Origin of the sequence: Syntrophomonas sp. DTU019, from assembly GCA_913757435.1 — a bacterium.
GTDB lineage: Bacteria > Bacillota > Syntrophomonadia > Syntrophomonadales > Syntrophomonadaceae > DTU019.
On the sequence record CAJYDM010000001.1, the window covers coordinates 920,594 to 978,264 of the forward strand.

Annotated in this window: 47 protein-coding genes and 1 tRNA gene (2 of these 48 running past the window's edge); 28 read left to right on the plus strand and 20 right to left on the minus strand. The window is 48.8% G+C overall.

Annotated elements, in window-relative coordinates; translation table 11 throughout:
- From AC15IQ_RS04740 to AC15IQ_RS04780, 9 genes are all read left to right on the plus strand, one after another.
- A protein-coding gene (locus AC15IQ_RS04740; RefSeq protein ID WP_483177525.1) for an acetylornithine transaminase crosses the window boundary here: on the plus strand, window positions 1–254 show its final stretch. The gene continues 940 nt to the left of window position 1, outside the view; the window shows 254 of its 1,194 coding nt (coding positions 941–1,194); its start codon lies beyond the left edge, outside the window; it ends in the stop codon at window positions 252–254.
- A 38-nt stretch (window positions 255–292) separates the two neighbouring features.
- Window positions 293–1,234, plus strand: a complete 942-nt coding sequence (argF, locus tag AC15IQ_RS04745; protein WP_483177526.1) for an ornithine carbamoyltransferase — start codon at window positions 293–295, stop codon at window positions 1,232–1,234.
- Between the two features lie 26 nt (window positions 1,235–1,260).
- Window positions 1,261–1,698, plus strand: a complete 438-nt coding sequence (locus AC15IQ_RS04750) for a GNAT family N-acetyltransferase (protein WP_483177527.1) — start codon at window positions 1,261–1,263, stop codon at window positions 1,696–1,698.
- Window positions 1,699–1,871: 173 nt separating this feature from the next.
- A complete protein-coding gene (locus AC15IQ_RS04755) occupies window positions 1,872–3,182 on the plus strand; it encodes a cyclic 2,3-diphosphoglycerate synthase (RefSeq protein ID WP_483177528.1) in 1,311 nt (436 codons plus the stop codon).
- Between the two features lie 263 nt (window positions 3,183–3,445).
- Window positions 3,446–5,140: an IS1634 family transposase gene (locus AC15IQ_RS04760; RefSeq protein ID WP_483176844.1), complete on the plus strand. Its 1,695-nt coding sequence runs from the start codon at window positions 3,446–3,448 to the stop codon at window positions 5,138–5,140.
- A 293-nt stretch (window positions 5,141–5,433) separates the two neighbouring features.
- Window positions 5,434–6,429: an SPL family radical SAM protein gene (locus tag AC15IQ_RS04765; RefSeq protein ID WP_483177529.1), complete on the plus strand. Its 996-nt coding sequence runs from the start codon at window positions 5,434–5,436 to the stop codon at window positions 6,427–6,429.
- A 138-nt stretch (window positions 6,430–6,567) separates the two neighbouring features.
- Window positions 6,568–7,302: a type II toxin-antitoxin system prevent-host-death family antitoxin gene (locus AC15IQ_RS04770; protein ID WP_483177530.1), complete on the plus strand. Its 735-nt coding sequence runs from the start codon at window positions 6,568–6,570 to the stop codon at window positions 7,300–7,302.
- Between the two features lie 406 nt (window positions 7,303–7,708).
- Window positions 7,709–9,826 carry a ribonucleoside triphosphate reductase gene (locus AC15IQ_RS04775; RefSeq protein ID WP_483177531.1) on the plus strand — a complete coding sequence of 706 codons (2,118 nt, stop codon included), beginning with the start codon at window positions 7,709–7,711 and terminating at the stop codon, window positions 9,824–9,826.
- An 89-nt stretch (window positions 9,827–9,915) separates the two neighbouring features.
- A complete protein-coding gene (locus AC15IQ_RS04780) occupies window positions 9,916–10,629 on the plus strand; it encodes an anaerobic ribonucleoside-triphosphate reductase activating protein (protein ID WP_483177532.1) in 714 nt (237 codons plus the stop codon).
- A 275-nt stretch (window positions 10,630–10,904) separates the two neighbouring features.
- Here the strand turns inward: AC15IQ_RS04780 and AC15IQ_RS04785 are convergent, their stop codons facing one another.
- The 5 genes from AC15IQ_RS04785 to gcvT form a co-directional block, all read right to left on the minus strand.
- Window positions 10,905–11,816, minus strand: a complete 912-nt coding sequence (locus AC15IQ_RS04785) for an MBL fold metallo-hydrolase (protein WP_483177533.1) — start codon at window positions 11,814–11,816, stop codon at window positions 10,905–10,907.
- A gap of 301 nt (window positions 11,817–12,117) precedes the next feature.
- Entirely contained in the window at window positions 12,118–13,566 is a 1,449-nt protein-coding gene (gene gcvPB / locus AC15IQ_RS04790) for an aminomethyl-transferring glycine dehydrogenase subunit GcvPB (RefSeq protein ID WP_483177534.1), read from the minus strand.
- Window positions 13,567–13,568: 2 nt separating this feature from the next.
- A complete protein-coding gene (gene gcvPA, locus AC15IQ_RS04795) occupies window positions 13,569–14,882 on the minus strand; it encodes an aminomethyl-transferring glycine dehydrogenase subunit GcvPA (protein ID WP_483177535.1) in 1,314 nt (437 codons plus the stop codon).
- Window positions 14,883–14,893: 11 nt separating this feature from the next.
- A complete protein-coding gene (gcvH, locus tag AC15IQ_RS04800) occupies window positions 14,894–15,280 on the minus strand; it encodes a glycine cleavage system protein GcvH (protein WP_483177536.1) in 387 nt (128 codons plus the stop codon).
- 46 nt (window positions 15,281–15,326) lie between these two features.
- Window positions 15,327–16,433 (minus strand): glycine cleavage system aminomethyltransferase GcvT, encoded by a 1,107-nt coding sequence (gcvT, locus tag AC15IQ_RS04805; RefSeq protein ID WP_483177537.1) that lies wholly within the window; start codon window positions 16,431–16,433, stop codon window positions 15,327–15,329.
- A 355-nt stretch (window positions 16,434–16,788) separates the two neighbouring features.
- Between gcvT and AC15IQ_RS04810 the strand changes: the two genes are divergently transcribed.
- Window positions 16,789–17,067, plus strand: coding sequence for a hypothetical protein (locus AC15IQ_RS04810; RefSeq protein ID WP_483177538.1), 279 nt, complete (start codon window positions 16,789–16,791; stop codon window positions 17,065–17,067).
- Between the two features lie 14 nt (window positions 17,068–17,081).
- Here the strand turns inward: AC15IQ_RS04810 and AC15IQ_RS04815 are convergent, their stop codons facing one another.
- Complete coding sequence (locus AC15IQ_RS04815; protein WP_483177539.1) at window positions 17,082–19,205, minus strand: heterodisulfide reductase-related iron-sulfur binding cluster; 2,124 nt, start codon at window positions 19,203–19,205, stop codon at window positions 17,082–17,084.
- Between the two features lie 187 nt (window positions 19,206–19,392).
- Here AC15IQ_RS04815 and AC15IQ_RS04820 point away from each other — a divergent pair, with 187 nt between their 5' ends.
- Window positions 19,393–20,334, plus strand: coding sequence for a hypothetical protein (locus AC15IQ_RS04820; RefSeq protein ID WP_483177540.1), 942 nt, complete (start codon window positions 19,393–19,395; stop codon window positions 20,332–20,334).
- Window positions 20,335–20,471: 137 nt separating this feature from the next.
- Window positions 20,472–20,546: transfer RNA gene (locus AC15IQ_RS04825), tRNA-Thr, on the plus strand.
- Between the two features lie 175 nt (window positions 20,547–20,721).
- Here AC15IQ_RS04825 and AC15IQ_RS04830 read toward each other — a convergent pair.
- Window positions 20,722–20,910, minus strand: coding sequence for a hypothetical protein (locus tag AC15IQ_RS04830; protein WP_483177541.1), 189 nt, complete (start codon window positions 20,908–20,910; stop codon window positions 20,722–20,724).
- 593 nt (window positions 20,911–21,503) lie between these two features.
- On the opposite strand from AC15IQ_RS04830, the gene AC15IQ_RS04835 reads away from it, so the two are divergent.
- The 5 genes from AC15IQ_RS04835 to AC15IQ_RS04855 all read left to right on the plus strand — a co-directional run bounded on the left by AC15IQ_RS04835 (window position 21,504) and on the right by AC15IQ_RS04855 (window position 29,691).
- Window positions 21,504–23,123, plus strand: coding sequence for a site-specific DNA-methyltransferase (locus AC15IQ_RS04835; protein ID WP_483177542.1), 1,620 nt, complete (start codon window positions 21,504–21,506; stop codon window positions 23,121–23,123).
- A gap of 1 nt (window position 23,124) precedes the next feature.
- Window positions 23,125–25,773, plus strand: a complete 2,649-nt coding sequence (locus tag AC15IQ_RS04840) for a DEAD/DEAH box helicase (RefSeq protein WP_483177543.1) — start codon at window positions 23,125–23,127, stop codon at window positions 25,771–25,773.
- Window positions 25,774–25,896: 123 nt separating this feature from the next.
- Window positions 25,897–26,346 carry an AlbA family DNA-binding domain-containing protein gene (locus tag AC15IQ_RS04845; protein ID WP_483177544.1) on the plus strand — a complete coding sequence of 150 codons (450 nt, stop codon included), beginning with the start codon at window positions 25,897–25,899 and terminating at the stop codon, window positions 26,344–26,346.
- Entirely contained in the window at window positions 26,334–27,587 is a 1,254-nt protein-coding gene (locus AC15IQ_RS04850; protein ID WP_483177545.1) for an ATP-binding protein, read from the plus strand. Before AC15IQ_RS04845 ends, AC15IQ_RS04850 begins: the two co-directional genes overlap by 13 nt.
- 706 nt (window positions 27,588–28,293) lie before the next feature.
- Window positions 28,294–29,691: an MFS transporter gene (locus AC15IQ_RS04855; protein ID WP_483177546.1), complete on the plus strand. Its 1,398-nt coding sequence runs from the start codon at window positions 28,294–28,296 to the stop codon at window positions 29,689–29,691.
- A gap of 133 nt (window positions 29,692–29,824) precedes the next feature.
- On the opposite strand, the gene AC15IQ_RS04860 is transcribed toward AC15IQ_RS04855, so the two are convergent.
- Window positions 29,825–30,040: an acyl-CoA carboxylase biotin carboxyl carrier protein subunit gene (locus tag AC15IQ_RS04860; RefSeq protein ID WP_483177547.1), complete on the minus strand. Its 216-nt coding sequence runs from the start codon at window positions 30,038–30,040 to the stop codon at window positions 29,825–29,827.
- Window positions 30,041–30,813: 773 nt separating this feature from the next.
- Here AC15IQ_RS04860 and AC15IQ_RS04865 point away from each other — a divergent pair.
- Together AC15IQ_RS04865 and AC15IQ_RS04870 are read left to right on the plus strand one after the other, a co-directional pair.
- Window positions 30,814–30,957, plus strand: coding sequence for a hypothetical protein (locus AC15IQ_RS04865; protein ID WP_483177548.1), 144 nt, complete (start codon window positions 30,814–30,816; stop codon window positions 30,955–30,957).
- Window positions 30,958–30,974: 17 nt separating this feature from the next.
- A complete protein-coding gene (locus AC15IQ_RS04870; protein ID WP_483177549.1) occupies window positions 30,975–32,186 on the plus strand; it encodes a sodium ion-translocating decarboxylase subunit beta in 1,212 nt (403 codons plus the stop codon).
- A gap of 1,422 nt (window positions 32,187–33,608) precedes the next feature.
- Here the strand turns inward: AC15IQ_RS04870 and AC15IQ_RS04875 are convergent.
- The 6 genes from AC15IQ_RS04875 to AC15IQ_RS04900 all read right to left on the minus strand — a co-directional run bounded on the left by AC15IQ_RS04875 (window position 33,609) and on the right by AC15IQ_RS04900 (window position 37,945).
- Window positions 33,609–34,391, minus strand: coding sequence for an energy-coupling factor transporter transmembrane component T family protein (locus AC15IQ_RS04875; protein WP_483177550.1), 783 nt, complete (start codon window positions 34,389–34,391; stop codon window positions 33,609–33,611).
- Entirely contained in the window at window positions 34,384–35,259 is an 876-nt protein-coding gene (locus AC15IQ_RS04880; RefSeq protein ID WP_483177551.1) for an ATP-binding cassette domain-containing protein, read from the minus strand. Before AC15IQ_RS04880 ends, AC15IQ_RS04875 begins: the two co-directional genes overlap by 8 nt.
- Before the next feature lie 9 nt (window positions 35,260–35,268).
- Window positions 35,269–35,811 (minus strand): biotin transporter BioY, encoded by a 543-nt coding sequence (locus AC15IQ_RS04885; protein ID WP_483177552.1) that lies wholly within the window; start codon window positions 35,809–35,811, stop codon window positions 35,269–35,271.
- An 89-nt stretch (window positions 35,812–35,900) separates the two neighbouring features.
- Complete coding sequence (locus AC15IQ_RS04890) at window positions 35,901–36,521, minus strand: biotin--[acetyl-CoA-carboxylase] ligase (RefSeq protein ID WP_483177553.1); 621 nt, start codon at window positions 36,519–36,521, stop codon at window positions 35,901–35,903.
- Window positions 36,455–36,895 carry a biotin operon repressor gene (locus AC15IQ_RS04895; protein ID WP_483177554.1) on the minus strand — a complete coding sequence of 147 codons (441 nt, stop codon included), beginning with the start codon at window positions 36,893–36,895 and terminating at the stop codon, window positions 36,455–36,457. Before AC15IQ_RS04895 ends, AC15IQ_RS04890 begins: the two co-directional genes overlap by 67 nt.
- Before the next feature lie 372 nt (window positions 36,896–37,267).
- Window positions 37,268–37,945 (minus strand): LysE family transporter, encoded by a 678-nt coding sequence (locus tag AC15IQ_RS04900; protein ID WP_483177555.1) that lies wholly within the window; start codon window positions 37,943–37,945, stop codon window positions 37,268–37,270.
- A gap of 331 nt (window positions 37,946–38,276) precedes the next feature.
- Between AC15IQ_RS04900 and AC15IQ_RS04905 the strand changes: the two genes are divergently transcribed.
- Window positions 38,277–38,783 carry a DUF6512 family protein gene (locus AC15IQ_RS04905; RefSeq protein WP_483177556.1) on the plus strand — a complete coding sequence of 169 codons (507 nt, stop codon included), beginning with the start codon at window positions 38,277–38,279 and terminating at the stop codon, window positions 38,781–38,783.
- Between the two features lie 308 nt (window positions 38,784–39,091).
- The gene (locus AC15IQ_RS04910; protein ID WP_483177557.1) at window positions 39,092–41,788 is read left to right on the plus strand and encodes a sigma 54-interacting transcriptional regulator; all 2,697 of its coding nucleotides are present in this window, start codon (window positions 39,092–39,094) and stop codon (window positions 41,786–41,788) included.
- Between the two features lie 492 nt (window positions 41,789–42,280).
- On the opposite strand, the gene AC15IQ_RS04915 is transcribed toward AC15IQ_RS04910, so the two are convergent.
- On the minus strand, window positions 42,281–43,993 hold the full coding sequence (locus tag AC15IQ_RS04915) for an IS1634 family transposase (protein WP_483177447.1): 1,713 nt from the start codon (window positions 43,991–43,993) through the stop codon (window positions 42,281–42,283).
- Between the two features lie 278 nt (window positions 43,994–44,271).
- On the opposite strand from AC15IQ_RS04915, the gene AC15IQ_RS04920 reads away from it, so the two are divergent.
- The 4 genes from AC15IQ_RS04920 to AC15IQ_RS04935 all read left to right on the plus strand — a co-directional run bounded on the left by AC15IQ_RS04920 (window position 44,272) and on the right by AC15IQ_RS04935 (window position 47,659).
- On the plus strand, window positions 44,272–44,733 hold the full coding sequence (locus tag AC15IQ_RS04920) for a GreA/GreB family elongation factor (RefSeq protein WP_483177558.1): 462 nt from the start codon (window positions 44,272–44,274) through the stop codon (window positions 44,731–44,733).
- A gap of 136 nt (window positions 44,734–44,869) precedes the next feature.
- Window positions 44,870–46,156, plus strand: coding sequence for a Glu/Leu/Phe/Val family dehydrogenase (locus AC15IQ_RS04925; RefSeq protein ID WP_483177559.1), 1,287 nt, complete (start codon window positions 44,870–44,872; stop codon window positions 46,154–46,156).
- Window positions 46,157–46,330: 174 nt separating this feature from the next.
- A complete protein-coding gene (yedE, locus tag AC15IQ_RS04930; protein ID WP_483177560.1) occupies window positions 46,331–47,437 on the plus strand; it encodes a YedE family putative selenium transporter in 1,107 nt (368 codons plus the stop codon).
- A 12-nt stretch (window positions 47,438–47,449) separates the two neighbouring features.
- Window positions 47,450–47,659 (plus strand): sulfurtransferase TusA family protein, encoded by a 210-nt coding sequence (locus tag AC15IQ_RS04935; RefSeq protein ID WP_483177561.1) that lies wholly within the window; start codon window positions 47,450–47,452, stop codon window positions 47,657–47,659.
- Window positions 47,660–47,798: 139 nt separating this feature from the next.
- On the opposite strand, the gene AC15IQ_RS04940 is transcribed toward AC15IQ_RS04935, so the two are convergent.
- From AC15IQ_RS04940 to AC15IQ_RS04955, 4 genes are all read right to left on the minus strand, one after another.
- Window positions 47,799–48,722, minus strand: coding sequence for a formate/nitrite transporter family protein (locus AC15IQ_RS04940; protein ID WP_483177562.1), 924 nt, complete (start codon window positions 48,720–48,722; stop codon window positions 47,799–47,801).
- Window positions 48,723–48,824: 102 nt separating this feature from the next.
- Window positions 48,825–51,527: a formate dehydrogenase subunit alpha gene (gene fdhF, locus AC15IQ_RS04945; RefSeq protein ID WP_483177563.1), complete on the minus strand. Its 2,703-nt coding sequence runs from the start codon at window positions 51,525–51,527 to the stop codon at window positions 48,825–48,827.
- Between the two features lie 18 nt (window positions 51,528–51,545).
- Window positions 51,546–52,766 (minus strand): NADH-quinone oxidoreductase subunit NuoF, encoded by a 1,221-nt coding sequence (gene nuoF, locus AC15IQ_RS04950; RefSeq protein WP_483177564.1) that lies wholly within the window; start codon window positions 52,764–52,766, stop codon window positions 51,546–51,548.
- Between the two features lie 26 nt (window positions 52,767–52,792).
- Window positions 52,793–53,239: an NADH-quinone oxidoreductase subunit NuoE family protein gene (locus AC15IQ_RS04955; RefSeq protein ID WP_483177565.1), complete on the minus strand. Its 447-nt coding sequence runs from the start codon at window positions 53,237–53,239 to the stop codon at window positions 52,793–52,795.
- Window positions 53,240–53,747: 508 nt separating this feature from the next.
- Here AC15IQ_RS04955 and AC15IQ_RS04960 point away from each other — a divergent pair.
- Window positions 53,748–54,314: a hypothetical protein gene (locus AC15IQ_RS04960; RefSeq protein WP_483177566.1), complete on the plus strand. Its 567-nt coding sequence runs from the start codon at window positions 53,748–53,750 to the stop codon at window positions 54,312–54,314.
- Between the two features lie 180 nt (window positions 54,315–54,494).
- On the opposite strand, the gene AC15IQ_RS04965 is transcribed toward AC15IQ_RS04960, so the two are convergent.
- On the minus strand, window positions 54,495–54,695 hold the full coding sequence (locus AC15IQ_RS04965) for a cold-shock protein (RefSeq protein WP_483177567.1): 201 nt from the start codon (window positions 54,693–54,695) through the stop codon (window positions 54,495–54,497).
- A 277-nt stretch (window positions 54,696–54,972) separates the two neighbouring features.
- Here AC15IQ_RS04965 and AC15IQ_RS04970 point away from each other — a divergent pair, with 277 nt between their 5' ends.
- Together AC15IQ_RS04970 and AC15IQ_RS04975 are read left to right on the plus strand one after the other, a co-directional pair.
- The gene (locus tag AC15IQ_RS04970) at window positions 54,973–56,076 is read left to right on the plus strand and encodes an efflux RND transporter periplasmic adaptor subunit (RefSeq protein WP_483177568.1); all 1,104 of its coding nucleotides are present in this window, start codon (window positions 54,973–54,975) and stop codon (window positions 56,074–56,076) included.
- A gap of 3 nt (window positions 56,077–56,079) precedes the next feature.
- A protein-coding gene (locus AC15IQ_RS04975) for an efflux RND transporter permease subunit (RefSeq protein ID WP_483177569.1) crosses the window boundary here: on the plus strand, window positions 56,080–57,671 show its 5' portion. Its footprint extends 1,492 nt past the window's final position; 1,592 of the gene's 3,084 nt are visible here — the first part of the coding sequence; its start codon is at window positions 56,080–56,082; the stop codon falls past the right edge of the window.

A 57,671-nucleotide genomic window follows, 5' to 3' on the forward strand; every position in this document is an offset into this window, starting at 1 on the left:
GCCTGATGGGGAAGCTCAAGGCACTCAAAGACGGGCGAATCGTGGAGGTGCGTGGCCAGGGGCTGATGGTGGGCATTGAACTGTCAATCGAGGTAGCCGACCTCATCAAGAGTTGTATCGGCAAAGGATTATTGCTGGTCGGAGCCGGCTCTCATGTGGTCCGCATGGTGCCGCCCCTGACAGTGAGTGACGAAGAAATCGAACAGGCCGTGGCCATATTCGCACAGGCTCTGCAGGAGTCTGCCACAGCCTAGAGTATTATTAACATATTACAGACGGAGGAGTGAACAGGATGTATCAACTCAATGACAGTTTGAGGGGCCGGGATTTTATAAGCATACACGATTTTACCCCCCGGGAAGTGGCCTACATACTGGAAGCCGCTATGGAAATTAAGAAACTGCAGAAAGCAGGCATACCTCATCCGTATCTGGCCGGCAAAACCCTGGGCATGATTTTTCAAAAGGCTTCCACCCGCACCCGGGTGGCTTTTGAAGTGGGCATGTATCAACTGGGGGGGCATGCCCTGTTTTTGAGTCCCCGGGATATACAACTGGGGCGCGGGGAGACCATCAAAGACACCGCTCTGGTATTGTCACGCATGTTGGACGGGATCATGATTCGCACCTTCGACCATGACGAGGTTGTGGAGTTGGCCCGCTGGTCTGCGGTGCCGGTCATCAACGGCCTGACCGACCTCCTGCATCCCACCCAGGTGATAGGCGATATGCAGACCATCCTGGAACACAAAGGCAGACTGAAAGGCCTGAAACTGGCCTTTATCGGCGACGGCAACAATGTATCCCATGAACTTCTCTATGGTGGTGCCAAAGTGGGTATGGACGTGGTTATTGCCTCTCCCAGCGGCTATGAACCGGATGCGCTGGTATTTAAGCAAGCACTGGAAGACGCACAGGAAAGCGGAGCCAAACTATGGGTAGTAAGCGATCCCGCCGAAGCGGTCCGGGACGCGGATGTCATCTACACTGACGTTTGGGCCAGCATGGGACAAGAAGACGAGGCTGATGAGAAGGAACAGGCCTTTTTAAGCTATCAGGTCAACAACAGGCTGATGAGCCTGGCCCGGCCCGATGCCATCGTCTTGCACTGTCTGCCCGCCAAACGCGGCAAAGAAATCACCGATGAGGTTATGGACGGGCCGCAGTCGGCTATTTTTGATGAATCCGAAAACCGCCTGCATGCTCATAAAGCCATCATGGCCCTGACCATGTAGGAGTGGTTGGTTACAAGGGGGAGGGGATGAAGTCGGACTGGGTGATAAGAGAGGCTCAGGTTGAGCACATTGAGCCAATGATACAATTCTGGAAGGGGATTGAAGGTGTCGGCCTGGGGCGCAGCGATGAACCGGCCAGCCTGGAGATAATGCTCAAAAACAATTCGAGCTCGTGCCTGATCGCCTGGCACGGGGATAACATTGTAGGCACCATTCTGGGTGGATTCGACGGGCGCCGGGGGATGATATACCACCTGGCCGTTCTGCCCCAGTGGCGGCGGCGCAAACTGGGCCAATCGCTGCTGGAACGCTGCCTTGGGATACTAAAAGAGCGCGGTGCGGTCAAGGTCAACCTGTTTGTCTACCCGCATAACAGTCAGGCCATAGCTTTTTATGAAAGCCTGGGCTGGATACCCAGAAGTGATATTCAAGCCTACTCCTGGGATTATGCGGCTGAGTTATAAGCTGGGTGTGAGATCTAAATCCAGTAAAAATACCATTAATACTACTCTGGAATACCAACCTAAGACCAAAATCGTTCTGGTATATTGGGGAGACAGGTCATTACCACAATTCCTAGTTGCGTGAGTATTTTTTGCTTAATGTAAAAAAATAAAAAGAAAAGGAAGTATGTAGATTGAAAAAAGAGCGTGTAATTATCATGGGAGCAGCTGGTAGGGATTTTCACAATTTTAACACCTACTTCCGTAACAATGATGATTTTGAGGTAGTAGCCTTTACAGCAACCCAAATACCCGACATTGAGGGAAGAGTATATCCGGCCAGTATTGCCGGGGACCTTTATCCCGAGGGAATTCCCATTTATCCCGAAGAAGAGCTGGAACAATTAATAAAGAAATTTGATGTTGACCAGGTGGTTTTTGCCTATAGTGATATTTCCCATGAATATGTGATGCACAAAGCCTCACAGGTCTTGGCTTGTGGTGCGGATTTTCGCCTTATGGGACCTAAAAACACCATGGTAAAGTCCCAAGCCAAGGTGGTTGCGGTCACAGCCGTTAGAACCGGCAGCGGCAAGAGTCAAACCACTCGTTATGTGGCTAAATTGCTCACTCAAATGGGGAAAAAGGTTGCCATAATCCGGCACCCCATGCCTTACGGCAATTTGGAACAGCAGTTGGCTATGCGCTTTGCCAGCTATGAAGACCTGGAAAAGTTTAATTGCACCATTGAAGAAAGAGAAGAATTTGAGCCTCATATTGATAATGGTATGGTGGTATTTGCTGGAGTCGATTATCAAGCAATTATTGAAATGGCCGAAAAAGAAGCTGATGTAATTTTGTGGGATGGTGGCAATAATGACCTGCCATTTTATAATACAGATCTGCACATTGTGGTGGTGGATCCTCACCGGGTTGGTCACGAAACCAGCTTTCATCCCGGAGAAACCAATTTGCGTATGGCTGACATAGCAATAATCAATAAAATCGATTCCGCTGATCCTGCAGCAGTTGAGAACGTTATAAACACTGTCAAAGAAATCAACCCGGAAGTGAAAATAATAAAGGCCAACTCACCCATAAAAGTCGACGATCCGGAAGCAATAGCCGGAAAAAGGGTTTTGGTAATAGAAGATGGGCCTACTCTTACCCATGGACATATGGCATATGGAGCAGGCGTGATCATTGCAGAGAAACTCGGAGCTGTTGAACTGATCGATCCTCGTCCGTTTGCAGTGGGGAGTATAAAGGATACCTTTGCCAAATGGGGTCATTTGTCCAAGCTTCTGCCTGCGATGGGTTATGGGAAAAGTCAGATCGAGGAATTGGAAAAAACCATCAATAATTCCCCGGCTGAGCTGGTAATAATAGGGACGCCCATTGATTTAAGCAGAATAATGCGCATAAATAAACCATCTATCAGGGTGAGATATGATCTCGAAGAGATCGGCAATAAACAACTAGGCGAAATATTAGCAAAGATTTAAGCCCGTCTGAGGGCGGAAAGCTACATTCGCGACCATAAAACCTGATTTTGATAGTATAGCAGGATGCCCGGCATCCTGCTGACTTTTTTAAATGGATGAAACCCCTTCTTCCTGACTTTTGCAGATAAGCTGAAAAGAATACCCGTGTAAATGCTGTAATATTAGTATTTATCGGGTATTTTTTATATCCCTCTACTGTATATCTAACGTATGTATGTTATAATATGGTTATACTATACTTGGTTCATACGAGGGGTGCAGGCATGAGCAGTCTACAGGTATATAACAGCCGAGGGATCAAATATGTGAGAATCGTGGAGTCTTATCGGGATCCAGTTAATAAGAAGCCCAAGACCAGGGTACTTAAGGTATTAGGGCGTGCAGACGAATTGGAAGCGCAGGAGCCTGGAATTCTGAATCGTTTGCGCAGAGAATGCCGGGAGTCCAGGGCTTTCAACGAGAGTCTTAAACAAGAAGCAATATTTAAAGATATCCAGCATTACCTGGAAGGATCTGATAACGACGCTGCTAAAGGCTTTCCTATTCGTAATTACGGCGTTAAGGTATACGAGAGTATCTGGGATGAATTGAAACTTGATTACTTCTTCGATTATCGCCAGAAGCGTGATTCCAACCTTAAGTTCAAAGTCAAAGATACGACATCTATGCTCGTTTACTTCCGGCTGCTAAAACCGGCATCAAAGAAAAAGAGCTTTGAACAAAAGGAGTTCTTTATCAACTCCAAGGAAATGAATTTAGAACAAATATACCGGAGTCTTTCTTTTCTTGCCAATGAAAAGAAATCTCTGGAAAGGCACTTGAACAAGCAGCTATCACTTAAAATGACACGCAACCTTGGAGTTGCTTTCTACGATGTTACCACTTATTACTTTGAGTCAGTCAGAGCCGATGAACTTAAGAAGTTCGGTTATTCTAAAGACAACAAAGTAAATCAGGTCCAAGTCGTAATGGGGCTCTTAATTGACGATGAGGGCATCCCAATTAGCTATGAACTGTTCCCCGGAAATACCAATGATTTTAAGACGCTGGTGCCAGTTATGGAATACTTACGGGAAACCTATGGCATAAAGAAGATTATAATAACCGCTGATCGTGGGCTAAATTCTAAACAGAACCTGGCCTACCTCAGGTCAAAAGGTTTTGATTATGTCATGGCATACAAAATCCGATCTGCAAGTAAAGCAATTAAGAACCTAGTTCTTGGGGACGAGGGCTACACTGTGGAGAGCCCGCAATTTAAATGGAAGGTCTGCAATTTTCAGAACAGTGTTAAGATTAATGGCGAAAAAGTCTTGCTCGATGACAATATGGTGATAACTTGGTCAGCTAAACGTGCTGAGAAAGACCGTAGAGACCGCGAACGATTGATAGAGAAGTCCCGGCGCCTTGTGGACTCCAAATCCAGTCTCAAAGCAGAAATGAAAAAGGGTGGCAAAAAGTATGTGCAACTGGCCATTTTTGATGACGATCACGTTTCATTCAACGAAAATCAGGTTGAAATGGATGCACAATTCGATGGATATTATGGAATTCAAAGCTCGGACAAAAGCCTGTCAGCGGCGCAGGTGATAGGGATCTATCAAGGCCTTTGGAAGATTGAGGAGAGCTTCAGGGTTATGAAAAGCAATTTAGAGGCCAGACCCATCTTTGTTTGGACAGAATCGAGTATTCGCGGCCATTTCGTAATGTGCTACCTGGCTTTGGTAATCCAGCGGTATCTAGAATACAAACTCAGAAAAGAAAAACTTGAGTTGTCTACCGAAAAGATCCAAGATGCTCTTCGAAGTGCTAATCTTACTGTTATTGATGATGCAAAAAGCAACAGCTCATATTATCTAAAGAACCAATCAAATGAAGACTTTTCGGCAATCCTAAGTACTTTACAACTTCCTGAAATCTTACCGTATGGTAAACTGAAAGACATCCGCAAAGCTTAGATATACAATCCTACAATTAAAAGAAAAGCTCTCAATTGCCTATCATCTAGGGGCGCGGAGAGCTTTCTTCTTCCTCTATTTTGCAAAAGTCAGGAAATGGATGAAACCCCTTCTTCAGGCACTTTGTCCGTCATACTCAATAATGATCCTGTCATTATAATACTGAATCTGCTTCAACCCTAAATTTAAACAGAACTAGTAATAACCGAAACGCCGGAAGCTAGACTCCCCGTTCATCGCCAGGCGAATATGAAACAACCTCCTTTGAGATACTAGCTCCAGGAGGTGGGCCTTTGTTCCCGGAAAAGATCTATTATGAGCCGCAGGTTTTGAACTATGAACTGGGCAGACAACTGCGGGACAAGTTTGCAGGTGTGCCCTGGACACCTGTTGAAAGCCATAATAATATCGAAGAATTACGCAAGAATCCCAACCGGGAGTTCGTGCGCATGAAACGCTACCTGATCCTGGGGGTGCGAAAGAGTTTAAAATATACCCCCAATGAAAAAGTCTCGGATTTTCTAGTGCCTTACACCTCATCCGGCTGCAGGGCCATGTGCCTCTATTGCTATTTGGTGTGCAATTTCAATAAATGCTCTTATTTACGGCTTTTTGTCAACCGAGAACAAATGCTGGAGCGACTAATGAAGACCGCCTACCGTTCACCTCGGGATTTGACCTTTGAGATCGGCAGCAACAGCGACCTGGTTTTGGAAAATACCATAACCGGCAACCTGGAATGGACCATAGAAAACTTCTCCACCAGTCCAAAAGGCTACATCACTTTCCCCACCAAATTCGACATGGTGGAGAACCTGCTCCACTTGAATCATGGTAATAGAACCATCATGCGCATGAGCGTCAATCCTCAGCCTATCATTCAAAGGCTGGAGTTGGGCACATCTTCCCTGCAAGGTAGAATCAAAGCCCTGCAACAAATGCATCTGGCAGGCTACAGAGTAGGGATTTTAATAGCGCCGGTGGTCTTGCTGGACAACTGGAAAGAACTATATTCACAGCTCATTGAGCAGCTGGCCGACGAACTCAGCGATGAAATCAAGCGGGATCTGTTTATTGAAGTAATCTTTATGACTTATAGCTATATTCACCGGGCTATAAATTCCGAAGCGTTTCCCAAGGCGGTTCAATTATACGATAAATCTCTAATGACTGGGAGAGGGCGGGGAAAATACTGCTATAATGCCGATGTCCGGCAGCAGGCTGAAGCATATCTGAAAGAAATCCTGGCTCAAAAGCTAGGCGGCATACCAATAATATACATATCGTAAAACGGTCTTGCAGTAGTTCCGCTGTCAACCAAAGATTACCGCTACCGATAGCATTCCTCTACGCATAGGTAAATTGTTATTGAAAATATAGCTAAAATATATTATTATTTTAGCTAATAACATGGTGGAGGTGCCGCTATGCGTGTAAATACTACCGACTTGCAGAACGCTTTTGGGAAATATCTGGCCCTGGTGGAGAAGGAAGATATTATAGTTACCAAAAACGGAAAAAGCGTGGCCAAACTGAGCCGCTATCAGCAACCGGATTATTTTTTGGTTCACGAAGAGGCCAAAGGCTACAAAAGTACCAGAAAAGTCAGCTACGAGGAATATATGGAACTGGTCGATTCGTCAGACCAGAGGTACGAACTCATTGACGGCGAGATTTACCTCCTGGCTTCGCCGAGCTTTACACATCAAATGGTAGTCAATGAAATATCCTGGCATTTGCACAACTACTTTAAAGGCAAGGCCTGCCGCTCATTAACATCGCCATTCGATGTAAGGCTTTTTGGCTTTGCGACCAAGTTCGAAGAAGATCCCAATGTCGTTCAGCCTGATGTGGTGGTTATCTGTGATCTGGATAAGGTGAACCAATCCGATAAATATGAAGGCGTGCCCGCCCTGGTGGTTGAGGTATTGTCTCCCTCCACCAAAGGCAAGGATATGGTCACGAAACTGAATCTCTACATGAAAAGCGGGGTTTCGGAATATTGGGTGGTAAATCTGCAAAACCGGACTATTTTACAGTACTCCTTTTCTCCGGAAAGGGACATAGAAAACTTCAAAACCTGTACTGAGGAGGAAACCATAGAATCGACCGCTTTTCCAGAGCTTATGATATCTCTAAGGGATATTTTTGCCGAAGTCTAGTGCGTCAATGGCACCCGGTACGGTATCCAGATAGAAATTAGGCTTATGTAGAATAAGCTCTATGCTCCGGATAATCTGTTCAGGCCCCCTTGAAGGTGCAGGCCTTACTTGGGCGCAGATCATAACTGGAAAATAATCCCGCCAGGTGACAGGACTTAGGCGCCGTAGCGGCGGGAAACAATAGGACTAAAGGCTCAGGGTGGGGGTCAAACTCCATCCTGTTAACTTTTTCAAAAGGGCTGAAAAAGGACAGAAGAGCCCGTATTAATAATGGTGGCATATAATTTCTGCGATATGCCAGAACAGTCCTCGTTGTGTACAGAGATACGCTGTTATATACTGTATATAGTATGGTGATTGATTATGACACCATATATATTGTGGTTTGTAACGAGGAGGAAAGAGTTTGAGCATTACTAGTATACGCAAACGTGATGGCCGGGTGGTGCCATTCGAAAAGCAGAAAATTGTCAACGCCATATTCCAGGCCGCCAAGGCGGTAGGGGGTCGTGATATCGAAATCGCCCAAGCCCTGGCTGACAAAGTGGTGGAACTGGCCGAATACCAGAGCCTGGATAATTACGAGATCCTCTCCGTAGAAGAGATACAAGACCTGGTGGAAAAGGTGCTGGTCAAGAAGGGCCACTATAAGACTGCCAAGGCCTACATATTATACCGCAAACAGCACGAGATGCTGCGCGACACCAAACAGCTTTTGGAAAGCAATGAGATCGTCAACAAATATCTGGACCGCAGCGATTGGCGCGTCAAAGAGAACTCCAATATGAACTTCAGTCTGCAGGGCATGAATTTTCATATATCATCTATTGTCACCAGCCAGTACTGGCTAAACCAGATCTATACCCCGCAGATGAAAGCGGCCCAGGAAAGCGGTGATTTCCACATGCACGACCTGGGCATTCTGGCGGTGTACTGCGTGGGTTGGGACCTGCAGGATCTTATTCGCGAGGGTTTCAAAGGCACCCGCGGCAAGGTGGCCAGCAAGCCTGCCAAGCACTTTCGCACCATCCTGGGGCAGATCGTCAACTTCTTCTACACTCTGCAGGGGGAGGCAGCCGGGGCGCAGGCTTTCTCCAACTTCGATACCCTGTTAGCACCGTTCATCTATTATGACAAGTTGAACTATGAGCAGGTCAAACAAAGCCTGCAGGAATTCATCTTCAACGTCAACGTGCCTACCAGGGTCGGTTTTCAAACACCATTTACTAACCTCACCATGGATCTCGAGGTGCCCAATTCCTTCAAGGACCAGGCCGTTATCATCGGCGGGCAGCTGATGGATAAGAACTATGGCGAATTCCAGAAGGAGATGGATATGCTCAACCAGGCTTTTGCCGAGGTGATGATGGAAGGCGATGCGGAAGAGCGGGTGTTCACCTTCCCCATTCCTACCTACAACATCACCAGGGACTTCGACTGGAAGAATCCGGCTTATGACCGCATCTGGGAGATGACTGCCAAATACGGTATCCCCGGTTTCGCCAATTATGTCAATTCCGATATGGACCCTGAGGATGCCCGCAGCATGTGCTGCCGCCTGCGCCTGGACAACCGCGAACTGCGCCGCCGCGGTGGAGGGCTGTTCGGCTCCAACCCCTTGACCGGCTCGATTGGGGTGGTGACTATCAATATGCCCCGTATCGGTTATCTGGCCAAAAATGAGGCTGATTATTTTGAACGGCTGGCCCAAATCATGGACCTGGCCAAAGGCAGCCTGGAGATCAAGCGCAAGGTGTTGGAGAACCTGACTGATTCCGGACTATATCCCTATTCTCACTTCTACCTGCGCAATGTCAAAGAAGCCGCAGGCAAATATTGGGTGAACCATTTCTCCACCATTGGTCTGGTTGGGATGAATGAATCCTGCCTGAACTTCCTGGGCCAGGATATCGCCAGCCCTTCAGGTCATGCATTCGCCTTGAAGGTCTTGCAATTTATGAATGACCGCATATACAGCTATCAGGAAGAGACCGGCAACTTGTTCAACCTGGAAGCCACCCCCGCGGAAGGGGTCAGCTACAGCCTGCCCCAGAAGGACCGCAGACTATTCCCGGAGATCATCGTGGCTAATAATGAAGCTGTGAAAAAGGGAGCGGAGCCATTCTACACCAATTCCACCTTCCTGCCGGTAGGTTACACCGATGATCTGTGGGAGGCCATGAAGCTGGAGGACCCGCTGCAGAGCTTGTACACCGGCGGCACTACTTTCCACATTTTCCTGGGCGAGGCCTTGCCGGATGTGGAAGCAGTCAAGAATCTGATTAAAAAGGCCTGTGAACAGTTCCATATGCCTTATTACTATATCTCCCCGACCTTTAGCATCTGCCCTGAGCATGGCTATATCCGGGGTGAGCATTTTCAATGCCCCTATTGCCAGGAGAGCGGTAAGGAGACCTCCTGTGAAGTGTATTCCCGGGTGGTTGGCTATCTGCGCCCGGTAGATCAGTGGAATGAAGGCAAACAGCAGGAATTCAAGAACCGGCAGACTTACAAGGTCGGTTAGGAATAAATGACACGGAGCGCGATGGTACAGAGCGTAAGGTTGTTTTCTGTGGTGAATATTAGCATGATATGTATGACACGGAGTCTGGCATGAAATTTGCCGGTTTGTTAAAGCAGAGTCTGGTCGACTACCCCGGGAAAATAGCAGCGGTGCTATTTACCCGGGGCTGTAATTTGCGTTGCCCTTATTGCCACAATGGGCATCTACTGGTAAAGCCGGGGCGCACTGATAACAAAGACTTGGAGTTGACCAGCCTGTTGGATTTCTTACAGGAACGGGCCGGGTTTTTGGACGGGGTGGTCATCACCGGGGGTGAGCCCAGCTTAAACCCCGGCCTCAGCGACGCCTGCCAGGCCGTAAAGGAGCTGGGCCTCCTGGTCAAACTGGACACCAACGGCACCCGCTATGAAGTACTGAAAGGCTTAATAGTTCATAACCTGCTGGATTATGTGGCTATGGATTTGAAAGCCCCGCTGGAATACAAGGATTACCTTGAGGTGTGCGGGCGTCTCAGCCGAGAAGATTTCCTCAATATCCGCAACAGCGTGCAGCTGCTTCGAACAGCACCGATAGAGGTGGAATTTAGGACCACGGTGGTGCCTCGTTATCATAAGGTTGCTGACCTTATCAAAATGGCTAGAGCGGTGCAGGGAGCCAGGCTGTTTACCCTGCAGCAGTTCAACCCCCGGAATGCTCTGGAAGCTGAACTGCGCGATACCAGGCCTTATACCGCCCGCGAGCTGCAGGACATGATGGAAGCCATCAGGCCTTACGTAGAACGGGTGCGCATAATCAATGTGTGAAATCCTCTGCCAAAGGCTAGGTATCGAGATCATCCCGCGGGAGATCCAGGATAGAGCTGTCGCGCTCTGCCGTTGAACTCAGCCCCTGATTCAGTGAAAACCTTCCTGTGCGCATATCAGGTGAAATAATATCTGCACCGATGACAACATCTAAACAAAAGCAGATCCCATTGGGACCATATGTAAAGACTTACGATTGATGGAAACCGATTTGTCTAAACTTTTGTCAGAACTGAGTGATGGTGGGTATTGTTTTTTGGCCAGCATTTTGATTGCTAAGAGCAGGAGCCTTTTTTACCCGAAACGCAATAATGGGGAATGTTGTTTTCCATTGTTATAGACACCTGGCCTTGGTTGACCATATAGGCCAGAATAGCGGAGATGGCGTTGCTGAGGCGAAAATAGTGATTGCGGTTGAGGACAGATCCCAGCCGGGAAGTGAACCGGCTTATCACCCCTTCCAGACTGTGGGGTCGTCTGATAATGTCCTCGATCTGCGCCAGGGTATCGGTCAAGGTATTATAATTGGCCTTAATGATGGGTGCAGCATCTTGTGAGAGACCGCCGTGGGACAGGTATATATGCTTGTAGCTGCTGTCTTTAAGCCGCTGCAGGGTGATGATCTGCCGGGCTACATCGGCCAGGAACACGAAGGGGAGAGCCTCTAAAATCTGCTCTGATACCAGACTGTCGCCAGCGAACAGTACCCCGTCGGGTGTGATCAGCCCCATTTGCCCCAGGCTGTGCCCCGTCAGCGGCAAAGCTTCGAAACTGGTATTATTAATCAGCAGCGGTCCGGGTTCAACTATACGGGTTACCCGTGAAGGCTGGGGCATGAAGAATTTGCCCATGAGCAGTTTAGGAGGATAGGCCGAATAGGTGCTGTAAGGCAGTAAGAGGGGGTTCTCAATAAAAGCCGCTTCGATTCGGGAGGCGTATATGTCGCAGCCGGTTTTCTCCTGCAGCCAGTGGTTGCCTCCGCAATGGTCGGCATGGCCATGGGTATTAAAAATGGCGCCAACTGCCCAGCCCTGCTCCTCCAGGATGCGCAGGGTCTCCCGGGCATGGGCCGCACTGTGTCCGCTGTCGATGAGCAAGCAGTTTTGTTGGTCTAAACGGTATATTCCCAGTGAGGCGAAATCGCTCTCAATGGCATAGGTCCGTCCTGCCAGTTGTCGAAGTTTCACTGCTGCTATCTCCCTCCACGAATTCTGAAGCCGGGCGGAGCAGAGCCCCGCCCCTACGCTGATTAAACTCGGGATACCGATACCCGGGCGGAGCAGAGCCCCGCCCCTACCGCTGATTAAACTCGGGATACCGATACCCGGGCGGAGCAGAGCCCCGCCCCTACCGCTGATTAAACTCGGGACACTGATACCCGGGCGGAGCAGAGCCCCGCCCCTACCGCTGATTAAACTCGGGACACCGATACCCGGGCGGAGCAGAGCCCCGCCCCTACGCTAGGACTCTCCAAGGGAAGGCCCCTTATCAGGGGGCCTCCCACTTTACTATGGGCTTCCGGGCTGCGGTTACTTCGTCGACCCGCTTGATCACCGCATTATGAGGGGCATTTTTGACTATTTCGGGATCATCTTGTGCCTCCCTGGCGATGGTCTTCATGACATCCACAAACACATCCAGGCGCTGCTGGGATTCAGTCTCGGTAGGCTCGATCATCATAGCCTCGGGGACTATCAAGGGGAAATACACTGTAGGGGGATGATATCCATAATCTATTAGACGCTTGGCTATATCCATAGTGGAAACCCCATACTGGCTCTGTTTTTTTGAATTCAGCACGAATTCATGTTTACACAGGCGGTCTATTGGAATATTGTATGTTTCCCGCAGCTGGTGGCGGAGGTAGTTGGCATTCAACACCGCATGCTGGCAGGCTTCCTTAAGGCCTTCGGCACCCAGGGCTTTGATGTAGGCATAAGCCTTGACGATTACCCCAAAATTACCGTAGAAACTCTTGACCTTGCCGATGGAAAGTGGACGGTCATAATCAAAACCATAACCCTGTTCCCTCTGCACCGCCACTGGCACAGGCAGAAAATCCATTAAGGGGGCTTTAACGCCCACCGGTCCGGAACCTGGCCCGCCCCCTCCGTGTGGGGTAGCAAAGGTTTTGTGAAGATTGACATGAATGACGTCGAAGCCCATATCGCCGGGACGGGCTACTCCCATGATGCCATTCAGATTGGCCCCGTCATAGTATAGCAGGCCCCCTCCGTCGTGCACGATCTGGGCTATGGATTGGATCTCTTCTTCAAACAACCCCAGGGTGTTGGGGTTGGTCAACATCAGGCCGGCCACTTCAGGGCTCATCTTGGAGCGCAAATCATCCAGGTCTACCAGTCCTTCAGCAGTGGATTTGATCTCAATGACCTCATAGCCCACCACGTTGGCGGTGGCCGGGTTGGTGCCATGGGCAGAATCGGGCACCATCATTTTGGTGCGCGCATAATCCTGGCGATTATTATGATAGGCCTTTATGATCATCACTCCGGCCATCTCCCCGTGTGCGCCGGCTGCAGGCTGCAGTGAGAAACCATCCATACCGGTGATCTCGGCTAGCATCTGCTGCATTTCGCAGTAGAGCTGCAAGGCCCCCTGTACAGTGTCTTCCGGCTGGAAGGGATGGATGCTGGCAAAACCGGGCAGGCGCGAGGCCCATTCATTTATCTTGGGATTGTATTTCATGGTGCAAGAACCCAGAGGATAGAAACCGTTGTCCACCCCATAGGCCCGCTGTGACAATTCGGTATAGTGCCTGACCGCCTCAACTTCGCTCACCTCAGGGATGCCAGGCTGATTCTGGCGCCGGAATTGATCGGGCAGGCTGGCTGCCAGGTCCACTGCGGGTATATCTATCTCCGGCAGGCTGAAGGCATTGCTTCCCGGGATGTTCTTCTCAAATAAAAGTTGGCTCATAATTATCTCCCTCCCAGAATGGCGGCCAGCCGGTCGATGTCACCAGGGGTGTGCTTTTCGGTAAAGGCTAACAACAAGGCCCCTTCCAGTTCATATCCCCCGATGATGCCATTTTCCAACAGCCGCTGGTTGGCTGCTGCGGGATTATCAACTGCAATGGCGAACTCATTGAAATAAGGCCCGGGGTATTTCAGTTTGAAGCCAGCCGCTTCCAAGCGTTCCTGGGCGTAATGGGCTAGTTGATAGCAGCGCCTGGCGATATCAGCCAGGCCTGATTCGCCCACCAGGGCCAGGTACATGCCGGCTGCCAGGGCGCATAAGGCTTCATTAGAACAGATGTTGCATAGGGCCAGTTCGCGGCGGATGTGCTGCTCACGAGCTTGTAGGGTGAGGACGAAAGCCCGCTGGCCGTCTTTATCAGTAGTCTGACCCACGATGCGTCCTGGAATCTTGCGCATCAGGGCTTTGCTGGCAGCCATGTAGCCCAGATACGGTCCTCCGAAACTTAGACTGTTGCCCAGCGGCTGACCTTCGCCTACCGCGATGTCAGCCCCCCATTCCGCGGGAGATTTCAATAAGGCCAGAGAAATCGGTTCAGCTGCCACTATGAATAAGGCTTTATTGGCATGGACCGCTTTCACCAGATCGGTACAGTCTTCCAATATGCCGTAGAAGTTGGGCTGCTGTATCACCGCGCAAGCGGTTTCGGCATCGACGGCCTGAATCATGGCCGCTATGTCTGCGGCACCATCCTGGCCTGGCACTATAACTAGCTCCATTCGCCCTGAAAGGGTGTAAGTCTTGAGTATTTGCAGGTAATGGGGGTGAACCGTGTCAGCGATGACCACCTTGCGGCGGTTCTTAGCGTTTTGGCAGGCTAAACTGCAGGCTTCAGCCAGGGCGCTGCCGCCATCATACATTGAAGCATTGGACACTTCCAGCCCGGTCAATTTAGTTATCATGGTCTGGTACTCGAAGATGGACTGCAGAATACCCTGGCTTATCTCTGGCTGATAAGGAGTGTAAGCAGTGTAAAACTCGGAGCGCAACAATAGCTGTTCCAGGGCCGCGGGTATGTAGTGGTCGTAAGCTCCTGCCCCCAGGAAGCACGGATAATCCTCGGTATTAATATTCTTGGCGGCCAGGCTTTGCATATGGCGGCGCAGTTCCATTTCCCCCATACCCGTAGGCAGATTGAGCCCACCTTTGATCTTCAGGTCTGTCTTGATATCGCGGAAACACTCGTCCAGGCTGGAGATGCCCATGATCTTGAGCATCTCCTCCACTACCGGGGCGGGATTGGGAGTGTATTTCATTTTTATCCTCCCTAATCTTCCAGGCCTGAGCAGAATTCAGCATAGGCTGCGGGTGACATCAGCTCCTGCAATTGTCCAGGGTCGCTGATTTCAATAGAGGCGATCCAGTTCTCATAGGGATCCTGGTTTATTAGCTCGGGTGAATCCTCTAATTCCTCATTGATGCTTATTATGGTACCGTCAACGGGGCTATACATATTAGCCACGGCTTTGACCGATTCAATGACCCCGACAGGATCGCCTTTAGACACAGTTGCATCCGTCTCAGGAAGTTCCACGAATACGATATCACCCAGGTGATGTTGGGCATAATCGGTAATGCCCATATAGCCGGTGTTTCCTTCCAACCTGATCCACTCGTGTTCGTCGGTATAGAGCAGTCCTTCAGGTATGTTCATTTCCAAATCCTCCATTCTATTAGAAACCTTAGTTTAAAACCACCTACTATTTAGACTTGGTTCTTTTACGGTAGAATATGCCCTGACCGACCACCGCTTTCACTGCTTTGCCGCGTATAATGATGTCGATCTCGGTGCCGGGACTGCTGTACTTGCTGTCAACCAGCGCCAAACCGATAGGCTTTTTAAAAGTAGGGGCATGTAATCCGCTGGTAACGTGGCCGATGACCACCCCATCCTTCTGTACCTCAAAATGCGAGCGGGGAATGCCTTTGCCCACCATCTCGAATTCTACCAGCTTGCGCTTCAGACCAGCCTGCTTTTGCTTCAACAGGGCTTCCCGGCCTATAAAGTCACCGTTGTCAAACTTTACAAAGTATCCCAAACCCGCTTCCAGGGGGCTTATGTCCTGATCTATTTCCTGCCCGTACAAGGGCAGTTTGGCCTCGAATCTGAGACTGTCGCGGGCTCCCAGGCCGATGGGACTGACCCGCTCCCCGCCGGCCTCAAGGATCGCCTCCCAGACAGTCTCGGCCTGATCGGGCTCAACATAGATTTCAAAGCCGTCCTCGCCGGTGTAACCGGTGCGGGAGACTATGCATTCTACCCCCGCTAATTTTACTGCCGGATTAAATTGAAAGAATTTGATCTGACTGAGCTCGGTATCGGTGAGGTTTTGCAGGATTTCTTCGGCGAGAGGGCCTTGCAAGGCCAGCTGTGCGTATTGAGAGGAGACATTTTCGGCTTCTACTCCGGGGAGCAGGTTTTCCCGCATCCAGGCAAAGTCCTTGTCCACGTTGGCGGCATTTACCACCAGAAGGTATTTGGTGGGACTGTAGCGGTAAATCAGGAGGTCGTCGACCACACCGCCGTGTGGGTAGCACATCGGGCTGTAAAGCACCTGATAATCCTTCATACCATGTACGTCATTGCACACCAGTTTTTGCACAAAATCTTCAGCCCGTTCCCCAGTAATGATGACCTCGCCCATATGGGACACGTCAAAAAGTCCGGCGTTTTCACGCACCATGTGGTGCTCCTTGATTATCCCCATGCCTTCATACTGCACCGGCAGTTCCCAGCCTCCGAAGTCGATGATTTTGCCTTTGTACTTCAGGTGCATTGGATACAGGGGGGTGGATTGTAACGGCATCATATTCCTCCTTCACCGGGGATCGACCCCGGGTTGCTGTGCGCCTCTTAAGCCAGGCAGTGGGATTTCATCCGTCAAGTCCCAGCCTGATCCGAAAGCTAAAACAAGGTTGTGATCTCTTCTTTCATACAAATGATATGGTGAGAAGATAAAATTCGACTTACAGCAAAATTTTATCAAAAAATGGTGCAAATTGCGAAAGACTTATTTTAATTCTGCTGCCTTTTGAAGGGTTACTGCTAAGAGCTTTGAGTCCAGGCCAAATTAGCTTATAATATTATTTGAACTTATAAGCCGGTTGTATGCGGACCACGCGCCGGCTGCGGATAGTTGGAGAGGTTTGAGGAGGATTGCCATGAGCCGTTTTAATGACGACGACGGTCTGCCCAGCGAAGAATTGGTGGAACAGTGGGCCGAGGAATTCCACGGCCAGCTGATGAACATTTTCAATGGGTTTTTTACTCAGGTAGACTTAAAAGAGACCCTGGCTCGCATCAAAGACATCCCTTTCGAATCCATAGTCTTGGAGCAGCTCATAGGGGAAAGCGATGAGGTCAAATTGACTGCCCTGCGTCGTATCAGGGAACTGGTTGATGCCGACATCGAGTACCTGCGGGGCTACCTGGAGCAGTAGATAGCGGGGAAGCTTTACTCCAGGCTTTGCCAAAGAATCTCGCAGATATCCATGACCTTTACCTGCTCCTCTCTAGCGGCTTCTTTAACCCCGTCGGTGAGCATCGTCATACAGAAGGGGCAGTTGCTGGCAATCACCTCCGCATTGGTCTGCAGAAGCTGCTCGGTGCGTGCATCATTGATCCTTTTAAACCCGCCTACGGCTTCCTCTTCCAAAAACATCCTGCCACCCCCCGCGCCGCAGCAGAAACCGAAGCGGCGCGACTTGTCGATATCGATTACCGCCGCCCCGGTCGATCTGACCACTTCACGCGGCGGCTCATAGATCCCGTTGTGCCGACCCAGGAAACAGGAATCATGATAGCTCATCCTGATGGCTTCTGACTTGCCCGGCTTAAGCTTCCCTTCAGCGATCAATTTGGCCAGAAATTCGGTTGAATGCCACACCTCGAACTCACCCTCTAGCTGAGGATACTCGTTTTTGATGGTATTGTAGCCATGCGGACAGATGCAGATAATCTTATCTGCGCCGTACTTCTTAAAAACCTCGATATTATGGACCGCCAGGGTTTGATAGAGATACTCATTGCCAAGGCGGCGGGCAGGATCCCCGCAGCACCATTCTTCGGTTCCCAAGTACCCGAAATTCACTTCAGCTCGGGAAAGGAGCCGCACCAAGGCTTCGCCGGCCCGCTTGTAGCGGTCATCAAAGGCTACCGCGCAGCCCCCGTAGAGGAGATACTCGAACTCTTTGTGATCTTCAGGAACGATATTGACCAGATTTCTGATGCCCCGCTCCTCCAGCCATTTGGCCCGAGAAGCCCAACCTACTCCCCAGGGGTTGTAATTGCGCTCCAGGTTGGTGAAGGCATTCTGTGCTTCAGATGGCATATCTCCCTGCCACATCACCAGGTTGCGGCGCATATTTATAATTTTATTGAGATGCTCAATGAACATGGGGCAGTGTTCCTGGCATGCCCGGCAGTTGGTGCAAGCCCATAACACCTCAGGGGTCACTACATCATAGAGCAGGCTGGCCTCCAGGGGGCTGACGGCATTAGCCTCGGCATCAGAGGTCATGGCCAGCTCGGGATGTGCCGATTCCCCGCCTAACAGATACGGGGCCTTTTCGTCCAGATGTTTCTTCATGGCCTGGATTACAGTTATCTTGGGGTTGAGCTTCTTGCCGGTATAATAGGCCGGGCAGTTCTCCTGGCAGCGCCCGCAGCGGATGCAGGCATCCAGATCCAGAAGATCCTTCCAGCTGTTCTCCTCAATACGTTCAACTCCAAAACGCTCCGCCTCTTCGATATTCTCGATCAAGGGTACGGCTTTCGGATCCAGATCACGGCTGTAATAACCGATCATACCGGTGAAGATGTGCCACAGTTTGGTGAAGGGCACCACGGCGATGAATAGAAAAGCCAGGAACATATGTGACCACCAGCCCAGGCGGTGCCACAGCACCAATCCCTCCAGGCTCATGTCCTGAAAAAGCGCGGCAAACATCCAGCCTACCGGTGAGGCTTTTTGCTCATAGGCGATCTGTTGCATGGTAGTCGACAACTGGGTTTGTGCGGCGATGCGCAGCCCTTCCACTAAAAAGCCCCCCAAAAGGATAATGAAAATCAAGGCCAAAATCCACCCATCCAGAGGTTTGTTGTCATTAAGACGGTCAGGTCGGCGTACATAGCGGATGTAGGCTAGAACCAGTACTCCCAGCATGGCAAAAAAGCCCCCCACGTCAGCCAGCCAGGACACTAAGTAATACAAAGTCCCGGTCATATTAGGAAAACCGATCTGTTCCCAGGCGGCAAAAGCGGCGGTGGCTATAAGCAAGAATATAAAGCCCCAGAAAAGGGCGAAGTGCATCACCCCGGCTACCGGCTTGCGCAAGACCTGGGATTGTGCAAAGGTATTGAAAAGCCAGGAAAACACCCGGCGGCCGGCCTGATCGTTGCGATGCAATTCACTCTGGGCCAGGCGCCACACCCGGTAGTGGTGATAGGCTCCGTAAAGCAAGAATCCTACGGGGATGATCATGAAGACATAAACCAGCCATTCATAAGGGATATTGGCACCCACCACCCGCATGGGAATGTCATGCCCGCCGGTGAATGGTTTATAAGCAAAAATCATTATGTAGACCTCCTTGTTTATGCCTATATTATTGCTGTTCTATCACTTAGGCTGACTCAGCGGATATGAAATTATTCCAAGGGAACTGCTTATAAGCCATTGCATGGGGAGGGACACAGAGAATGATATATGGTAAAGAAATACTTGAGACCGGTATTACCCAGGAAGGCAAAGCAGGGAAACTGCTGTGGAAAACGAAATGGTGTATAAACCGTCAATAATGAAGCTGCGCGGATATACCAGGGAAAGGAACGATACGATGGTAATAAAGAAAGCGCTATTATGGTTGGGAAGACGACTGGCGCTGGCTATCCTGTTCTTATTATTATTCTTCCTTGTTCAAGCCGTATGGCCGTTGAATTTGGCAGCAGCACCGGTTTCCCCAGAGGAGACTATCCTCATGCTATTTGTGACCTGTGCCGTGAACGCTCTGGTTATAGCCGAACTAGCCCATCGCGGCATTGGACCAAGGTATATTAGAATACTGGGATTGGCGGCATTCATTTTCGGGGTTGTGACCCTGCAAGCTATCGACGAGAGTCTGTTCTTCAAAAGTTTTGTGGGTATACCGGTTCCCCAGCAGTGGCAGCTGATAGGACATGGTCTGATCCGCGCCATTTTAATGGCTTTGGCGGCAATATGGCTGATCCCAGCGCGTCAAGCCCACTCCAGGTACAAACTAAACTGGCGGCATCGCAGCACTGCCAACTGGGTGATGAGGATAATCGTTCTGGCCTTACTTTTTCCCTTCATATATAAGTTCTTCGGCTACTTTATAGCCTGGCAAAGCCCCGCTGTGCTGGAATATTATCAGTTCGGAGCCCAGATAGACCAGACCCGGCTGATGCTATTTCAGGTTTTCCGCGGCTTAATATGGTGCGGTATGGCCTGGTTAGGACTCTATCTGACCAGGGGAGGAAAACTGGAACAAATCCTGCTGATCGGTCTAGCGATGGGCATACTGCATTCTATTCAGATTATCGTTCCCAGTTCCTTCATGCCTGAGGCAGTAAGATATGTCCATTTCGTTGAACTCCTGGCATCCATATCTTTGTTCGGCATTATCGCCGCCTGGGGGCTGAGGGGAGAATCGAGGCGGGGTCTTTACATTCGCAGAAACCGGTACTAGAATGCCGTAGGCCTCTGTCCAGGCAATATCCGATACCGCACCTGCGGACAGCGATTTCTTGAAATAGGGCAGTATCTTTAATATAATAATATCTGCAGCGGTTAGAGGGCGGGCCCTTAATCTGCACATATAAAAATGCCGATGTGGCTCAGTGGCAGAGCAGCTGATTCGTAATCAGCAGGTCGCCGGTTCAAATCCGGCCATCGGCTCCACTTAAAACTAAGTAACCGCGCAGGATTGCGCGGTTTGTTGTTTTTCTGGGAAATGCATTTTTCGCCTTCTCGTCGCCATAAATTTTGAAATACGGTAGATTAGTTATTGATCAGATAACTAATTTGTAAACAGTAAACCTTCAAACACTAACACATTACAATTCTGTTATAATACCTAATTGCGGGCCAGGGCTTTAAGGTCCACCGCATATTCCCGGGCTAAAGCCAAACGAACTGAGTCCACCGAACGGTTGTCATAAACGGGCGGAGAATCAGCAAACAGCATCTCTGTAGAGCTGCCCGTATTCGTATAGACCGGACGAAAGAGGATAGGAACCGCCGAAGCGGACCAGACAGAGGGCATGAGGCATAAACCTCCTTGCGGAACATTTGTTCCAATTATAACATGGGGGGATCCTAGATTCACAGCCACTGCCGACCACCTGGAACGGGTGACGCGCAAGCGGCACCGGTTCCCGTTCAGACTGCCAACGGAGAATATTCTCCCAGGTCGCTTTCTCCAACCAGGAACTAAAGGTGAATGCGACTGCCCCACCCAGTTATCGCCGCGGTCTGCTGTTGTCCGAAGAGATATCATCGGGGAGCCGGTCAGGAGTGCGGAGCGGATGCGCAGCCCGGACGGGCGGGCGACCACTGAACGGAAGGCGATGGCCGGAGGACTGCGAGCGATCTGCACCATGATGCGCAGCCAGGCAGAGCGAGCACCGAGAGGGAAGTTATCCGGGCATGGCCTGGAGCGGGATAGCCACCTTCGGATAATACGAGATTATGTAAGCGTCAGCGAACCCGAAGGGCTATATAATCCTCTATTATCGGATGGTGGCGGTGGGGGAGACCTGAGACATTCACCTATCCTGCTAGTAAAGCGAAGGATGTTGAAGGCAATTGTCGAAGTAGTTTATGTCACAGTAAATTTAGCTGAAACGGAGTGTAATTATGCCGTTCCTGGATTGGTATGGCCGCAGAGCGGTAGAAAACTATCATCACAAAGTTCCTTATCATCTTCTGAAACGTAATGAAGATTATTCCGTTGGAGAGTCGGGTAGCGGTAACCTGTTAGTACAAGGGGATAATCTCATTGCCCTCAAAGCCTTATTACCCTATTATGCAGGACAGGTAAAATGTATATATATTGATCCACCTTATAATACCGGAACTGAAAACTGGGTTTATAGTGATAATGTTAACAGCCCGGAAATTAAGCAGTGGCTGGGTGAAGTAGTGGGTAAAGAAGCCGAGGATTTATCTAGACATGATAAATGGCTTTGTATGATGTACCCGCGCCTACAGCTACTTAAGCAGTTTTTGAGAGAAGATGGAGCTATTTTTATAAGCATCGACGATAATGAAGTAGCTTCGCTTCGTTTGATTATGAATGAAATCTTTGGCCAGAATAATTTTATAACAACAATTGTTTGGGAAAAGAACTATGCCCCTAAGGCTTCTTCTAAGCATATATCAGAAAACCATGAGTTTATTCTTATCTACGCGAAATCTAAGTCTCGGTGGAAACGAAATCTTTTACCAAGATCAGAAAAGCAGGATAAGGTTTACAAAAACCCTGACAATGACCCTAGAGGGCCATGGAGACCTAATAATCTTGCTGCACGCAATCCGTATAGTTTAGGTATTTATAGTATTACTTGTCCTTCTGGTAGGGTTATTCCCGGTCCACCTACAGGTTCCTATTGGAGAGTTTCTAAGGAAAAGTTCGAACAATTAGATCGGGAAGGCAGAATCTGGTGGGGAAAAGATGGAAACAATGTCCCTGCTCCTAAAATATACCTGAATGAGGTAACTCAAGGAGTAGTTCCAATGAGTATTTGGCCTTATTCAGAGGTGGGACATACCCAGGAAGCTAAACAAGAATTAGTAGGCATGGTAGAGTTTGAGGACTCGGCTTCGGTTTTTATTACACCTAAGCCTACTCGCCTGATCAAACGCATTCTGGAAATAGCTACCGATAAAGATTCTCTAATTCTCGATTCTTTTGCCGGTAGCGGAACTACAGGACATGCCGTATTAAGCCAGAATGTAGAAGATGGTGGAAACCGCAAATTTATCCTGATAGAGATGGAAGAGAATATCTGCCGAACCGTGACCACCCAGCGATTGACTAAGGCTATCAATGGTTATGTTCCTACAAAAGCAGGAAAAGAACGGGTGCCTGGCTTGGGTGGCGGTTTCGATTTTTGTGAATTGGGAGAACCCTTATTTACGGCTGAGGGCTTTATTAACGAATCGGTAACATATAGTGATCTGGCTCAACATTTATTCTTTATTGAGACCGGAACCCCTCGAAAATCTACAAAGCATTTTGAGTCACCATTAATCGGCATTCATAATGATACCGCTATTTATCTGCTATACAACGGCATCCTTAAAGACAAGTCGGTGCAGGGCGGCAATGTCTTAACCGCCCGTGTATTGGATGAATTACCTTCCCATAATGGACCGAAGGTCATCTATGGAACCAGTTGCCGCATAGGCCCCGACCGTTTAAAAAGGTTAGGCATTGTGTTTAAGCAAATTCCATACGAAGTGAGGGGGAGCTGATATGGAGCTGAAGAATTACCAGATAAATACCTTAAATGCCTTAAAACTTTACCTGGAGGAATGTTCAGTAACCCAGGACGCCGATTTGGCTTTTTATAAAGTGACCAGAGACTTGTATGAAACGGGATTACGTTACAATCCAATTCGAGAATTACCCGGATTGCCGTATGTTTGCGTGCGCATACCTACAGGGGGCGGAAAAACTTTGGTGGCCAGTCATGCGGTAGGTATTGCTGCGCATAATCTTTTACATACTGAGACCGCTATGGTGCTTTGGCTGGTGCCCTCAACCACCATTCTGGAGCAAACCTTGATGGCTTTAAGAAATCCTGGCCACCCATACAATAGGGCGCTCCGATCTTCGCTTGGAAATGTGGCAGTATACAGTATCAGCGAAGCCTTTTATTTATCCCCGGCTGTGGTTCAGGCTGAAACCGTCATCATAGTATCGACCATACAAGCCTTTCGGGTGGAGGATACCGAAGGGAGAAAGGTTTACGAGACTGCTGGCCAATTAAAGCCCTTGTTTGCCAACCTTCCTCCCGAAGCACTGAAAGATGTAGAGCGGGATGATAACGGTGGGGTTATACCCTCCCTGGCGAATGTGCTTCGCATGCATAAGCCTATTGTAATTGTGGATGAAGCGCATAATGCCCGTACCCTATTATCTTTTGAAACTCTGGCTCGCTTTAGTCCTTCCTGCATTATTGAGTTTACTGCTACCCCCGACACCAACACTCATCCCAGTAATGTTCTTTATTCGGTATCTGCTGCTGAACTAAAAGCAGAAAATATGATTAAACTTCCTATACTGCTTGAGACCAAAACCGATTGGAAGGCCGTAGTGTATGATGCCATCAGTACCCGGGATAACCTTGAGAAAATAGCCCTAAAGGAGCGCCTGGAAACAGGTGAATACATACGTCCTATATTACTCTTACAAGCTGAAGCCAATCGAGCCGGTCAAAAACGTATAACCTGGGAGGTATTAGAGAAGCATCTTATAGAAGACTACGGTTTCCCTAAGGAACAGGTTGCAGTTGAAACCGGTAACCGTCGGGATTTAGAAGGGGTAAACATTCTTTCCGAAGATTGCCCCATTCGCTATATAATCACGGTTCAGGCCTTAAAAGAGGGTTGGGATTGTCCCTTCGCCTATGCTTTGTGCTCAGTTGCAGAATTACGATCTTCAACAGCAGTAGAACAAATACTGGGGCGAATTCTGCGCTTGCCAAAGACTAAGCCTAAGGTTAATAAAGAACTAAATATGGCCTATGCTTTTTCCTGTTCCAACAGTTTTGGGGATGTGGCCAACGCTTTGGCCGATGCCATGGTACAAAACGGTTTTGAGCGCCAGGAAGCCAAAGATTTTATTAAGGAACGGCGTAGATACCAGCAATATGAACCGGACCATGAACCAACCTTGTTCCCATCGGAATCAATAGAGGTTATGATAACCGAAGTGCCCGACTTAACGCAGTTGACAGCTGAAACATTAAGCAAACTTGAATACAATTATGACAGCGGCAGTTTAATTCTCAAACAGGGGCTAAGTGCAGAAGAACAGGATAGACTAAAAGATATTGTAAGGAGGCCCGAGAATCGCGATGCTATATTTAATGGCTTGAAAGTTCTGGATGCCCAAAAAACCTATAACATAGTTACCTCAGACAGCAATAAATCACCGGCGGAAAAAGGAGATGTGTTATCTATCCCGGTTTTGGCGATTCAACAAGATGGGTTGTTTGAGCCATTTGAAGAGACTCACTTTTTGGAGATACCATGGCTGTTGTCGAAATGTGACCCAGCTCTAGATGCTGACCAATATTCAATCAAAGAAGAGTCTGGACAGTTGGGGGAAATAACCGTAACTGATCAGGGGCAGGTACGGGCAAGTTTTATCGGCTCTATACAGGAACAGATGTCTTTGTTTGTCTCTGACCATGGCTGGGACGCAAGAGAATTAGTATTATGGCTGGACCAAAGGATTCCTCATCCGGATATAAGCGGAGAGGATGCCCAGATATTCTTGACCAAGGTGGTTTTATACCTAACTGAAATAAGAGGCATCTCCGTAGAAAGGCTTATTAAAGACCGTTATCGTTTGCAGGCTGCTGTTGCTCGCAAGATCGACCAAATAAGAAAAGAACAACGCTTGCAGGGATGGCAGCAAATATTGTTTTCTGATACATCTTCCACTATTACCGTTTCACCTAAAGCGGTATTTGCCTACAACCCCGACCCTTTTGCTTATCCATGTAGATTTCGCTATCAGGGGCGCTACCAATTTCAAAAACACTACTATCCTATGATCGGAGAACTCAAGGACGAAGGAGAAGAGTTCGAATGCGCTCGTTATATAGATCTTTTACCGGAGGTAAATTATTGGGTTCGCAACCTGGAACGGCAGCCGGAGTTTTCCTTCTGGCTGCAGACCTCTACTGACAAGTTTTATCCAGACTTTGTTGGCCTGTTGAAGGACGGGCGTTACCTGGTAGTAGAGTACAAAGGAGCTCAGTTTTATAGCAGTGATGATTCCAAAGAAAAACGGCTTCTGGGCGAGCTATGGGAAGCCAAAAGCAGCGGGCAATGTTTGTTTGTGATGCCAACCGCGGGACGCTTTGAGGAGATAAGAGCGAAGATTAATTAGATTTGGCGAATAGGGCGGTTATTTCACTCTTTTTAACGCAAGGGAATTTCTACTTATTCTTCGAATTACTAGATGGAGTTTTTCCCATTTACAGTAATTCTAAGTAAAGTATGGTGAAGTGTATTGATTGATCTTAAAACCTTAACCGACCTCATTAAAGCGGGCGAATCATTAGAGCGCGAGTTTAAAGCAGACCGTGGGAAGTATAATGATTCCGTTTTATTTGAAGAAGTTGTTGCTATGGCAAATACTAATGGCGGGGTAATTCTTGTAGGTGTAGAAGATAACGGTGAAGTTACCGGTGCGAAGCAACGCCAAGGTAGCCCCATCGATCCCTTAAAGGTTCAAACAGCAATTTTTAATAATACTATTCCCCATGTTAATACACGGGTTTCAGTAATAGATCATTCTGATGGCGTTGTACTCGCAGTAGAGGTTGATCCCTATCCGGAAAACTGCGCTACCACTTCAGGCAAGTGCTTGCGCAGGGTGATTGGCGGAGATGGGAAGCCGGCTTCAGTTCCATTTTATCCGCCAGAGCAACTCTCACGTAAATCAGATTGGGTTTATTAGATATTTCAAATCGCTTGTTTGAGGATTTACGCATCGATGCACTTGATCCACTGGAATTCGAGCGCCTTAGACAAACGATTGTGCGTTTGCGCGGAGATCAGGCTTTAATAACATTAAGCAATGAAGATTTGGCTAAAGCCCTCAAACTAGTAGAAAGCAAGGGGCGTAGGCTAGTGCCCAATATGGCGGGCATACTTATTCTAGGTAAACAGTCAGTCTTGGAATCGATACTTCCCAACCATGTTGTTTTCTTTCAGGTATTAGATGAACAAGGGAATGTGAAGGTTAATGATCGATTTACTTACCCGTTATTGCGCACTATTGAGGAAATTCAGATAAGGTTTGCAGCCCGCAACAATGAACAGGAAACTATGGTGGGAATGTTTCGATTACCAATTCCTGATTACTCCCCAATGGGTTTCCGGGAAGCTGTGACTAATGCGCTTATTCACAGGGACTACTCTCGCTTAGGGTCGGTGTACATACAATGGCAACCGGATCATCTTTTAATTACTAACCCGGGCGGTTTTCCAGCAGGGGTTAATCCTGAAAATATTCTGGTTCATGAACCACGGCCCCGAAATCCACGTTTGGCGGAAGTAATGTTACGTATTGGTATAATAGAGCAAACCGGGCGAGGGGTAGACCGTATATATGATGGGCAGATAAGGTTTGGCCGACCATTACCAGATTATTCTCGCAGTGATGCAGATACTGTTCGCTTAGTGTTATATGGTGGAAAAGGATCTCTTGAGTTTGCCGCCTTTGTTTTTGAACAAAATAAATCCGGGCAGGCACTTTTATTGGATGAATTGCTAATTCTAAACCACCTGATGATTGAGCGGCGTATCGATTCAGAAGTTGCTGGCCAGCTAATACAAAAGGGAACCCGGCAGGGGCATGTAGTATTAGAACAATTGAACGAAAAAGGTTTGATTGAAGCCAAAGGTGAAAAACGCGGTAGAGTATATCATTTATCAGCAAATCTGTATGCGCGGCTAGGAAACCCCTATGGTTATGTACATACACGCGGTTTTGATCCGATTCAACAAGAGCAGATGATTCTAAAATTTATTGATAAGCACGGAAAAATAACCAGATCTCAGGCCTCTGAGCTGTGTAAGATAAGTAAAGACCAAGCCTACCGTTTGCTGCGCAAACTCTGCAATCAAGATATTTTGGTGATGAGAGGTGAATCCCGGAATTTAAGTTACTATGAACGAAAAAGGAAAAGTCTATAATCTGTTATCACGCGCTGTCACGCGCGCGTGACGAACGTCACGTGGAGCGTGATATTATAACGTAATTTAAGTTACGCTGTTCAAATCAAAGAACCTCGTTAGTGAAATTGAATGGCTTAATGCACTCAATACGAATTATTCGCATTAAAGTTCGGGTTGGATAGAGCAAAAATAGGTTAAATGCGAATTTAATGCGAACTTTCATATTGGATTCTTATTTATTTGATAGAAAACCTGTCGCCAAATCGTCGCCATAAATCATAAAAAAGCAGTATTTTTGCTGAACAAACCACTGAATGCATATGATATAAAATCCCGTAAAATCGGGATTTATTGGTATGGTACATTACCCTAAAAACACCCCAAGCTAAAATTCGTAATCAGCAGGTCGGCGGTTCGAATCCGCCCATCGGCTCCAGGTGAGATAAGAACCCCTTCGCATTCTCTGAGGGGGTTTGCATATTTATGACCACCGCTAATGATGCAAATTATTAAGAAAGGATTTCACCCCTATTCTTGCCGAAATTAATAATAGCTGAAAAACTGGGAGAGCAATAAGAGAGAGTCCACCGATATTAGGCAATGATGGTGTTATAGTCATCAAAACCTTGCCAACCGCCCTATGGTGATCCTTATAAAATTGTAATTGTGCGGGTATGATGCCTGGCAATATTTAGCTGCCTAAAGCTGAAAAGAGGTCGATGCTTTGAAGGATAGCGTACCTTCAAAATGGCAGATTCTAATAGCAGTACTGATACCGGTATTAATGGGACCGATTGATGCCAGTGTAGTATATGTGGCCTTTCCTAGTATGTCGGAAGTATTTAATGTTAGCGCCGACACGGTGGGTTGGGTAAGCATATCTTACCTGCTAGTCTTGAGCAGCTTCCAGCTTAGCTTTGGCAGGCTGGGTGATATGTTTGGTTTCAGGCGCATATTTCTGACGGGTATTGTTGCATTCACTATTGCTTCCGTTCTATGCGGCATGGCCTGGAGCATCGGGGCGCTTATTGCCTTCCGGGCAGTTCAGGCTATTGGCGCTGGAATGACTTCGGCCCTTGCCCCAGCCATTATTACGGCCATATTCCCACCGCAGGAAAGAGGCAAAGCTTTGGGGATGATAGGTATGGTAGTTGCCCTGGGATTGGCTACTGGACCAAGCCTGGGCGGTCTGCTTTTAGATCTTTGGGGATGGCAAACCATATTTTTTATAAACATACCCATTGGGATTATAGCCTTCTTGGCATGTTATAAGGTGATCCCCGAAAAAGAAGAACTAATTGAACAAAGATTTGACTGGATCGGAGCCTGGCTAGCCTTTATCAGCCTGGCTGCCTTGCTGTTTTTTATCAGTCGCGGGCAAAATTACCAATGGTCGGGAGCAATAATACTAATGGGGGCTCTGGCCTTCATTTCGGGTGTGTTGTTCATCATGCAGGAGCAAAAAACGCCAGAGCCAATGTTGGAACTGTCTCTGTTTCGCAGTCATGCCTTTACGGCCGGAAACATTGCCGCTCTATTTCATTTTATGACCCAGTACATCCTTATTTTTATTACACCCTTCTATCTGCAACAGCAGCTTGATCTGGCACCTTCAAAGTTAGGAATTACTATGACCGCCTTTCCTCTCACCGTACTGCTGGCCGCACCTTTGAGCGGGATACTTTCGGATAAAATTGGCAACCGTCTGCTCTCCTCAGCTGGAGCTGTCTTATGTGCTGTGGGGGCATTAAGTCTTTCTTTTTTAGGTCCGGATGTGCTCCCTTCCGATGTATCCTGGCGGCTCAGCCTGTTCGGCCTGGGAACCGGCATGTTTCAAGCTCCCAACAATAGTGCCATAATGGGCGCTGTTCCCAAAAATCGCCTCGGTATTGCTGGTGGGGTGCTGGCTACCACACGCAATGTGGGTATGGTTCTGGGTATAGCTATTGGCAGCGCCGTACTTGTTGCCAGGCAGGCTTTTTATCTTTTGACTGACACCCCTCTTTCGGCCTGGTTGGCTATGCAGGAAGCTTATATTACCGCCGCCTTTCTATCTGTGCTCTGCTTCGTAGGCTGCCTTTTTGCCAAGACTGAGAAAGAAAGCCCGGCTCGGAATATCTAAGACTTCAGATAGTGACAGCAGGTAATCCTTAGTGGTCATAAAATAAGGCCCCTCCGTGAGCGGAGAAGCCTTGTGTGAGTAATATGTTCTGACCTGAAAGGAAAGATAACTTAAGTGTAAGCAGCATTTCAGGCTATTCGAGAACCACCAGAACAGCCCCTTCTTCAACCCGGTCGCCGACTTTAACTTTTATTTCTTTTACTACTCCATCGAATTCACTAAACACCGGATTTTCCATTTTCATTGCTTCTACAATTATTACTTCATCGTCTTCAGCAATTTGATCACCAACATTGATGTTTATTGCCAGTATTTTCCCTGCGATCGGACATTCTATATTATTTGCCATAATTTTAACCTCCTAATTAATGATATTTAATGTTCTTGTAGCCCTATTATAAAGCGCACCCAGCCGACGATCCTTCTACCCACACCTCCTTGGAGAGAAACTAAGGAACTGATACCAACCTTTACTGCAATTATTATGCCAATTAATATGGTTTTTATCTTGCGCCCGGAAGGCTTTGAGTTACTAGATTAACTAAAGCATGTAGAATATGGAGGCATAAAGCAAGTAGAATATAGAGGCTGTATCAGACTGTGAATAATTCCCCCTTGAGAGCCAACCGGAAATACCATTCGTCTCACCCACGCCAATAAAGGTCACTGTTCATTATGTTGCCTATCTGTTTTGCTATCCATACAAGTGTAGGGTAATTCGGACACTTTGTAACATACAGTGATATCTGATCATTATCTGTGGCTGCAATGTTAGACACGGAGTCAGCTATAAAACCAATTAAGGTCAGTCCCTGAACTTGGCATGCGAATTGCATTTTATTAGTCCAGACTCTTACCTGTAGCTGGAGGAGGCTGTCTGTGCATTGGCCATAAGAGAGAATGTCTATCCCAGGGCAGCTTCCAGTTAACAGCGCTACTTATACTCTGAATATCAGGGAGAATCGACAATATTGATAGAGTGAAAGGGGATGACAGGAAACATGTTTACAGCATCACAGACACTGGTTGGTGCGGGTTTGGTCCTACTGGTTCTTATCGCCTTTGCGATACTTATCAGAAAGGAATTGCAGTAGACGTTCAAAGGCTTGAAGGAGGGATAAAATGGATTCTGTTATGTTAGCAATGCAAATTTATGGTCTGGGCATTATTATCGCATTTTTGCTTGCGGTTGTGATAAAACTCATGCTGTTCACTATCCGGGTTTTCTCCCGCAATAATTCCAAAGATCCACAGCATGCTGAGTAGAAAGTGAGGATAGTTTGATGGATTTACTGTATATGTTTCAGGGTATCGGCACTCTATTCGCCCAGGAACCCAATATTGTCATAGGAAGAATTGTGTTGATGTTCTTTGGCATGGCACTGGTTTTTCTAGGGTCCAAACATATTCTGGAACCCCTGGTTATGATACCAATGGGATTCGGCATGGCTGCTATTAATGCCGGTATGCTCTTTATAGATGCGAACACAGTAGGAAATATCATAATTAATCCCCTGGTAACTGAAACCAACAGTCTAATTAGTATTTTACAGATAAACGTCTTTCAGCCCATATATACTTTTGCCTTCAGCAATAACCTGATCGCCTGTATTGTGTTTATGGGCGTCGGAGTGCTCTGCGACGTCGGGTATGTAATGAAATATCCTTTTACCTGTATGCTGATTGCTTTGTTTGCAGAGTTGGGTACTATCGCTACTTATCCGGTTGCCATAGCTATGGGACTGCCCCCTGCACATGCTGCCGCAGCGTCTATAGTCGGTGGTGCGGATGGTCCGCTGGTTCTATTTTCGTCACTGATGCTTGCGCCGGAACTGTTTGTTCCCATAGCGGTTATCGCCTATCTTTACCTAAGCCTGTGCTATGGAGGCTATCCCTATATTATTAGGCTTCTAATTCCCAAGCAATATCGGGGCATAAAGATTAAGGTCACTGCTAAATCAACTGATGTCACTTCACAGGAAAAATTGATTTTCTCCGTAATTGCCTGCACGATTCTATGCCTGCTCCTGCCGGCAGCTGCCCCGTTGATGCTCAGTTTCTTCCTCGGAGTGGCTATCAGAGAATCTGGAGTAACCGCCTACATGAATATGATCGAGTCTACTTTCCTCTACGCCGCCACCTTCTTCTTGGGCTTGATGTTGGGTGTGTTGTGCGATGCCAACACCATTTTGAATCCGGTCATCCTGCCGCTCCTTATCCTGGGTGTTGTGGCCCTGGGGCTTTCCGCCATAGGCGGCATTATTGGCGGTTATTTCATCTACATTATCAACAACAAGAACTTTAATCCGACCATAGGAGTTGCCGGGGTCTCCTGTGTGCCCAGCACAGCTAAGATAGCCCAGCATGAAGTGACTGCGGTGAAAAGGGCAACCATTATTCTGCAGTACGCCATGGGTGCAAACATTTGTGGTGTTATGACCAGCGCCATACTGACCGGGATATATATTACAGTCATACCTATGATTGGCAAATAGCATAGCCTAGCTTAGGGCTCTCTTCATCCTGTCTTAAAAGAGCACTGGCTGCAAAATGAATAGCCCCTTCCATTAGGTGTACCATTTACCAGACATGGGTTCACAGCTGCTATATACAACACTGACTTGGCAGGCAGCTGAACCCATGTTTCTCCTTTTTATCGAGGTACAATGTTGCTTTTTACCGTCACTGAATACCTCGCCAAGTTACAGTCTCTCTATAAGTCTTAATAAGTCTTAGCGATAAAAAGAGAAGTGACTGGGCATCCATTCGCAAAGCGGAGGTTGTTTTGATTATCAGGGCGTACAGGCCTGGAAGGTCAGTATTTTACCTGCCGTTTTGGTACGAATATTGCATTATTTAATAACAAGTCAAAGGTTTACACCCTACGCAACAAATGCCGCACTAAATTTGAAAGGATGATGTATGTAAGCCTAAGATGAAACTGGGGCAATTGTAGCCCTAGCCCTTCTAACTCCTCTTCTACAATTTTATTATTTGTGCGTTTCCCGCCATAAGTTATACTTGGCGGGAATTTTTTATCTGTGTTTGAAGGGGAATATCTTGGCTGTTTGGTGACAAGCAGGCGCGAACTGTTGATATAGATCGTGCTGATGAGGGGTGAGTGGAAGGGAACCTTGTCAGGCTATAGTATTTATTTGCTTGTCGGGTAGCAGGCGGGTATGATGCTGACATCCGATTTTAAAGAGGGTGATAACGGCTAAAAGTGGTGTGAGGTAATACATACAAGTGTGTCATCCACTATACACCTACCTGCACAGCCAGCAGGCTTGCCCGGAACTTCATATCCTTGGTACAGCAATCAACTCGGGCTATAGGCCGGGGTGGATATCATGGCCCCTGGAGCAGAGCTCCAACAATGGCTACCTTACAACTCTCTTAACAAATTGCAGCGGAATGTTGACATCTGTCTGCAGGAACCGTGGCAGGGTAAAACCATGTTAACAGAATAGCATCGCAATCAAGGGTTAGTCATTAATTATATAACAATGCCATATGTCAACCGGGCAGATATCCCCAAACTGTTTGAGGTATACTGATAAACCCTGCTGGCCATATGGCTGAATTGTACACTAATTCATACAGGTGTATGCATAAAGGGACAAATTGATCGAATAATGTTTGCCGGACTATGCTGGTCTTTCTCGCGTGCCTTGAAGAGAAATCCCTTTCCGCCCAGCCCAGCGTTGTGGAATGGGCCAGAAAGGTTACAAAAAATTTATAGAAGGAGGAGAATTGTATAATACTTTATTAATGCAAAAATGATGCCATTACAATTACCAGAGATATCAGCGCGGGGGTTCGGTATAATTGTACTTCAAGTGTTAAATTGAGTGATCCGGTGGCTGGTTAGGTATGGAGGGTTAATTCCAATAGCTTCTGTTGAAACGGCCATTTGTTTAGGCCAGGAACAACAAGAGCAAAATGAGCAGCAAGACTAATCCTGAGGAATAAAAGTCGCTTTTGTTTAAGACGAGTTCATTCAGGTAAGTCCGGGGACCGGGCTGGTAACCCCTTGCTTCCATGGCCTGCACCAGTTCATCGGAGCGGCGTATAATGTTCATGACCAAAGGGGTAGACAGGTATACCAGCAGGCGGATTTTTTCCTGTACCCCAACGTATTTCATAGCGACTCCTCGCGCCGCAGCAGCTTGGTGTATCTGCAGCATCTCCCGCTGCAACAGGGGGATAAAGCGCAGGGCCATACTGACCATCAAGGCAGCATTGTGGGAGGATATTCTGACTATCTTCAAGGGTCTCAAAAGGTGCTCCAGAGCCATAGTGATTTCAATGTGAGAGGTGGTCATGGTCAAGAGTGATGCTGCCAGAAGCAGAAGGAAAAACCTGCTTAGCTGAAAAGTCCCCAGGTACAGCCCTTCGCGGCTGATCGCAATAGGAATTGGGGGTATGGCTGCTAGTTGAGTTCCGGGAGTAGTGAATATATAGACCAGGAACAGAATGGCAAAGAAAGGCCATACCGGCCGGGTGGATAGAAAAAGCTCTAACGGTCTGATCTTACTGCAAAGAGTGATAGTCAGCAAGAATAGCGCTGTGACCAACAAACCCCCAGGGCCGGTTTTAAGTATCACCACACTCAGGGCCAGGACTGAAATCAGCTTTACGCGAGGATCAGTACTGTGCAGAGGCGAGTCGCGATCGATATACTGTCCGATCTCATGCATAACCGCTCGCTCCCCTGACTTCATATTCGTCCTTAGCAAGGTGACTGGTGCTTAGCCAGGCTTTGATCTCCTCAACCGCCTCATCTATAGTGACAACTGGTTTCCGCGCTTTATAACCGGCTTCCTGCAGCCTCAAGGTCAGTTCCACCAGCAGCGGGGGAGCAAGCCCCTTCGATTTTAGCAGATCACTATTCCCTAATACCTGGTGAGACGGCCCGTCGGAGATTACCCTCCCATCACACATTAATAAAACCCGCTTGGCCTGCAGAGCCTCATCCATATTGTGGGTGACATGCACCACCGCTATGTTTTCAGCAATAAGCCGGGTCAATATTGATAGGACTTTATCCCTGCCGTAGGGATCCAGAGAGGAGGTAGCCTCGTCCAATACTATATAAGATGGGTTCATGGCCAAAAGACCGGCTAGGGCCAGGAGCTGTTTCTCTCCGCCAGACAATGTATGGGGAAGACGTTTCTCGTATCCGTCCAAGCCGACCAACTCCAAAGCCATACCTACCCGGCGGCGGATTTCAGCGCTGGGCAGGCGCAGATTCCCCGGCCCAAAAGCCACATCTTCTTCCACGCTCATGCCCACTATCTGATTTTCAGGGTTTTGGAAAACCATGCCCACTTTGCGCCTGATCTCAGCGTGATGGCGCACTTCCCGGCTGTTCAGGCCGTCAATTATAACCTCGCCGCGGCTGGGCAGGAGCAGTGCATTGAAATGCCTGGTGAGAGTGGTTTTCCCACAGCCATTGGCGCCGACCAGGGCTATGTATTCACCTTCCCTGATGTGCAGATCTATATCCTTCAGGTAGGCCTCTTCACCTGGCTTATAGGAGTAGCTCAGATTTTCTATAGATATCATGTGATCCTCCTATTTAGTCATTATTCTGCCCCTCAGCCTGACAGTTAACATGGCTGCGGCACTCAGTTTGATCGCCTCCGGAATAATAAAGGGCAGCACTCCTACCAATATAGCCTTTACCGGCGCCAGCTGGGCGATGAAGGCTAACTGCAAAGTACCCAGGGTGTAGATAACCACATTTCCCGCCAGTATGGCCATGGCGGTGTACATCAATCCGGCCTGTTTACGAGCTTCCATTATTCTTCCGATCACATAAGCCCCAACGATAAATCCGATCAGATAGCCCCCGGTAGGTCCAAACAATACCCCTAAGCCAGCCTTGCCGCCTGCAAATACCGGCAGGCCGATACAGCCCAGGAGGACATACACTACCTGGCTCATGGCCCCGGCATAACCTCCCAGGAGGGTGCCGGCTATTGCCGTAAAGAAAGTCTGTAAAGTGAAGGGGATAGGCTGCAGAGGGATGACGATAAAGGCACCGATTGCGGTCAGGGCTCCGAACATGGAGGAATACACCATTGAGCGCAAGGGGCTTGATTTTGACGAATACATGGCCGGGCCTCCTACATTGGACGATTTAAGACCATAATATCCCGGCTAGCTTATATTGTCAACCTAAATCACAATTATGCAGTTAACAATTACTGAGATTCATCGGCCGGGTGGTGCAAAAAAACCTCTCCGGACATAATCTGGTGTATATTGCCCATAGCATCCCGGACCATTAAGAAACCGTTGTTGTCGATGTCTATAGCTCTGGCGTAGGAAACCCCTTTGATGCCGTCCAGCTTAATATCTTTGCCGATAACTGTGGAAAGTTCCCGGACTTTTTCCAGAATATCCGCAAAGCCACCGCGCAGTAATTGCTGATAGCGTTTTTCCAATTGCAGCAGCAATTCTTGCAGCAGCGGGATGCGGGGAACATGATGCCCGACCTCTTCCAAGACCGAAGTGGCCGTTTGGCGAAACTCCTCGGGAAAGTCTTCTCTGAGCTGATTAACATTTAGGCCGATGCCGGTGACGATATATTCTATGCCGTCCATGTCGGTGACCGCTTCAGTCAATATCCCAGATATTTTACGTTCTTTTATCAAAATATCGTTAGGCCATTTGATGCCCGGCTCTAAACCTAAATGACTCTGCAGGGTATCGGCAATGGCCACAGCGATGAACAGGGTTACGCGAGAAAGCTCGTTTAAAGGCAAGGGGGGGCGCAGAATAAGAGACACATAGATGCCCTGCGCGGGCTTTGAATCCCACACCCGCCCCTTCGGCCCCGCCCTGCAGTCTGCTGTTCGGCTATAATGACTGTTCCCTCAGGATAGTCCTGGGCAGCCAGCTTGCGGGCGTAAATGTTAGTCGAGTCTATCTCCGTAAAATAATAGTAATGGTCCTGCCCGAACGCCTGTGTGCGCAGGCCAGGCTGAACTTCCGCAGCTGAAAGTATATCAGGTGGAGCAGCCAGGCGGTATCCTTTCTTGGGGGAGGTCTCAATTTCATATCCCGCTGCCTGCAAGGCCTTGACCTGCTTCCATATGGAAGTACGGCTCACTCCCATATCCTTGCTCAAGGCCTCTCCTGACACCCATTGGCCCTGCTTTTCTCGCATAGCCTTGAGGATAGTGTCGCGCCGCATGTTAACGCCTCCTATGTTAACCTGTTGCTATTATTATAGCTGACAATTATGTTGAAGCCTACGTAAACGAAAATTTCATATCCTTGCAACCATAGACCAAGTTGTAAATCAAAGCAGTCAGTAAATATGCCAGTCATACCAAACGATATCAGTGAGCTACTCTTTCCGTGGTTGTCAGTTTGGATCGGATCGATCAATGCACCCTCACCGAATTAAGAGCCGAAGCCAGGGGGGCCATCCCGGCCAAACCCTGGCGTTAATGGCAAGCGAATTTTACAACCATAAAGGGGGATTGCCATCCAGAACCTGAAGACCTTTTCCGGGACACCAAAACGCCGCGGGTTGAAGTGAATAGACAGGATCGGGCAGGTATTAAACAATCAACGCCGAGTATAGAAAAAAACCCCCCATGCCTATCAGGAACAGGCCGCACATGAATATGATCGTATTGTAGTAACTCTCTTTGATGAACTTTTGTCCCCCCGCGATTGATGCTGAAATAAGAGTATACCATAACAGATCCGATAAGATGTGACCGCTGTAGAATGATGCTACTCCAATGGTTCCGGCCGGAAAGGCCAGGACCAGGTAGCCCAGGCCTACGGTAGCCCACCAGATGGACCAGAACGGATTGGAAATACTCAACAGTACACCTACCAGCGCGGGATGCATATCAGTAGACAATCTGCCAGAAGGCCTGGAGCTTTCTAGCTGTACCCTCCCGGCCTGAGCGTCACGGCTCATGTTATAACCAAGATATATCAAGAATAAACCCCCTACCAATGCAATCACCAGGGTGACTTCACTTCTGGTCAGAAAAGCTGATAGGCCGGCCATCAAAGCCAGGATTAGCAGCAATTCCAGCATAGCATGGCCAAATACTATCATCGGGCCGGCCAGCCATCCCCGGCGCGCGCTGGAAGCTATGGTGGCTGATAACAGCGGGCCGGGCATCATGGCTCCGGAAAGCCCCACCAGAAATGCGGTTATAAATAAGGCAGAGAGGGTCATATGTTTATAAACACTCCGTTTCTGTAGTTTAAGCAGCATCGAAGGGCTGATAACGAAAACCGCGTATCCCTTTGGCTTGGAAGTAAAGAAGGGAAAAAAGCGGCCATGTCTAATATTATAAATGGACAGGGTCGCCTGGAGTCAATAGATGTTCCGCTTATGCAACTAAGCGTTGTTATACCAAACTGTCGAAGATGCAGCTTGTGGCTGCACTTTGAAATGTCAGTATTCTGCGGCAGCTGATTCCGAGCGGGTCACACCACTAGCCCGGCCTTGAAATTGATGGTAATGGCATTCTGTAGGCGATCTGGACCGTCACAAATTACTACCGGAACGGCTTATACATACTGGCAGGGAATGGGAGGGTGCGGTGAGGTATTCGCAAAAACTGCTAAGATGGGAAAGGCGCGGGTTCTGGTTTATATTCCTGCTAGGTGCCTTGTGGCATTACGCTTTTGACTGGACCGGCAATAGCCTGGTCGGTCTTATTGCGCCCGTCAACAACAGCGTATGGGAGCATACCAAAATGGGGGTATTCCCGACGGTGTTGTATGCCCTCTTGGCATATCCCGCACTGGGCAAAGGGCGACCGGGTTATTGGATGGTAAGGGCTGCAGAAGTGATTCTGATCCCAGCCTTGATGATCGCCATATTCTATGGTTATACTTGGATATTGGGAGACAACCACCTGGCCATGGATATCGCGCTGTTTGCCATCGCTGTAGCCGTAGGCCAGTATGTGAGCTATCAATGGTTAAAACACCGCTCGAGAACCAGGGGAGTTGTCGCAGGCTTGCTCATTATTGCAGCTGTAATGGGGGCCTATGCCTATCTGAGCAATCATCCTCTGCCCATTCCCATCTTCTATACCTACTAAAAAGGTTATTTTTCAGATGGTTATGGTCCCGCTGTGGACGAAGAATGATTAATAAAACCTCCCTGAGTGTCACATATAACGGTGCCGTGTGGTGTCCATTTTGATACCTGCAGCCCGGCCCGTGTCTTACCATTATTTCTATCGTGATTGCCATTCCCCGACAAAGCTTGATGTAGGCCCCTATACTGCTATTATTTACAATCCCTCTTGACGTCTTTCCTATAATATAATCAGGCTGGAGGTATTGTCGGGCAAAGGCACGATTATTGCATGTGTTTGTTTTATCAGCTATGAAATAGAGGGAGATTATGGAAGAGTTTGTACAGGTAATAGGTATTAATGAACAAAACTGCACCAACTGCCATCAATGCATAGTGGTTTGCCCGGTCAAGATTTGCAGTAATGGCAGCGGAGAGGTTATTAAATTCAATAATGACTTGTGTATCGCCTGTGGGCGTTGCGTCACCGCCTGTGTGAAAAGCCACCGGGGTAACTGGGAAAAGAGTGCGCGTTTCATCATAGATGATGCTGCGGAGTTCGCGGCTGCCTTGGGAAAACGTGAAATAGTAGCTCTGGTGGCGCCTTCTGCGGCCAGCAACTTCGATTTGCCCAAACTCCTGCAGGCCTTGCGGCAGTTGGGTATTAGTGCCGTGTATGATGTTTCTCTGGGAGCGGAGATAACTGTGGCCGCTTACCATCGGGTTATTGCCCAGGGTGGGGTGAAAAGACCGCTTATATCCACCCCCTGCCCGTCGATAGTCAGGTATATCGAATTAAACCATCCAGGTTTGATCCCCCATCTGGCTCCGGTGGGCAGCCCGGTACGCAACCTGGCGGTATATGTGAGAGCGCAATATCCCCATGCGGAACTGGCGCTGATTTCACCCTGTCCGGCCAAATCCCGCGAGTTTCAGGATAGGCAGCTGGTGAGATATAATGTTACCTACCAGCATTTGCTGGGTGTTTTCGCACAGCGCGGTATCAAACTGGCCGAACTCGAAGACAGCACTTTCGACAATTTTGTATCGGCAGGTATTACCGCCAGTTTTTCCACTCCGGGAGGTCTCAAGGCTTCATATCTTTATCATTATCCGGATACCGCAGCCAGTGACATAGCACGGATCGAAGGCTCCAGCGTATACCAGCAGTATCTGCGTAATCTGGAAAAGGATATCGGCCGTGGCGAGCAGCAGCTTCCTTTGATTGTGGACATTTTAAGTTGTGGGAAGGGCTGCAACATGGGCGTGGGCTCCATAAATAAAAGGATCGTGACCAGTGAGTTTAAGGTTGCCCGGCGCGCTGAGGAGAGTCTTAAAGACCCCGCTGTCAACCAGGAGCGTGACCAGTTTATCAGCCAATTACTGGACAAATATGACTTCAGCTATACCGACTATTGTGATCTGTCCGGGCGGGTGCGGCTGGAGATACCTTCTGAAACTGAATTACAGAACATTTACCATGATATGCACAAGACTGAGGGGCGAGATTTCAGGAATTGTGCGGCCTGCGGCTATAATTCCTGCTATTATATGGCGGTGGCGGTCTTCAACGGCCTCAACAAGGTGGAAAACTGCCATCTCTATCAGGAAAAACAGCTGCGTATCGAACAACAGTCACTGAAAAACGTGCACGACGAACTGATCAATGTCTTCGATACCATGTCTGACGGGGTACTGGGAGTGGATAAAGACGGCCGGGTTTCACAATTCAACCCTGCCGCCAAACAGATTATCGGCTATTCTAAGGAAAAACTGCTGGGAGTGCATATCGTGGACCTGTTCAGTGGCAAAGCGCCCAAGACTTTGAAACTGCTGCAGACCGGCGAGCCCTTTCATGACCAAGAAATATTGCTCAGCGGCAACGAGGGAAAGATACACGCGGCCGCCTCTGGCATACCTATATTTGATGAAGACAATCAGGTTATTGGGGCTACTGTCATACTGCGCCCCATCGCCCGGGTGCAGGAACTGGTCAACCGTTTTACCGGCGCCCAGGCCAGTTTCACTTTTGAATCCATCATCGGCGAGGATAGACTGTTGCGGAGAGCCGTTAAACTGGCTATGAAGGCCGGAGCCAATAACTCAACAGTTTTATTGCAGGCCGAGAGCGGAACAGGTAAAGAGGTTTTCGCCCAGGCCATCCACAATGTCAGCGCCCGCCGATCGGGGCCTTTCGTGGCGATAAACTGCGCTGCCCTGCCCCGCGAACTGGTAGGCAGCGAGTTGTTCGGGTATGTGGAAGGAGCATTTACTGGGGCCAGACGCGGCGGACGCCCAGGAAAATTCGAGTTGGCCAACCATGGCACCCTGCTGTTAGACGAAATTGGAGATATGCCCCTCGAACAACAGGCGGTGCTGTTGCGCGCACTGCAAGAAAAAGCGGTGCTGCGCGTGGGCGGTGACACTCCCATCAAGGTGGATGTGCGCATAATCGCAGCTACCAACCAGAACTTGCCCGAACTGGTTGACCAGGGCCGATTCCGCGTGGACCTGTACTACCGACTCAATGTGGTTAGGATCAATATTCCCGCCTTAAGGGAACGCCCTGGGGATATTAGGCTGTTGTTCAACCATTTCCTGGAGGAGATGTCCGGCCGCAGCATGCGCCGTATCAGTCAAGTCGATGAGGCGGTCTACAAATACCTGGAAGCGTATCACTGGCCTGGCAATATTCGCGAACTGCAGAATGTGGTGGAAAGAATACTGTTGGTTATTGATGACTCTCGCATTACTGTAGACCATCTGCCTCGGGAGATTCTAATAGGTGATACAATTCATAAGGCGAACTCGATACCGGTTCAGGTGCCTGATTTTGCGAGCCCAGTTCCTCCGGGATACCTGGGTGACCGCCACACCCGTAAGCTGTTTGCGCTGGAACAGGAGAAGAAGCGTATCATTCAGGCACTGGATGCGCATGGCGGTAATATCAGCCGGGCTGCTGCTGAAATGGGCATCTCGCGCAGTACTTTTTACCGTCGCATGAAGGAATGTAAGATACTCAACTAAGATGTTACAATTGTGCCAAATGTGTAGCTTTGTTTACGCAAGTGTTCATTATTGAAACAATTGTGATACAATATCGCGGACAGCATCATTTCACCTTTGTTGCTAAGAGACTTGAACGCCCCAATTATGGGGCGTTTTTATTGTGACTCGTTCAAGGTGGGCTGCATTTATGAGTTGGCACACTAGTTGCATAATAAATGGTCATACGATTTAACCGGATATTTTTATGTGCTAAAGATAACATGCCTACTTCTACGGGTGATCAGGGCGAACCTTCAAAATTCCCCCCTGAATCACCCGTTTTTTTGTGCTATCTAGGAAAGTTGATAACGATACAGGTAATTGGGAAATGTCCCTCATTATTGACAATCAGTGGATGTGTACAGTATACTCCCGTCTTTGACACTTAGTGAAGAGAAAAAAGCTCGTAAACTCCTAAAACAAGGGGGTTGCGAGCTTTTCACGTGTTAGTAAAAAGTGAGTACTATTTGTCTAAGACTTAGTAGCTTTAAAAATTTTTTTCATCTGTCGCATGGGGAGAATCTGGTAGTCAGTACGGAAGCCAAACACATCATGAAGATTATCCGTGAAGTCCGTTCTCATATAGGTGGGGACGAAACCCTCCCCTTTGACCTCATAGAAATTCATGTCACGCAGCCCCTGAACGATCTCACTGCAGGTGTATTGCTCACCTAACGTCTTCTTCAAGAGTCGGTAGATCACCAGCGCGATAAAACATATAATAAAATGCGCCATTATCCTGTCATCGCGGCTAAGGTATACCGGTCTAGCCTTAAACTCGCTTTTCATGATCCTGAAGCACTCCTCAATCTGCCAGCGCCTCCTATTTACCGCAAGGATAGCAGCGGCGTCGCCGTCAAGGTTAGTGCAAACCGCGTAGAAACCATCAAAAGCCTCCTCTTTCTGGATGACAGAGTTATCGATTTCATATACCGCCTTGCTGGCAACCTCACCCTCAGGGGTAATGCTGGTTTTCTTGATAAAACGTTTGTAGTCGTTTTGGTTCACCTTCGTAAGTTTCCCCAAATTCGTGTTAAGGACTTTGCGAGCACGCTCAATTTGGGCGTTCCTGACCTTGCGTTGATAATCTTGGTACTTGAGCGAAAAAGACACAATAAGCTTCTGCTCCAGCCCATCCTCCACAATCCAACGCTCCTTGTAAAAAGTCTTTTCCATGTCTTTGTTTTCATCAAGCTTGTCCAGACTGTATACGGAGGTATCGCCCGGGAGGCGCCAGCCCTCAGGGCTTAATGCCCATTCTCTTAGGTGTTTCTTCAGCTTCTTGACCGACTGCGTAGTGATGAAAGCTCGCTCGCCCTGGTTGTTGAATTGACGGTTACTATTGGAAGCGAGCCCTGCATCGGTGCAGACGATGAACTTGGAGCAGTTAAAGTCAGACAGTATTTTCTTCTCCAGCGGTTTTAGCGTCAGTTGCTCGTTAGTATTGCCTTTGCCAATATATACGGCTAAAGGCACCCCATCCCCATCCATGAAAAGCCCCATCTGGACAATGGGGTTAGGGCGGTGCTCTTTGGAGTAGCCGTATTGCTTGATGCCTGACTCCTGCTCAATTTCGAAGAAGTAATTGGTGCAGTCATAGTACAGCACCCGCGTGTTCCGCTCTGACACAGCCAGGCTGTTGGAATAAAGAGACGCCTGGATAGAGTCAGCCTCTTTGGCAATTATCTCCAACGCACGGTAGATTTGGTGGAGATCAAACGATGGCTGTTCTATGAACCTTGAGGAAAGTTGGAATGTAGAAAGCTTAGAGGAAGGGTAGATAATCCTGGCGTAGATAAGTCTGGATAGGATGGAGTCCAGGTCGTAAGAAAACTTGTACTTCTTAGAGATAGCTCTGCACATTTTATCAAGCTTCAGTTCGTGATATATCTTCTGCAAAAAGAGGTATCCGCCGTTGAATAAGCGCTGCTGGCCTTTATCAATAGTCTTGATCGGGGAATACTTAACTAGGACATCGCGTTTGTTAAGCTTTTCCTCCTCGTTAAGTTTGGCAATATACTCCTTGGCCCACTCGATCGGGTCTTGCCCGCCCAATTTTTTCTTAAGTTCATCATATGTACCAAGCTTTTCAACAATCTTGGAAGAATGAACGCCATTGACATAGGTGGACTTTATGACATAAAGCGAAGCAGCATTTTTTGACCTAGAAATTTTTAGCCGCATAGAAAACACCTCCCATCCCTTATATTATGACACATTACTCAAAAGTACTCAATACAAAAGTGTAACAATTGACAAAAAAATTAGCCCTTTTCGGGCTTCTCTAACCTTTTTCTACTATTCAACTGTCAAAGACCCGAATTGGGAAATGTCCCTCATTATTGACAATCAGTGGATGTGTACAGTATACTGTAAACAATAGGTACCCGGCGGTGAGGCCGGGTACCTAATTATTATGGGTACTAATTACCATTTAATGTATGGGTGGAGGAGGATGACATATGGCCCAGCGTCTAATCAAAGCGGAAGACTATGAGAGAATTCTGGCTCATCTGGTAGCAGTTGAGGAGACCCGGAGCCAATGGACACACGACCAGTTTCCGCTGTTATCGCCGCAGCGCGAAAATATGGTTCAGCTTTTGGACAACTATGTAAATCAGTTGGAAGCCCTGATGAAAAACGCCTTACGCTCATCTCGGGCAGGCGATGAATTACCCTTTGTAATTATGGGAAGCCAGGTTGAGGTCTTAAACCCTCCCAGCGGAAAAAGGCAAACCTTTGTGATTGTACCTTTCTATGAACAACGGGTCAATAACAACCACATCTCCATACTCTCACCGCTTGGCAGCGCTTTGCTGCTTAAGGCTAAAGGGGACTTGGTGACCATAAACGCCCCCCGGGGAGATATAGACTGGGAGGTTATTTCTATTAAATACCCAGATATATCCTCGCCTGGAGATTAAAGATTGGGAAAGCTTCCTTTGCTGTAGGGGTATATTGTATACATCAGACAATTGCGCACAAAATCCACTATCGGAGTTATATAATTGGCATAGTCAACTCCGCGTTAGAAAGCTACAAGGGAGGAAGCAGATTCAGATGAGCGAAAAAAGTTATAATCCTTTTGTTAATGCGCAGGCACAATTCGATAAGGTGGCACAGATGATCGAACTGGACGAGGCCACCCAGGCTCTCCTGCGGCAGCCGGCGATGGAATATCATTTCCTTATCCCGGTGCGCATGGATGACGGCACTACCAAGGTTTTTCAAGGTTATCGTGTGCAGCATAATGATGCTAGAGGCCCAGCCAAAGGCGGTATCCGTTTCCACCCCAACGAAACCGCTGATACGGTACGTGCCCTGGCTATGTGGATGACCTGGAAATGTGCAGTCGTCGATATACCCCTGGGGGGTGGAAAAGGCGGAGTCGTCTGTGATCCTCGCAATTTGAGCAAGAATGAGCAGGAAAGACTGTGCCGCGGCTGGGTACGAAAAGTGGCGCGCGATGTTGGACCTGATATCGATGTTCCGGCACCAGACGTTATGACCAATGCCCAGCATATGCTGTGGATGCTGGATGAGTATGAAACTATACATGGGGGCAGATACCCCGGTTTTATCACCGGCAAACCGGTGGGCATGGGCGGATCTTTAGGCCGGACCGAAGCCACCGGATATGGGCTGATATATACGGTACGTGAAGCCCTGAAAGAAATGGGCATCAAGCCTGAGGAGACCTGCGCCAGCTTCCAGGGATTCGGCAATGTAGCCCAGTATGCGACTGAATTATACTGCAAGCTAGGTGGGAAGACCATAGCCATCTCCTGTTGGGATAACACTGATAAGAAGTCCTATACTGTCAAATGTGAAGACGGTCTCGACTGTGCCAAATTGATGGCTATCACCGATGCCTTTGGCAGCATACAAAAAGAACAGGCCAAAGCTATAGGATGTGAGATTTTGGAAGGCGATGCCTGGCTGGAGCAGGATGTGGATATACTCTTCCCGGCAGCTCTGGAAAGCCAGATAACCATCGAGAATGTACACAAAATCAAACCAACGGTTAAAATAATAGCTGAAGGAGCCAATGGACCAACCACCCCAGATGCAGATGAAGTGATCAAAGAGAGGGGCATCTTCTTAATACCAGACTTCTTAGCCAACGCCGGCGGGGTGACCTGCAGTTACTTCGAACAGGTACAGTCCAATTCCAATTTCTACTGGGAGAAGGACGAAGTTTTACAGAAGCTGGATGCTAAAATGACTGCCGCTTTCCGTGCGGTCAGCGATTTGGCTAAAAAGAACAATCTCTATATGCGCGATGCCGCTTATGTGATATCCATCAACCGTGTAGCCCAAGCCGTGAAGATGCGAGGCTGGGTGTAGCGAACAACCCTAATAGATAAAAACTAGATTGCACCTCCTGATCAGGGGGTGCTTTTTTACTTATAACCTCAGAGCGTTTTTTATATACTGGGGAGGAATATCGGACTAAACCGCGAATATAACTATTGGTAATAAACCACATAATAAATAATTATTGAAATGGGGGTAACGGGTTTGGAGCGGGACAAATGGTTGGTGTTAGGAACTGGTGTGCTTATCGGGCTAATCGCGGTAGTTTTGGTCAAGCTGGGCAACCCGCCCAACATGGGCTTTTGCGTAGCTTGTTTTCAGCGCGACATCGCCGGGGCTTTGGGGCTGCACCAGACTGCCGTGGTGCAGTACATGCGCCCGGAGATCATAGGGATGGTTTTAGGGGCACTCCTGGCTGCACTCTTTGCCGGTGAGTATAAGAGCCGGGGCGGTTCTGCCACTCTGTTGCGTTTTTTCATGGGCGTCTTTATGATGGTGGGGGCATTGGTCTTTTTGGGCTGTCCGCTGCGCGACATCCTGCGTATGGCCGGAGGAGACTATAATGCGTTAGTAGGCCTACTAGGTTTTATAGTCGGGGTGGGCAGCGGAGTATTTTTCCTCAAGCAGGGCTTCGACTTAGGCCGGGCCAAAATCAGCGCTTCGCCCCTGGGAGGATTGCTGATGCCAATCCTGATGCTGTTTTTTCTCTATCTGTTGCTTAAAGGTACGGTATTTAATGCGGCTGCGGGCGGACCGCTATTTTTCAGCCAGAAGGGCCCGGGCAGCATGCACGCCGCCTTGTTGTACAGCCTGGGGGCCGGACTGATAGTAGGAGTCCTGGCCCAGCGCAGCCGCCTCTGCTTAAGCGGCGGCATCAGAGATTTCCTCTTGATTAAAGACCATACTCTATTGTTAGGCTTTATAGGGGTATTCATCGGTGCTTTGGCCTTAAACATCGGTTGGGGCTATTTCAAAACCGGTTTTGCTGGGCAGCCTATTGCACATAGCAATCATATCTGGAACTTCCTGGGCTTATACCTGGTGGGATTGACTGCAACCCTGCTGGGGGGATGCCCCTTGCGCCAGCTGATTCTGTCCGGCCAGGGCGATATGGATGCCGGTGCGGTAGTGATCGGCATGATTGTCGGAGCTGGTTTCATTCACAATTTCGGCCTGGCCAGTTCAGCCATGGCAGCGGCGACGGCAACATCTCCGGCAAGTATCGGAGGTCCCAATCTGTTCGGCCAGATTGCCTGTGTGGCAGCTATCATAGCTATGTTGATAATCGGTTATACATATCGAGAAGAATAGGGGGTGCTGGTGGTGGAGAAGCTTGACGTGCGGGGATTAAGCTGTCCCATTCCGGTTGTTAAGACCAAGAAGATGATCGACCAGGGCGTGGCTAACATATTGATCACAGGAGACAGTGCGGTATCGCGGGAAAATGTTAGCAAACTGGCCCGATCGTATGGATATAGTGTCACCATGAATGTTGATGACAAAAACAACTGGGAGATGGAGATCAGGAAATAACCGAGAGGGAGAGAGACCGAAGAAGACGGATTCACAGGAAACATCCATCAACAGGTCAGCCGATTGATCGAGTTGCGCCGGAGCACGAAAAGAGGCGGGGGCAAGACCCCCGCCTCTTGGATATTACGGTCAACAAAAACTATGCTGCGGTTGATTTATCTTTGGCAACCGGAGCGTCTTTTTTCAGGTAGGAAAACCAGTACAGTGAACCCACCATAATTGAACCGCCCACGATGTTACCCAGGGTCACCGGGATGAGGTTGTTCATTATAAACTGCTTCCAGGTGAACACATTGGTTACCGCCAGCTTGAAGGCTGCAATGGCTTCAGGGCTGCCGGCACTCGCTGCGGCTACGTCTACGATAGCCGGGATCTGAGCTACCAACAGGCCCATGGGGATGAAGAACATATTGGCAACGCTATGCTCGAACCCGCTGGCGACGAAGGCCATAATGGGGAAGAAGATACCGAACACTTTGCCAACCACGTCTTTGCTGGCCAGAGCCAACCAGACCGCCATACATACCAGCCAGTTACAGAGTATCCCCCGGAAAAATGCTGCGCTCCAGGTCAACTCCAGTTTACCTTTGGCTACTGCCAGGGCTTTGGCCCCTACGGCGCCTTTGAACAAGCCTACTGAGGCGGCACCATCCGGTCCGACCCCATAAAAACCGCCCGCTACGATGTAAACTAACAACAGTGAACCAACAAAGTTGGCTATCCACACCACAACCCAGTTCTTCAATAGGTCTCCCCAGGAACAGGAACCGTTCATGGCCCCGATCATCATAAACATGTTGTTGCCGGTAAACAATTCGGCTCCGCCGATAACCACCATCATCAAGCCGGTGCTGAACACGGCGCCGAACATAAACTGGCCTAAGCCGTTACCCAGGAACTTGGGTATGTCGTTGCCGATAACTGTGGCCAGGTTGGCACCGAAGCCGATGTAGGCACCGGCCAGGATGCCCAGGATAAACAACTTGCCGAACGACAGCTTGGACTTGGCCGCGCTGATGTTGCAGGCATTGCCTGCTACTTCTCCAGGAGCGAAACAATTCATGTACAAATTTCCCCTTCCTTTTTGTGTTTGGCGCTTTGGAAAGCGCTAACAGATAATCCCTAAATGTTTATCTGGCATCAGCTGCAGTATTCTGCGAGCCTGCTAGATTTTCTCTACTTTACAAGCCGAAACCTTGTATTCTGGTATCTTTGCTACCGGGTCCAGGAATTCTGAACTGGTCAGCCAATTGGCAGCTGTTTCAGCGAAATGGAAGGTCATAAATACAACCTGAGGCGCAACTATGTTGCTCACTTTGGCCTTGATATCCAGACCGCCGCGACGGGTTGAGATTCTGACCATATCACCATCTTTGATTCCTTTGGCAGCAGCTGTTTCCGGATTGATCTCCAATTCGGCAGCCGGTTTATGAGCATCCAATGCTGATGCCCGGCGAGTCATGGTACCGGTGTGATAATGGAATAGACTGCGTCCGGTAGTGAGAATCAAGGGATACTCTTCATCAGGCTGTTCACCGGGGGGAATATAGTCGATAGCGGTGAAAGCCCCTTTGCCTCTGCTGAAGTTGCCGTCTTTGTGCAGGAATGGTGTGCCCGGATGCTCCTCGGTGGGACAGGGCCACTGCAGACCGCCCTTCTCCAGTCGGGCATAATTGATACCCGCATAGGACGGAGTGAGTGCACGCATCTCTTCGTAGATTTCTTCAGCGCCGCTATAACTCATAGGATAGCCCATACGGGTGGCGATTTCACAGATGATCTCCCAATCAGCACGGGCTTGCCCGGGGGTGGATACAGCCTTGCGAACTCGCTGGACCCTTCTTTCGGTGTTGCTGAAGGTGCCGTCCTTTTCTGCGAAGCAGGCTCCCGGCAATACCACATCGGCATACTTGGCGGTTTCAGTCAAAAATATGTCCTGCACTACCAAAAAGTCGAGTTTTTCCAGAGCTTCTTCCACATGCTGAAGATCGGGATCGCTCATCATGGGGTTCTCACCAAAGACATACAAGGCTTTCATTTCACCATGGTGAGCCTTATTGATAACTTCAGTTAAAACCAATCCGTTCTCAGCCGGCAGACTCACGCCCCAGGCTTGTTCGAATTTGGTCCGTACGGCTTCATTGGTGACAGCCTGATAAGCTGTATAAACCACCGGGAGAGCGCCCATATCACATGCACCCTGTACATTGTTCTGCCCGCGTAAGGGGTCAACGCCAGTACCCGGGCGTCCGATATTTCCGGTCAGCATGGCCAGGTTACAGACTGATTTAACATTGTCGGTGCCAGTGCGATGCTGGGTAAGACCCATGGCATAACAGATTGCGGCATTTCCGCTCTGGGCGTAGATGCGCGCTGCGGCCCGAATGCTCTCCGCGGGTACGCCGGTGATCGGTTCAACGTATTCAGGAGTGTATTTCTCAACTATGGCTGCCATGGCTTCATAACCCTCGGTGTGTTCCTCTATGAAGGTTTGGTCTGCCAGACCTTCGCTGATAATCACATTCATCAGGGCATTTACTAAAGCTACGTCTGAACCGGGCAAATGCGGCATATAGACATCAGCGATTTCGGCCAGATCGGTGCGGCGTGGATCGGCAACGATCAGTTTGGCTCCGTTATACAGCTTGTTTTGCTTTATCTTCATCCCAATAACAGGATGATTCTCGGTGGTATTCGATCCAATAACAAATATGCAGTCAGCGTCTTTTTCCAGTTCTCCGATGGAATTGGTCATTGCTCCGCTTCCGAATGCTGCCCCCAGACCGGCGACAGTAACGGAGTGTCAGAGACGGGCGCAATGATCGACGTTATTGGTTCCCAGGACGGCTCGGGTGAATTTCTGTGCCAGGTAGTTCTCCTCATTGGTAACGCGAGCAGAACTGAACATAGCAATGGTATCAGGTCCGTGCTGGGCTTTGATGTCACCTAGGCGCTTGGCCACCAGATCCAGGGCTTCATCCCAGCTGGCTTCCCTAAATTCGCCGTTTTCCTTGATCAGCGGGGTAGTGAGACGATCTGGAGAATTGATGAAATCCCATCCAAACCGGCCTTTAACGCACAGTGCGCCTTTGTTGACCGGACTGCCTTCCAGAGTGCGGTTGGAAGTAACCCCGACCACCTTGTCATCCTTGACATTCAGTTCCAGGGTGCATCCGGTTCCGCAATAGGTGCAGGTGGTGAGAACCTTATCCACTTCATAGGATCTGCCTAGGCCGGCACTGACCTTGCTAGTTAAGGCTCCTACCGGGCATACCATCACACATTGCCCGCAGAATACGCAGGGGGAATCGGCCAAATCGCCGTCAAAAGCTGTGGAGATCTTGGCATTATGGCCGCGGTTTTTGACATTTATGGCCCGGGCCACAGTGATGTCTTCACAAGCTCGGACACAGCGAGTGCACATGATGCATTTGTTATAATCCCTCTCCAGGAAAGGATTGGGATCGTCAATCGGATATACGTGGCGTCCGCCATCTTCAAAACGGCTTTCTTTTATACCGTACTGATAACAATAGTCTTGGAACTTGCAGTCACCGTTCTTTTCGCATACCTGGCAGTTAAAATCATGCCGTGCTGCCAAAAGCTCTAAAGTTACCTTTCGGGCTTCTACGATAGCCGGACTCTCGGTTTCCACCACCATGCCATTTTCAGCCGGGGCCACACAGGAGGCCACAAATAAGGGGCGTCCTTTGACTTCCACCAGGCACATGCGGCAGGAACCTGCCAAACGCAGATCCGGGTCATAGCATAATGTGGGAATGGGTATACCAGCAGCCTGACAGGCATCCAGAACAGTGCTGCCTTTGGGAGTTTGTATTTCTCTGCCATTTATGGTCAGAGTGATCATGGCTTTCCCTCCTTTCCGTTAGATTTGCAGTCTGGCCTGATATTCCGAGTTGAAATGCTCCATGGTGGTCAAGATGGGTCCAGGAGCTGCCTGTCCTAGTCCACACAGACACGCCTTGGTCATTACCCGGGACAGCAGCGCCAGTTTATCCAAATCTGCCGGGGCCGCTTGGCCGTTGTTAATTTTTTTCATTATCTCGTAGGCACGGAAAGTGCCTTCTCTACAGGGATTGCATTTTCCGCAAGACTCATGTTCAAAGAATTTGGAAATACGAGTTACGATATCGACTATATCGCGGGTCTCGTCCATGACTAAAACTGCGCCGGTGCCCAGTGTTGCCCCAATATTTCTCATAGAGTCTGCGTCTATCGGTGTATCCAGTAATGATTCGGGTATAAATCCTCCTGAGGTACCGCCGATCTGTACAGCCTTGAATTTCTTGCCTCCGCGAATCCCTCCGCCAAATTCAAAAATTACTTCGCGGATGGTAGTGTTGGTCGGCACTTCGATGGGAATACGATTGACCACATCACCGGTTAAGGTCAAAACCTTGGTCCCCGGGTAGCTTGGCGTTCCGATGGAAGCAAACCACTCTCCCCCCTGCATCACAATATCAGGCAGATTGGCAAAAGTTTCGACATTGTTAACCACCGTGGGTTTGGCCCATAATCCGGAAACACCCGGAAATGGCGGCTTAAAACGTGGTTCGCCGCGGTGGCCTTCTATTGACTCGATCAAGGCGGTTTCTTCACCACATACATAGGCGCCGCCGCCCATGCGGACCTCAATATCAAAATCCCCTAAAACTCCGTTGTCTCTGGCCTGATCGATGGCACGACGCAGCAAGTCCACAACATAGGGATACTCTCCTCTGCAATAGATATAACCTTGATTAGAATTGATGGCATGACCACATATGGCCATTCCTTCCAGCAAACGTTGGGGATCTTTTTCCACGATGGTACGGTCTTTGTAGGTCCCTGGTTCCCCTTCGTCCAGGTTGCATACTACATATTTGACCGGTGCTTCGGGAACGAAGCTCCATTTCATGCCTGCGTTAAAACCTGCTCCGCCGCGGCCCCTGAGGTTTGATTTTTTTACTTCGGCGATCAAATCCTGGCGAGACATACTGCGGGCTTTTTCTAGAGCTTTATAACCGCCGGCCTGCAAGTAATCCTCAATCTTTTCAGGGTTGATCTGGTCGGCGTTGCGCAGTACGATGCGCATCTCTTTAGCCATCTTATTATCCCTCCCTTCTCACTAAGCTACTGGCAAAGGGCTAGCACAGTTGGTACTTGTTCCGGATTCATGTCTATATAAGGTATGCTGTTAATGGTGATAACTGGAGTTCCCTGACATTGTCCTACACATTCGGTTAATTCCAGGGTGAATTTACCGTCTGCAGTGGTTTCGCCAACTTTGATTCCCAGAGCATCTTCAAAGGCCTTGATGAGAATATCGGCGCCAGCTATGTGACATGGCGCGCTTTCGCACATACGGATAATATACTGACCCCTTTTTGCGACGGAGAGGTAAGAATAGAATGTTGCCACTCCGAATGCCTGTGCAGCAGAAATCCCAAAGACCTGCGCTGCAAATTCAACCGCTTCTTCTGGAAGATAGTTATATTCCCTCTGTACAGCGTGATAGGCCTCTATAATCCCCCCGGGTTTGTCCTTGTAAGAAGTGATAATATCCTGGATGGTAGCCACCTTTTCACCTCCTTTCACAGTGATAAAGACATCAGATAACCACTGTCTTCTGATGTCAGTCTACAGTAAATACTACTTCGTGATATTTTTAAAAATACCTGCATTAATGGCGCACTTTATCGACAATAATCAAAGACTTAGGCGAAAAACCAATATAGATTGGATAGGCTGGGGAAATACGGATAAAAACCCTGTATCAATAAGGATAATGCTATCAAAAAGTGACAGGAGTGACAGGGGAAGTGACAGGGAAGTGACACAAGGGGAACGGTTTCAACCGTCCCCCTTGGAAATGACAGGGCAGTTCTGTGACTTACAAACCGTTATCCTGGTCCAATAATATACGTTAAAGGAATAATTCGTTGCTAGGGATTACATAAGGCATTTTAAGACTTTTTTACGTCTAATAGTTATGGGCAATTGACAAGCTGATCAGTTATTATAAGATGCAGACATATACCGACTTGTAATAGACCTTTATTAAATGGAGAGGGAGCGAGGAAAAACCTTGAAACAGTTAAGGAAAATAGTGGTCATAACGTTGTTGTGTGGTGTTTTAATAACTGCTGCAGGGTGCGCCGAAAAGCCCGCGGAGACATTTGGCCCAAGTGCGGCATCGAATAACAGCGCAAATGTAGAATCACCCCCAGACACGGCTGCTACCCCGTCTGCATCTCAGCAGCCGGTCACGCCATCTAGTCCCCCCGCAGCCCCGGCTGTTATCGCTCCGCCGGCAACAAACGGGCAGACTGATAATGCTCAGCAAGCCAGTCTAATATTGGGCCGCGCCCGGGATGAATCAACTAAGCAGATTACACAGCCAGCCGCTAGTTTTAAAGCGGGAGAGCAATTCTATTTTGGATTCAATAATGGAACACCCTTCGGCAGTGATACCCTACATCTGCAATACGAATCAGCCTTGAACGGAGAGATATTGAACAAATACGCCATTAAAGTAAATCCTGATCAGAGTTATTATCAGGCTGTACTCTCCTTCAAGCAGCCCGGCCAGTACAAACTGGTTTTCATAGTTGAAGATACCGTTCGGGCCAGCCAGGTTTTCACTATAGAGTAGGACGCCAGCGGAACGGTCCTTGCCCTGCGCAGTTGCGCCAGGCAACACCAGTCTCCGCTGGTTGGCAAGCCGTGTTGTTTATTTTTATAAAATACTTGACTAAAGTTAGCTGGTCTGGGGTGAAGAGTAAAAAGCGGGACCCGGCTATAACCTGTGTCCCGCTTTTCCTATCTGAGCGGATTAGGAGACGATGTGCACGTTGGAAGCCTGCTGTCCTTTCGGGCCGGTAGTAACATCGAACTCCACCGTTTGACCCTCACTCAAGGTACGGAAGCCGCTGCTCTGAATGGCTGACTGATGCACAAAAACATCTTGCCCGGTTTCAGCCTCAATAAATCCGAATCCTTTACTGTCGCTAAACCATTTTACTTTACCGATCAATTAAAAATCCCTCCAAAAATCTAACCCGGGGCAGTGCCCCAAGTCTTTTATTGTCATGCCCCTGGTGTTTAGAGAACTCCAGGTCGACATAGACAAATCATGCCCTTTTAGGTCGAATATCATACCGTAATTTAAAACCAATTCGTCCTACTGAGTAGCATCAGGTTGGCAAATTATGGTCTCGTCTCAGATTGAAAAATTGCCTGCGCGAGGGAAGGTTGACCATGTTGCGGTGTGGAATATTAGAGGATAAAAAGTCGTCTGGGGGACGGGAATCATGCCATCTAAATGGAAAATAGGGTCGGTGCTGCTGATCGCCTTGCTGGTCTTAGGAGGTCTGGTAATATACAGGATAGAGGGACAGGCGGATACAGCGGCAGTCGATGCCGGGATGCAGGCGGTAAAAACCAGTCAGGTGGAACAGGTCAGCCGGCAGAATGCGTTGCGGCTTACTGGCACGGTCGATGCGGCCGAAAAAGCCTTGATTACAGCGCGAGTTGCAGGAATAATCGAGGCTCTCCCGGTTGACAACGGGGCCAGCATACAACCTGGCCAGACTCTGGCCCAGATCGATTCCCAGCCTTATAGCAATCTAGTGGAGGTAAGTCAGGCCAATCTGACTCAGGCCCAGGTCAAACTGGACAGCACTCGTTCCCTGCACGAAAGAGTAAGGCAGCTGTATGAAGCCGGAGCAGCGTCGACACAGGATTATGAAGATGCTCAAGCGGCATTGAGAGCGGCGCAAGCGGATGTGTCCAAAGCCCAGGCGGCATTGCACAACGCTCAACGTGATTTGGGCTATACTCGGGTGACCTCGCCGATTAGCGGGGTGGTTGCCAACCTTTCGGCCCTACGAGGACAAATGGTAGCTGTGGGCACTCCCTTAATGGAAGTTCACCACCTGGCTGAAGTGAATATTATAGTCGCGGTGGGCCAATCCGAGCTGGGGCAGATCAAGACCGGCATGGAAGCGGAAATAAGTGTGGATGCTTATGCGGAGCAAAGCTTCCGGGGTACTTTGGAAACTATCAACCCGGCGGCCAGTCCTCAGGCCCGGGTATTCCAGTGCAAAGTGAGGGTGCCCAACCCGGATGGGCTGCTGAAGGCTGGCATGTTCGCCAATGTGGTCATATACAGCGGTGAAGCGCGCACTGTGTTAAGTGTGCCGGAAAAAGCCTTGACTTCCAAACAGGGGCAGTTTTACGTGTTTGTGCCTGCGGAAAATACCGCTCATCTGGCCGCAGTGGAGATAGGGGAGATATTCGACGGCCGGGTGGAGATCATAAAAGGACTAGAAGCAGGCCAGGATGTGATCGTAAGCAATGTGAACCAGCTCAAGGAAGGTGACCATATCAAAATATTGCCGGATCAGGGGGTATAGGCCATGTTCTTGACCAATCTCAGCCTGAAACGCCCGGTTCTGGCAACAGTAACCATCATTGCTTTAATCGCCTTAGGGCTTTTCAGTTATTTTCAACTGGATATCAATGACTGGCCGGAACTGGAGTTCCCCTTCGTGACTGTGACCATTATGCAGCCCGGGGCTTCTCCGGAACAAATGGAAGCCAATGTAGCTGTCAAAGTAGAGGAAGCTATTGCGCAGATCTCCGGGGTTAAGCATATCTATGCCCAGACCCACGAAAGCGTGGCCATGGTGTGGGCGGAGTTTGCCCTGGAGACTGATGGTCAAACTGCCGCCCAGGATGTACGTGACAAACTGGCTTCCATCCGCAATGAATTGCCCCAGGACATAGAGGAGCCAGTAACCTCCCGCTATGATCCCACCCAGGCCCCGATCATGTCATTAGCCGTTACCGGGGATAATTCTCTGCTGGAGCGGAGCCAGCTGGTGGAGCAAGTGATTAAGCCTCGCCTGGAGACGGTATCCGGGGTGGGGATGGTAGAAGTGGCCGGTAATGAGGAGCGGGAGATACATATTGACCTGAATGCAGACCGCCTCAACGCCTATGCGGTCAGCCCGGCCGAAGTAGCAGCGGCGCTGCAGCGCGGCAATGTGGAAGTCCCAGCCGGCAACCTCAATGACCAGGGCCGCGCAATATCGGTGCGCACCGCCGGGGAAATGGACAGCCTGGAGGAATTTGGAGACATTCCCGTGGTCAACCGGGCGGGTCAATGGATCAGGGTGAAAGATGTAGCCCAGGTCAGGGATAGTATCAAGAGCCCGGAGAGCCGCGCCTTCTATCAGGGACAGCCGGTTGTCGGCCTGAACATAATCAAGCAGTCCGGTAACAACACGGTGCGTATCGCGGATGACCTGCAGGCTGCCATCACTTCACTTAACCAGGAGCTGCCCGATGGGGTAAGAATCAGCCTGGTGAGAGACAATTCGGTGCGGGTGCGGGCTTCGGTCAATAATGTGATTATGACCCTCTTTGAAGGCAGTCTTCTAGCGGTATTGACGGTGTTCCTATTCTTGCGCAACTGGCGCAGCACCCTGATTGGTGCCCTAGCCATCCCCACCTCGATCATAACCACCTTTGTGATGATTTGGTTCCTGGACTTCAGTCTGAATACCATGTCCCTGATAGCTTTGTCACTGTCAGTGGGACTGCTCATCGACGATGCCATCGTTGTCATAGAAAATATTGTCCGCCATATGCATCAGGGCAAGATGCCCCTGCAGGCTGCCCGCGATGCCACCTCGGAGATCGGCCTGGCGGTTATGGCCACCACTTTCACGGTCATTGCGGTTTTCCTGCCGGTAGGCATGATGACCGGCATGGTGGGACAGTTTTTCAAACAATTCGGCCTTACCGTGATTTTCAGCTTGTTGATATCTCTGCTGGTTTCTTTCACTTTGGTGCCATTGTTAAGTTCGCGCTATCTAAATAGCGGTGACGTTGAATATCGAGGGCCGCTGGGGAAAATTCTGGCCACCTTCAATGGGGGCTTCGAGTGGTTTAAAGCTCAGTATGCGGTGCTGCTGGACTGGGCCCTGCTGCATCGCTGGCAGAC

Excerpts from the sequence above, each read along its gene's own strand:
- argF (WP_483177526.1), top strand. The coding sequence starts at position 293 with ATGTATCAACTCAATGACAGTTTGAGGGGCCGGGATTTTATAAGCATA.
- AC15IQ_RS04750 (WP_483177527.1), top strand. The coding sequence starts at position 1,261 with ATGAAGTCGGACTGGGTGATAAGAGAGGCTCAGGTTGAGCACATTGAG.
- AC15IQ_RS04760 (WP_483176844.1), top strand. The coding sequence starts at position 3,446 with ATGAGCAGTCTACAGGTATATAACAGCCGAGGGATCAAATATGTGAGA.
- AC15IQ_RS04770 (WP_483177530.1), top strand. The coding sequence starts at position 6,568 with ATGCGTGTAAATACTACCGACTTGCAGAACGCTTTTGGGAAATATCTG.
- AC15IQ_RS04780 (WP_483177532.1), top strand. The coding sequence starts at position 9,916 with ATGAAATTTGCCGGTTTGTTAAAGCAGAGTCTGGTCGACTACCCCGGG.
- gcvPB (WP_483177534.1), bottom strand. The coding sequence starts at position 13,566 with ATGAGCCAACTTTTATTTGAGAAGAACATCCCGGGAAGCAATGCCTTC.
- gcvPA (WP_483177535.1), bottom strand. The coding sequence starts at position 14,882 with ATGAAATACACTCCCAATCCCGCCCCGGTAGTGGAGGAGATGCTCAAG.
- gcvH (WP_483177536.1), bottom strand. The coding sequence starts at position 15,280 with ATGAACATACCTGAAGGACTGCTCTATACCGACGAACACGAGTGGATC.
- gcvT (WP_483177537.1), bottom strand. The coding sequence starts at position 16,433 with ATGCCGTTACAATCCACCCCCCTGTATCCAATGCACCTGAAGTACAAA.
- AC15IQ_RS04810 (WP_483177538.1), top strand. The coding sequence starts at position 16,789 with ATGAGCCGTTTTAATGACGACGACGGTCTGCCCAGCGAAGAATTGGTG.
- AC15IQ_RS04815 (WP_483177539.1), bottom strand. The coding sequence starts at position 19,205 with ATGATTTTTGCTTATAAACCATTCACCGGCGGGCATGACATTCCCATG.
- AC15IQ_RS04830 (WP_483177541.1), bottom strand. The coding sequence starts at position 20,910 with ATGCCCTCTGTCTGGTCCGCTTCGGCGGTTCCTATCCTCTTTCGTCCG.
- AC15IQ_RS04835 (WP_483177542.1), top strand. The coding sequence starts at position 21,504 with ATGCCGTTCCTGGATTGGTATGGCCGCAGAGCGGTAGAAAACTATCAT.
- AC15IQ_RS04840 (WP_483177543.1), top strand. The coding sequence starts at position 23,125 with ATGGAGCTGAAGAATTACCAGATAAATACCTTAAATGCCTTAAAACTT.
- AC15IQ_RS04860 (WP_483177547.1), bottom strand. The coding sequence starts at position 30,040 with ATGGCAAATAATATAGAATGTCCGATCGCAGGGAAAATACTGGCAATA.
- AC15IQ_RS04865 (WP_483177548.1), top strand. The coding sequence starts at position 30,814 with ATGGATTCTGTTATGTTAGCAATGCAAATTTATGGTCTGGGCATTATT.
- AC15IQ_RS04870 (WP_483177549.1), top strand. The coding sequence starts at position 30,975 with ATGGATTTACTGTATATGTTTCAGGGTATCGGCACTCTATTCGCCCAG.
- AC15IQ_RS04875 (WP_483177550.1), bottom strand. The coding sequence starts at position 34,391 with ATGCATGAGATCGGACAGTATATCGATCGCGACTCGCCTCTGCACAGT.
- AC15IQ_RS04880 (WP_483177551.1), bottom strand. The coding sequence starts at position 35,259 with ATGATATCTATAGAAAATCTGAGCTACTCCTATAAGCCAGGTGAAGAG.
- AC15IQ_RS04885 (WP_483177552.1), bottom strand. The coding sequence starts at position 35,811 with ATGTATTCGTCAAAATCAAGCCCCTTGCGCTCAATGGTGTATTCCTCC.
- AC15IQ_RS04895 (WP_483177554.1), bottom strand. The coding sequence starts at position 36,895 with ATGCGGCGCGACACTATCCTCAAGGCTATGCGAGAAAAGCAGGGCCAA.
- AC15IQ_RS04900 (WP_483177555.1), bottom strand. The coding sequence starts at position 37,945 with ATGCTGCTTAAACTACAGAAACGGAGTGTTTATAAACATATGACCCTC.
- AC15IQ_RS04910 (WP_483177557.1), top strand. The coding sequence starts at position 39,092 with ATGGAAGAGTTTGTACAGGTAATAGGTATTAATGAACAAAACTGCACC.
- AC15IQ_RS04915 (WP_483177447.1), bottom strand. The coding sequence starts at position 43,993 with ATGCGGCTAAAAATTTCTAGGTCAAAAAATGCTGCTTCGCTTTATGTC.
- AC15IQ_RS04920 (WP_483177558.1), top strand. The coding sequence starts at position 44,272 with ATGGCCCAGCGTCTAATCAAAGCGGAAGACTATGAGAGAATTCTGGCT.
- AC15IQ_RS04925 (WP_483177559.1), top strand. The coding sequence starts at position 44,870 with ATGAGCGAAAAAAGTTATAATCCTTTTGTTAATGCGCAGGCACAATTC.
- AC15IQ_RS04940 (WP_483177562.1), bottom strand. The coding sequence starts at position 48,722 with ATGAATTGTTTCGCTCCTGGAGAAGTAGCAGGCAATGCCTGCAACATC.
- nuoF (WP_483177564.1), bottom strand. The coding sequence starts at position 52,766 with ATGGCTAAAGAGATGCGCATCGTACTGCGCAACGCCGACCAGATCAAC.
- AC15IQ_RS04970 (WP_483177568.1), top strand. The coding sequence starts at position 54,973 with ATGCCATCTAAATGGAAAATAGGGTCGGTGCTGCTGATCGCCTTGCTG.